General features: G+C 59.4%; 51 protein-coding genes and 4 tRNA genes (1 of these 55 running past the window's edge). 36 read left to right on the forward strand and 19 right to left on the reverse strand.

Annotated elements, in window-relative coordinates:
• Positions 1-397 precede the first annotated feature (397 nt).
• From DYI20_RS08205 to DYI20_RS08215, 3 genes are all read left to right on the forward strand, one after another.
• Positions 398-661 carry a GlsB/YeaQ/YmgE family stress response membrane protein gene (locus DYI20_RS08205; protein WP_110099439.1) on the forward strand — a complete coding sequence of 88 codons (264 nt, stop codon included), beginning with the start codon at positions 398-400 and terminating at the stop codon, positions 659-661.
• Positions 662-769: 108 nt separating this feature from the next.
• Positions 770-1,117, forward strand: a complete 348-nt coding sequence (locus DYI20_RS08210) for a GNAT family N-acetyltransferase (protein ID WP_110101350.1) — start codon at positions 770-772, stop codon at positions 1,115-1,117.
• Between the two features lie 106 nt (positions 1,118-1,223).
• A tRNA-Pro gene (locus DYI20_RS08215) sits at positions 1,224-1,300 on the forward strand.
• A gap of 57 nt (positions 1,301-1,357) precedes the next feature.
• On the opposite strand, the gene DYI20_RS08220 is transcribed toward DYI20_RS08215, so the two are convergent.
• Both DYI20_RS08220 and DYI20_RS08225 read right to left on the reverse strand, forming a co-directional pair.
• Positions 1,358-2,038: an NADPH-dependent F420 reductase gene (locus tag DYI20_RS08220; RefSeq protein WP_110101351.1), complete on the reverse strand. Its 681-nt coding sequence runs from the start codon at positions 2,036-2,038 to the stop codon at positions 1,358-1,360.
• Positions 2,019-2,933 carry a fumarylacetoacetate hydrolase family protein gene (locus DYI20_RS08225; protein WP_110099436.1) on the reverse strand — a complete coding sequence of 305 codons (915 nt, stop codon included), beginning with the start codon at positions 2,931-2,933 and terminating at the stop codon, positions 2,019-2,021. Before DYI20_RS08225 ends, DYI20_RS08220 begins: the two co-directional genes overlap by 20 nt.
• Positions 2,934-3,016: 83 nt before the next feature.
• On the opposite strand from DYI20_RS08225, the gene DYI20_RS08230 reads away from it, so the two are divergent.
• From DYI20_RS08230 to treZ, 3 genes are read left to right on the forward strand one after another with little or no spacing between them, the layout of a single operon-like run.
• The gene (locus DYI20_RS08230) at positions 3,017-4,333 is read left to right on the forward strand and encodes an aldo/keto reductase (RefSeq protein ID WP_110099435.1); all 1,317 of its coding nucleotides are present in this window, start codon (positions 3,017-3,019) and stop codon (positions 4,331-4,333) included.
• 10 nt (positions 4,334-4,343) lie between these two features.
• Positions 4,344-6,947, forward strand: coding sequence for a malto-oligosyltrehalose synthase (treY, locus tag DYI20_RS08235; RefSeq protein ID WP_158524762.1), 2,604 nt, complete (start codon positions 4,344-4,346; stop codon positions 6,945-6,947).
• Between the two features lie 7 nt (positions 6,948-6,954).
• Positions 6,955-8,943 (forward strand): malto-oligosyltrehalose trehalohydrolase, encoded by a 1,989-nt coding sequence (gene treZ, locus DYI20_RS08240; protein ID WP_243857690.1) that lies wholly within the window; start codon positions 6,955-6,957, stop codon positions 8,941-8,943.
• On the opposite strand, the gene DYI20_RS08245 is transcribed toward treZ, so the two are convergent.
• Positions 8,869-10,197, reverse strand: a complete 1,329-nt coding sequence (locus DYI20_RS08245; protein WP_110099432.1) for a DUF4032 domain-containing protein — start codon at positions 10,195-10,197, stop codon at positions 8,869-8,871. The two genes, treZ and DYI20_RS08245, sit on opposite strands and share 75 nt — an antisense overlap.
• Positions 10,198-10,394: 197 nt before the next feature.
• Between DYI20_RS08245 and DYI20_RS08250 the strand changes: the two genes are divergently transcribed.
• The 6 genes from DYI20_RS08250 to DYI20_RS08275 all read left to right on the forward strand — a co-directional run bounded on the left by DYI20_RS08250 (position 10,395) and on the right by DYI20_RS08275 (position 14,699).
• A complete protein-coding gene (locus tag DYI20_RS08250) occupies positions 10,395-11,189 on the forward strand; it encodes a DsbA family protein (protein ID WP_158524763.1) in 795 nt (264 codons plus the stop codon).
• Positions 11,190-11,325: 136 nt separating this feature from the next.
• A tRNA-Thr gene (locus DYI20_RS08255) sits at positions 11,326-11,399 on the forward strand.
• A 218-nt stretch (positions 11,400-11,617) separates the two neighbouring features.
• Positions 11,618-11,691 (forward strand) — tRNA-Val (locus tag DYI20_RS08260).
• 150 nt (positions 11,692-11,841) lie between these two features.
• The gene (locus DYI20_RS08265) at positions 11,842-12,186 is read left to right on the forward strand and encodes an ArsR/SmtB family transcription factor (RefSeq protein ID WP_110099430.1); all 345 of its coding nucleotides are present in this window, start codon (positions 11,842-11,844) and stop codon (positions 12,184-12,186) included.
• The gene (locus DYI20_RS08270) at positions 12,183-12,479 is read left to right on the forward strand and encodes a hypothetical protein (RefSeq protein ID WP_110099429.1); all 297 of its coding nucleotides are present in this window, start codon (positions 12,183-12,185) and stop codon (positions 12,477-12,479) included. The genes DYI20_RS08265 and DYI20_RS08270 overlap by 4 nt, the downstream gene beginning before the upstream one ends.
• Positions 12,480-12,767: 288 nt before the next feature.
• Positions 12,768-14,699: a threonine/serine exporter family protein gene (locus DYI20_RS08275; protein ID WP_110099428.1), complete on the forward strand. Its 1,932-nt coding sequence runs from the start codon at positions 12,768-12,770 to the stop codon at positions 14,697-14,699.
• 23 nt (positions 14,700-14,722) lie between these two features.
• On the opposite strand, the gene DYI20_RS08280 is transcribed toward DYI20_RS08275, so the two are convergent.
• The gene (locus tag DYI20_RS08280) at positions 14,723-15,397 is read right to left on the reverse strand and encodes a uracil-DNA glycosylase (protein WP_110101401.1); all 675 of its coding nucleotides are present in this window, start codon (positions 15,395-15,397) and stop codon (positions 14,723-14,725) included.
• Positions 15,398-15,538: 141 nt separating this feature from the next.
• Here DYI20_RS08280 and DYI20_RS08285 point away from each other — a divergent pair, with 141 nt between their 5' ends.
• The 3 genes from DYI20_RS08285 (at position 15,539) to groL (ending at position 18,347) form a co-directional block, all read left to right on the forward strand.
• Positions 15,539-15,799: a DUF3263 domain-containing protein gene (locus DYI20_RS08285; RefSeq protein WP_110099427.1), complete on the forward strand. Its 261-nt coding sequence runs from the start codon at positions 15,539-15,541 to the stop codon at positions 15,797-15,799.
• Positions 15,800-15,804: 5 nt separating this feature from the next.
• Positions 15,805-16,473 (forward strand): LytR C-terminal domain-containing protein, encoded by a 669-nt coding sequence (locus DYI20_RS08290; protein WP_158524764.1) that lies wholly within the window; start codon positions 15,805-15,807, stop codon positions 16,471-16,473.
• A 239-nt stretch (positions 16,474-16,712) separates the two neighbouring features.
• On the forward strand, positions 16,713-18,347 hold the full coding sequence (gene groL, locus DYI20_RS08295) for a chaperonin GroEL (RefSeq protein ID WP_110099425.1): 1,635 nt from the start codon (positions 16,713-16,715) through the stop codon (positions 18,345-18,347).
• Between the two features lie 104 nt (positions 18,348-18,451).
• On the opposite strand, the gene DYI20_RS08300 is transcribed toward groL, so the two are convergent.
• The 7 genes from DYI20_RS08300 to DYI20_RS08330 all read right to left on the reverse strand — a co-directional run bounded on the left by DYI20_RS08300 (position 18,452) and on the right by DYI20_RS08330 (position 27,132).
• Positions 18,452-19,495 carry a DUF4031 domain-containing protein gene (locus DYI20_RS08300; protein WP_110099424.1) on the reverse strand — a complete coding sequence of 348 codons (1,044 nt, stop codon included), beginning with the start codon at positions 19,493-19,495 and terminating at the stop codon, positions 18,452-18,454.
• Positions 19,496-19,579: 84 nt separating this feature from the next.
• Positions 19,580-19,870, reverse strand: coding sequence for a WXG100 family type VII secretion target (locus DYI20_RS08305; RefSeq protein ID WP_110099423.1), 291 nt, complete (start codon positions 19,868-19,870; stop codon positions 19,580-19,582).
• A gap of 167 nt (positions 19,871-20,037) precedes the next feature.
• Entirely contained in the window at positions 20,038-21,738 is a 1,701-nt protein-coding gene (locus tag DYI20_RS08310; protein ID WP_122549285.1) for a sensor histidine kinase, read from the reverse strand.
• Between the two features lie 24 nt (positions 21,739-21,762).
• On the reverse strand, positions 21,763-22,473 hold the full coding sequence (locus tag DYI20_RS08315; protein WP_110099453.1) for a response regulator transcription factor: 711 nt from the start codon (positions 22,471-22,473) through the stop codon (positions 21,763-21,765).
• Positions 22,474-22,549: 76 nt separating this feature from the next.
• Complete coding sequence (locus tag DYI20_RS08320) at positions 22,550-24,220, reverse strand: DNA repair helicase XPB (RefSeq protein WP_110110794.1); 1,671 nt, start codon at positions 24,218-24,220, stop codon at positions 22,550-22,552.
• 71 nt (positions 24,221-24,291) lie between these two features.
• The gene (locus tag DYI20_RS08325; protein ID WP_122549286.1) at positions 24,292-26,796 is read right to left on the reverse strand and encodes a helicase-associated domain-containing protein; all 2,505 of its coding nucleotides are present in this window, start codon (positions 26,794-26,796) and stop codon (positions 24,292-24,294) included.
• Between the two features lie 9 nt (positions 26,797-26,805).
• The gene (locus DYI20_RS08330; protein ID WP_110110796.1) at positions 26,806-27,132 is read right to left on the reverse strand and encodes a hypothetical protein; all 327 of its coding nucleotides are present in this window, start codon (positions 27,130-27,132) and stop codon (positions 26,806-26,808) included.
• Positions 27,133-27,264: 132 nt separating this feature from the next.
• Here DYI20_RS08330 and DYI20_RS08335 point away from each other — a divergent pair, with 132 nt between their 5' ends.
• Both DYI20_RS08335 and DYI20_RS08340 read left to right on the forward strand, forming a co-directional pair.
• Positions 27,265-27,648, forward strand: a complete 384-nt coding sequence (locus tag DYI20_RS08335; RefSeq protein WP_110099418.1) for a cold-shock protein — start codon at positions 27,265-27,267, stop codon at positions 27,646-27,648.
• The gene (locus DYI20_RS08340) at positions 27,632-28,234 is read left to right on the forward strand and encodes a DUF3027 domain-containing protein (RefSeq protein WP_110101361.1); all 603 of its coding nucleotides are present in this window, start codon (positions 27,632-27,634) and stop codon (positions 28,232-28,234) included. Before DYI20_RS08335 ends, DYI20_RS08340 begins: the two co-directional genes overlap by 17 nt.
• A gap of 92 nt (positions 28,235-28,326) precedes the next feature.
• Here the strand turns inward: DYI20_RS08340 and serC are convergent, their stop codons facing one another.
• A complete protein-coding gene (serC, locus tag DYI20_RS08345; protein ID WP_122549287.1) occupies positions 28,327-29,457 on the reverse strand; it encodes a phosphoserine transaminase in 1,131 nt (376 codons plus the stop codon).
• A 236-nt stretch (positions 29,458-29,693) separates the two neighbouring features.
• Between serC and DYI20_RS12815 the strand changes: the two genes are divergently transcribed.
• The 5 genes from DYI20_RS12815 (at position 29,694) to DYI20_RS08370 (ending at position 35,339) form a co-directional block, all read left to right on the forward strand.
• The gene (locus DYI20_RS12815) at positions 29,694-30,431 is read left to right on the forward strand and encodes a metal-dependent transcriptional regulator (protein WP_110099416.1); all 738 of its coding nucleotides are present in this window, start codon (positions 29,694-29,696) and stop codon (positions 30,429-30,431) included.
• Positions 30,432-30,938: 507 nt separating this feature from the next.
• Positions 30,939-31,802, forward strand: coding sequence for a C40 family peptidase (locus DYI20_RS08355; protein WP_233242736.1), 864 nt, complete (start codon positions 30,939-30,941; stop codon positions 31,800-31,802).
• A gap of 121 nt (positions 31,803-31,923) precedes the next feature.
• Positions 31,924-32,238 carry a hypothetical protein gene (locus DYI20_RS08360; protein WP_146206305.1) on the forward strand — a complete coding sequence of 105 codons (315 nt, stop codon included), beginning with the start codon at positions 31,924-31,926 and terminating at the stop codon, positions 32,236-32,238.
• Positions 32,235-34,112, forward strand: coding sequence for an ABC transporter ATP-binding protein (locus DYI20_RS08365; RefSeq protein ID WP_122549288.1), 1,878 nt, complete (start codon positions 32,235-32,237; stop codon positions 34,110-34,112). Before DYI20_RS08360 ends, DYI20_RS08365 begins: the two co-directional genes overlap by 4 nt.
• Before the next feature lie 21 nt (positions 34,113-34,133).
• On the forward strand, positions 34,134-35,339 hold the full coding sequence (locus tag DYI20_RS08370) for a MalY/PatB family protein (RefSeq protein ID WP_110099413.1): 1,206 nt from the start codon (positions 34,134-34,136) through the stop codon (positions 35,337-35,339).
• 9 nt (positions 35,340-35,348) lie between these two features.
• On the opposite strand, the gene DYI20_RS08375 is transcribed toward DYI20_RS08370, so the two are convergent.
• Both DYI20_RS08375 and DYI20_RS08380 read right to left on the reverse strand, forming a co-directional pair.
• Positions 35,349-35,422 (reverse strand) — tRNA-Arg (locus tag DYI20_RS08375).
• A gap of 14 nt (positions 35,423-35,436) precedes the next feature.
• The gene (locus DYI20_RS08380; RefSeq protein WP_110110798.1) at positions 35,437-36,021 is read right to left on the reverse strand and encodes a hypothetical protein; all 585 of its coding nucleotides are present in this window, start codon (positions 36,019-36,021) and stop codon (positions 35,437-35,439) included.
• Between the two features lie 141 nt (positions 36,022-36,162).
• On the opposite strand from DYI20_RS08380, the gene pcrA reads away from it, so the two are divergent.
• The 5 genes from pcrA to DYI20_RS08405 all read left to right on the forward strand — a co-directional run bounded on the left by pcrA (position 36,163) and on the right by DYI20_RS08405 (position 43,608).
• Positions 36,163-38,619 carry a DNA helicase PcrA gene (gene pcrA / locus DYI20_RS08385; RefSeq protein ID WP_122549289.1) on the forward strand — a complete coding sequence of 819 codons (2,457 nt, stop codon included), beginning with the start codon at positions 36,163-36,165 and terminating at the stop codon, positions 38,617-38,619.
• A gap of 231 nt (positions 38,620-38,850) precedes the next feature.
• Positions 38,851-40,020: an ADP-forming succinate--CoA ligase subunit beta gene (gene sucC, locus DYI20_RS08390; RefSeq protein WP_110101367.1), complete on the forward strand. Its 1,170-nt coding sequence runs from the start codon at positions 38,851-38,853 to the stop codon at positions 40,018-40,020.
• 22 nt (positions 40,021-40,042) lie between these two features.
• The gene (gene sucD, locus DYI20_RS08395; protein WP_122549290.1) at positions 40,043-40,960 is read left to right on the forward strand and encodes a succinate--CoA ligase subunit alpha; all 918 of its coding nucleotides are present in this window, start codon (positions 40,043-40,045) and stop codon (positions 40,958-40,960) included.
• A gap of 176 nt (positions 40,961-41,136) precedes the next feature.
• On the forward strand, positions 41,137-42,153 hold the full coding sequence (locus DYI20_RS08400; RefSeq protein WP_110101369.1) for an AEC family transporter: 1,017 nt from the start codon (positions 41,137-41,139) through the stop codon (positions 42,151-42,153).
• Between the two features lie 72 nt (positions 42,154-42,225).
• Positions 42,226-43,608 (forward strand): aspartate aminotransferase family protein, encoded by a 1,383-nt coding sequence (locus DYI20_RS08405; RefSeq protein WP_110101370.1) that lies wholly within the window; start codon positions 42,226-42,228, stop codon positions 43,606-43,608.
• Here DYI20_RS08405 and DYI20_RS08410 read toward each other — a convergent pair.
• Positions 43,605-44,693: a VIT1/CCC1 transporter family protein gene (locus DYI20_RS08410; protein WP_110101371.1), complete on the reverse strand. Its 1,089-nt coding sequence runs from the start codon at positions 44,691-44,693 to the stop codon at positions 43,605-43,607. The two genes, DYI20_RS08405 and DYI20_RS08410, sit on opposite strands and share 4 nt — an antisense overlap.
• A gap of 118 nt (positions 44,694-44,811) precedes the next feature.
• On the opposite strand from DYI20_RS08410, the gene DYI20_RS08415 reads away from it, so the two are divergent.
• Together DYI20_RS08415 and DYI20_RS08420 are read left to right on the forward strand one after the other, a co-directional pair.
• Positions 44,812-45,201 (forward strand): YidH family protein, encoded by a 390-nt coding sequence (locus tag DYI20_RS08415; RefSeq protein WP_122549291.1) that lies wholly within the window; start codon positions 44,812-44,814, stop codon positions 45,199-45,201.
• A 4-nt stretch (positions 45,202-45,205) separates the two neighbouring features.
• Positions 45,206-45,532, forward strand: a complete 327-nt coding sequence (locus DYI20_RS08420; protein WP_110099450.1) for a DUF202 domain-containing protein — start codon at positions 45,206-45,208, stop codon at positions 45,530-45,532.
• On the opposite strand, the gene DYI20_RS08425 is transcribed toward DYI20_RS08420, so the two are convergent.
• Together DYI20_RS08425 and DYI20_RS08430 are read right to left on the reverse strand one after the other, a co-directional pair.
• Positions 45,529-46,068: a pyridoxamine 5'-phosphate oxidase family protein gene (locus DYI20_RS08425; protein ID WP_244924673.1), complete on the reverse strand. Its 540-nt coding sequence runs from the start codon at positions 46,066-46,068 to the stop codon at positions 45,529-45,531. The two genes, DYI20_RS08420 and DYI20_RS08425, sit on opposite strands and share 4 nt — an antisense overlap.
• 72 nt (positions 46,069-46,140) lie before the next feature.
• A complete protein-coding gene (locus tag DYI20_RS08430; RefSeq protein WP_158524636.1) occupies positions 46,141-47,061 on the reverse strand; it encodes an inositol monophosphatase family protein in 921 nt (306 codons plus the stop codon).
• 98 nt (positions 47,062-47,159) lie between these two features.
• Here DYI20_RS08430 and DYI20_RS08435 point away from each other — a divergent pair, with 98 nt between their 5' ends.
• Positions 47,160-48,449, forward strand: a complete 1,290-nt coding sequence (locus tag DYI20_RS08435; protein ID WP_233492030.1) for an App1 family protein phosphatidate phosphatase — start codon at positions 47,160-47,162, stop codon at positions 48,447-48,449.
• Positions 48,450-48,499: 50 nt separating this feature from the next.
• A complete protein-coding gene (locus DYI20_RS08440; protein ID WP_110101373.1) occupies positions 48,500-48,982 on the forward strand; it encodes an acyl-CoA thioesterase in 483 nt (160 codons plus the stop codon).
• Between the two features lie 69 nt (positions 48,983-49,051).
• Here the strand turns inward: DYI20_RS08440 and gdhA are convergent, their stop codons facing one another.
• Positions 49,052-50,392 (reverse strand): NADP-specific glutamate dehydrogenase, encoded by a 1,341-nt coding sequence (gdhA, locus tag DYI20_RS08445; RefSeq protein ID WP_122549292.1) that lies wholly within the window; start codon positions 50,390-50,392, stop codon positions 49,052-49,054.
• A 249-nt stretch (positions 50,393-50,641) separates the two neighbouring features.
• Between gdhA and DYI20_RS08450 the strand changes: the two genes are divergently transcribed.
• Positions 50,642-51,988, forward strand: a complete 1,347-nt coding sequence (locus DYI20_RS08450; protein ID WP_147472546.1) for a cell division protein PerM — start codon at positions 50,642-50,644, stop codon at positions 51,986-51,988.
• A gap of 6 nt (positions 51,989-51,994) precedes the next feature.
• Here the strand turns inward: DYI20_RS08450 and DYI20_RS08455 are convergent, their stop codons facing one another.
• Positions 51,995-52,399, reverse strand: a complete 405-nt coding sequence (locus DYI20_RS08455) for a hypothetical protein (protein WP_122549294.1) — start codon at positions 52,397-52,399, stop codon at positions 51,995-51,997.
• A gap of 160 nt (positions 52,400-52,559) precedes the next feature.
• Between DYI20_RS08455 and purN the strand changes: the two genes are divergently transcribed.
• From purN to DYI20_RS08475, 4 genes are all read left to right on the forward strand, one after another.
• Complete coding sequence (gene purN / locus DYI20_RS08460) at positions 52,560-53,222, forward strand: phosphoribosylglycinamide formyltransferase (protein WP_122549295.1); 663 nt, start codon at positions 52,560-52,562, stop codon at positions 53,220-53,222.
• 65 nt (positions 53,223-53,287) lie between these two features.
• Positions 53,288-55,009, forward strand: a complete 1,722-nt coding sequence (gene purH, locus DYI20_RS08465) for a bifunctional phosphoribosylaminoimidazolecarboxamide formyltransferase/IMP cyclohydrolase (protein ID WP_122549296.1) — start codon at positions 53,288-53,290, stop codon at positions 55,007-55,009.
• 325 nt (positions 55,010-55,334) lie between these two features.
• Entirely contained in the window at positions 55,335-56,708 is a 1,374-nt protein-coding gene (gene mgtE / locus DYI20_RS08470) for a magnesium transporter (protein ID WP_122549297.1), read from the forward strand.
• A gap of 172 nt (positions 56,709-56,880) precedes the next feature.
• Positions 56,881-57,671 carry the 5' portion of an NADP-dependent isocitrate dehydrogenase gene (locus DYI20_RS08475; RefSeq protein ID WP_122549302.1) on the forward strand. It continues 1,435 nt past the right edge of the window, so the window shows 791 of its 2,226 coding nt (coding positions 1-791); its start codon is at positions 56,881-56,883; its stop codon lies beyond the right edge, outside the window.

Genomic DNA, 57,671 nt, shown 5'->3' on the forward strand with positions numbered 1-57,671 from the left:
TGGGAGAGTAGGACACCGCCGGACAATCATTACACGGTCGGGGACGAACAGACCACACCGGTGACAACGACGCCACCACCGCCCAGGCTCTGTTCGTCCCCGACCACCATTTAACCCACCAAACACCACCCAGCTCTTCCGCGGACTGTCGATCGGTTGCGACAGATCTGCTGCGCATTCGCTTCGTCGAAATGTTTCCGGTGGTACTTGGGACGGGACTTGTGCTCGGGCACGCGGTTTTCAATCTGATTTGCTATTATTTGTTTCGCTGGGTAGGTCTTGATTGTTGTGTGACCGTTCACGAGGTAGAGCTCGGGGTGTTGACGCTTTTCTGGCTGAGTATCCGTGCGTACCACGGACACTGTCTTGGGTAGGTTGACTGAAGGAAGGAACCACCATGAATTTCTTTGCTTTTCTCGTACTTGGACTCTTGGCCGGCATCATCGCCAGGATGATTCTGGGACGACAACATGGCTGGTTCGCCACTCTGATTGTGGGTGCACTTGGGGCCATGGTCGGTGGCTGGCTCGGTAACCTCATCTTTGGTGTCGGGGTGAACGAATTCTGGTCGCTGTCCTCGTGGGTGCTGGCCGTTGGAGGCGCGGTGATCGTTCTGGCGATCTATGGAGCCGTGTCGGGCCGGAACAAAGTACAACGCTAAACTAGCTACGTGACCAGCAGAAAGAGGCTGCCCCACTGCGGGCAGTGGAAAGACCTGGACCCCTTACTCTGCTACGGTATAGCGCGTTTGCGATTCCAGGTTTTTGTCATGGAGCAAGGCGTGATCAGCGTCGAAGAATTAGACGGTCGAGATCTCGAGCCCGGCGCGGAGATGTGGTGGTTGCAGGACGGTGACGTCCCGATCAGCACGCTACGTGTGCTCCGTGAAGGGCCACAACGTATTGCCATTGGTCGGGTTGCTACCCATCGTGATTATCGCGGTCAAGGACTGGCTGGAGCTCTGGTGCAAGCAGCCGTGGCTGCTTATCCGGAAGATCAGATTGAGTTGCACGCGCAGGCGCATTTAGAAAACTGGTACACGTCGTTGGGTTTCCGCAGAGAGGGCGAAGTTTTCATTGAAGCAGAGATTCCGCACGTGATGATGCGACGTGGCTGAATCAACACAACGTGTCCATGTGTGAGCTACGAGACGTCTTTTGGATATTTCCGGTTGTGGGTTTATGATAGGTACTCGTGGCTGAAAGGCCACGGACTCAACCCACCGGGGTGTGGCGCAGTTTGGTAGCGCGCGTCGTTCGGGACGACGAGGTCGCAGGTTCAAATCCTGTCACCCCGACCACCTTTGAGCCCTTCGTGCATGGCACGGAGGGCTTAGTTATTTCTCCGATACGCTATTTTAGTCCTGGCGGGACCCTGGCAACAGATAGCGGAGCTCATCGATCATCACCTCAGCGTCCATCGGCCGGTTGAAGAGTTTTTCGCCCGGCTCGAGGACCCAGCCAGACGCGAGGTTTGGTAACGTGACCGGGGCGAACCCGAGTTGGTCGAGCATACCGGCAACCAGCGTGGCTACCTGCGGGACATCGGTGGCAAGTGCTGAGGCACGTCGTGGAGTGGCAGTGAACCGATCGGCGGCATCCAGGTCCCAATGCGAAATATGATTTAATGCCTTAACCACAGCCAGCGTGCTGGAGAAGTGCGCGGCAACAGCCTCGGAGGAGGAGAGCCCCTCAGATCGCAGTGCCTGCAGCCAGGCCGGCAATGGCTCCTCCTCCCACCGATTGGTGGCATCAACCAGCACCACTCCAGATAGGGTCTCAGGATCGACGTCGTCCAGATCTTCTTGGGGCACCATCAACACCACGAGGTCAACTTCGGCTGCAATCTCATCAGCCTCAACGGCATGAGCATGGGGAGCGTACTGTGCTAGATGGTACTTCAGAGCTCGCGGTGGCCGGGAAGCAGCAATATCGACCTCAAAACCGGCCTGGTGGGCGACCCGGGCCAGCGCGGTTCCGGCTCGACCTGCCCCAAGGATCCCGAAGCGAGTGACCGAGTCAGGACGAGACAATGTCATTATGCTGGACACCGAGTCCCTGAATGCGAGTTTCCACCTCATCACCGGGCACCAGCCACGGTCGGCGACCTTTGTCGTTCTTCATCGCCAGTGCGACGCCACCCGGAGTCCCGGTCAGGATCAAATCACCGGGTGACAGCGTAATAATCTCGGAGAGGTAGCTGATCAACTGTGCCGGGGTGAAGACCAGATCGCCCACGGAATCGTCTTGGCGCACCTCACCGTTGACCAGCGTGGTAATCCGGGCGTTGGGGTCAAACTCATCGGGGGTGACCAGCCAGGGGCCGATCGGGGTGGTAGCTTCAAAAATCTTGCCCTGTGTCCACTCCGAGGTGCGTCCCTGATAGCCACGCAATGAGAAATCATTGGAAATGGTGTAGCCGGCCACGTGATCTAGGGCCTGGTCTTCGGGGATGTTCCGACCCGGTGTCCCGATCACCACGCACAGTTCCCCTTCGTAGTCAAGCCGGTGGTCCACTGCGGGGATCGCAATGGATGCTTCTGCTGAGGTCAGTGTCTGGGAAAATTTCGTAAACACCGTGGGATAATCCGGAAGTTCCAGTCCTGTTTCCTTGATGTGGTTGCGGTAGTTCAGCCCAATGCAGAACACCTTTGCGGGGTAGGGGATCAGCGTGTCATAAGTAGCCTGACTGACATCGAGCAACTGGCGTGGATCCTTTGTCGTGGTCTCTAAGGCGCGTTCCGCCAGCTGCTGGCGGACCTCGGGCGGCTGAGTGACTAGCTGCCCCACATCTGTGAACTCGGGGATCTGGACTCCCAGAGTGGCGTGCTCGGTTCCCTGTGCGTCAGTTTCGGTTTCGGTAATCAAAGCGACGAAACTCGCACCGAGCTTATCGGTGGGCTCATCGGGGACACGGAAGGTCGCAAACTTCATATCCTCATACCACCACAGATTCTGTGACCACCACAATAGGCTTCCTCTCGTCTTCTGCCAGGTCAGAGCCTAGGGTGGTGGGTATGAGTAAGCAGGCCTCAATCATGCTGGGCACCATGGAATGGGACGACCCGGTGAGAGCGCGTGAGATCCTTTCCCGCTGGGTGCAAGCACACCAGCAACCGGGCTCTGCGGTGTTCGACCATCAGCTCTGGGTGGACACCGCGGATATTTATCGTCGGGGTCGTGCAGAGACAGCGCTGGGTTGGTTGTTGGTCGAACAACCCGAATGGCGCGAGCAGTTACAGGTGCAAACAAAAATTGGCGTCGTTGCCGGCACCGACGAAACCCCAACCTGCTATAACAACTCCGGCGACCACATCCGCGCCGGGCTGGAACGTTGCCTGCAACACCTCGGTGTGGACACCATTGACCGGGTGCTGATTCACCGTCCCGATCCACGGACTTCGTTGCGGGATACTGCTCTGGCCCTGGTCGGTGCACACCGACAGAAGATCACCCGGCAGGTGGGCGTTTCCAATTTTTCCGCGCCCCGGTTGGAGGCCTTCAACCAGGTGTTGGCCGAGGCTTCCCAGGGGACGTTAACGATTAGCGCTCACCAGGTGCAAGCCAGTCTGACCGTCCCCGACGTGCTGGGGGCAGTGGTGGACCCCAACCGGTACCCCGGCTGGATGGGAGTGATCGAACACCGCGACACGCTGGGCATTGAGATTCAGGCCTACTCGCCCTTGTCGGGTGGCGCGGTCTTTCAGCGGGCCGGTGGGGCCCGTATCGCCGAGGAGCTCTCCGCACGAATAGGAGCGGTGGCAACCGGATGGCTGATGGCCGCCGGGAGTGTGGCCTCAGCGATGAACTCATCAATAGCTGTGAACGGCGAGGTTGCCATAGGCGAGAATGGACATATGTACGAAACACTTGATTTACAGAGCGGGAACCTTCTGATCGGGCTGGGAGTCATCCTGGCGATTGCGGGGCTCGCCGTATCGGCTCATGCCGCCTGGCGGAAACGCCGTTACCGGGCTATCGACACCGGTAAGACCATGGCCTTTGAAGGCGCCGACGCCCGGGTGGAAGGTCCCGAGGGCCGGATCGATGCCCGCTTTGAAACCTGGGCGGGACTCGGGTTGGTGGTGATCGGCGCCGGGCTACTGATCTGGGGGCTGGTGACCAACGCGAATACCAACCGGGTCATCACCAACAACGTCACGACCAAATATCCCGAGGTCGTGGAAGTCGAACCCAATCGCTGGATCGGTTATGCCCTGGACGCCACGCTGGTCTATGAGGACGGTCGTGAAGAATCTGGAGTTCGGATCATCTTCGATGAGCACACCGGTGAACCCCATATCAGTGGCGAGACGGACGAGAATCAACAGTGAGGACACCTCGATGACAGCACCTACCGCTACCTACCGCGTGCAGCTGAGCGACCATTTCACCTTGGCCGATGCTGGCCAGCTGTGGGGATATTTGCGTCGGTTAGGAGTGACCGGACTATACCTGTCTCCGATATTGCAGGCCAACTCAGGGTCAGACCACGGCTACGACGTGGTGGACCCCACCTGCGTGGATGCTTCCCGCGGTGGTGCCCAGTCCCTGCAGGCGCTGGCCGAGCAGGTGCATGCCGACGGGGGACAGCTGATCATCGATGTAGTGCCCAACCACGTCGGGGTGGGGGTGCCAGCCGAAAACCCGTGGTGGTGGGATGTGCTCGCCCATGGCCCGACCTCGCGCTACGCGCGATTTTTCGACATTGACTGGGCGGCCGGCGACGACCGGCTGGTTATTCCGGTGCTCGGGGAGGGCACCGCACAAGACCCGGGCGCCGAACGCGACCGGCTGTGCGTGCGCGAAAGCACTGCGGAGGCCGGGGCCGGGGCAGACCAAGGCATAACAGATCTGCGGTTGTGCTACGACGACAATGAGTACCCATTGGCCGAAGACACCGACCTGTCGGGCCAACCCCCGCAGGACGACCCAGTTGCTTATGCCGCTTGGGTGCGGGGTATCCACGACCAGCAGCATTACCGGCTCGAGCCGTGGCGAGATGGCGAGTACGAGGTCAACTATCGACGGTTTTTTGCGATCAACGAGTTGGCCGCGCTGCGGATAGAAGATCCGATAGTCTTCCAAGAAGCCACGACAGAAATCCGTCGCTGGTTCGCCGACGGGGTGGCAGACGGGCTACGCCTGGACCACATCGACGGACTGGCCGATCCGGGGCAGTTTCTGCGTCAGCTCCGGGACCACATTGGCGACAACGCCTGGGTGGTGGCCGAAAAGATTCTGGAACCCGGAGAAGCACTACCTGAGAGCTTCCCCGTGCAGGGCACCTGTGGCTATGACACGTTGCAGGCACTCGACCGGGTACTCATCGACCCGCGCGGAACCCAGGTTTTAGCGGGTATGACCGCCAGCGAGGCAGCGGAAACACCCCGGCAGCACGATCCGGTCGAGCGGTACCGGGACCTGGTCTACCAGCTCAAACACCGGGCGGTGACACAGATGCTGACTCCGGACCTGCACGCGGTGGCCCGGCTGGTGGCCCCGGACCTGGGACGCGAGTCCGATGACCAGCAGTTATTGGTCGGATTGACCACGCTGATGTGTGCCTTCCCGGTGTACCGTAGCTATGTGCCACTCGGCGAGGAGTACCTGCATCAGGCCGCCGCGGTGGCGGTCGAGCGCGATCCCAGCGTCGCCGAGGTCGTTGGACAGCTGATGCCGGTCCTGGCCGACCCGCAACATCCCGGCGCCATCCGATTCCAGCAAACCACCTCGATGGCGATGGCCAAGGGAGTCGAAGACACCGCCTTCTATCGGTTCAGTCTGCTCAGCTCAGCCAATGAAGTCGGCGCAGACCCAGCCCAAATCGGCATCAGTGTCCAAGAATTTCACGACCAGCAACGCAACCGGCTGACCCGGTGGCCAGAAACGATGACGACCATCTCGACCCACGACACCAAACGCTCGGAAGACGTGCGCGCTCGCATCCACGTGCTCAGCGAGTGTGCCCAGCAGTGGGCCGAGACCTTCGCGCAACTGACGCGGATGATCACCGACCAGCTCCCACGGGTGGGGGACGATCTGGCGCTATGGAAAATCGTGGTAGAAACTGGATTCGGCGCTCAGCCACTGTCCAACGCTGGGCTGGAATATCAGCGGTGGGACGACTACGCGGTCAAAGCAGCCCGGGAGTCTGGGGCGATCACCTCCTGGACCGAGCAAGATCAGGAGTATGAACACCAGCTGGGCGAGGCCCTGGAATTGTTACTCGATGATGCCCACCCCGTCGGGGCGCTGTGGGAGCAGTTCACCAGCGAGCTGGTGCCGGCCGCGGTGTCGAATCAGCTCAGCCTGAAGCTCTTGCACCTGGTCTCGGTGGGTGTGCCCGATATTTATCAGGGCACCGAAATCGTGTTCCCGACTATGGTAGACCCGGATAATCGGTGCGCGGTGGATTTCGCCTACCGCGCCGATCTGCTCGATGAGTTGGACCGACGGGTCGAGGCGCTGGGTTCGCCCGGTCTGACCCCGCCGCCCGACCCAGCGCCCGGTGCCGGCATCGATCGAGCGGCCTGGGGCGAGTTCGCCGATCTGACGAAGTTGTGGATCACCACCCAGGTCTTGCACCTGCGTTCGGATTGTCCTGACTGGTTCACCGAATACATCCCGCTTGAGGTACATAGTGACCAGGCTGGGGACGACCACGTGATCGGCTGCATCCGTGGCCAAGCCATTGCGGTGGCAACCCGGTGGCCGCTGGGCCTGGAACGCCAGGGCGGATGGGACACCACGACCAGCATTGTGGTGCCGAAGGCAGAATGCGTCTACCTAGACCTGCTGACCGGTACCAGCTACCGCTCGGATGCTAACCGCCGCATCGAGGTGGCTGATGTACTCCACATTCTTCCGGTGGCCCTGCTTGCCCCACAGGACCTGGTGCACCAAGACGATCCGGACACAGCCGGTGACACAGAACAGGCAGGCTAGTCCCGTGATGAACAACGACTCGGCCTTTCACTTCCACTCTCCCCCGGCCAGCCGTCGCCGGTATGCGGTCTGGGCCCCCGAAGCTGAAGAAATCGAGCTGGTAATCGTCACCGAACCTGCCGGTGAGCTCGCTCAACGCACTGACGGGCTGGCCACCGCAGACACCTGGCCGGTGACTGCCCGCTACCGGTTGACCACCGATGATCAGGCCGGGGGCTGGTGGTGGTTGAATGAGAAACACCGGGGCGAGATCCCCAACGGGGCAGGGTACGGCTACGTGCTGGACGGGTCCGGGCCCTTCCCGGACCCGCGCTCGCGGTATCAACCCGACGGCGTGCACGGCCCCTCCCGGCCGGTACCACCGTTACCGTGCGCATCGTCGCAGACGGCACCCAGCCACCCAGCACGGTCCAATGAACTCGCCGAGATGGTGATTTACGAGCTACATCCCGGCACGTTCAGCCCCACCGGGGATTTTGCCGGGATCATAGAACGGCTGGACTATCTCGTCGAGCTAGGGGTTACCCACGTGGAACTCATGCCGGTGGCAGGATTCCCCGGTCGTTTCGGGTGGAGCTATGACGGCGTGAACTGGTTCGCTATTCAGGCCAGTTACGGCGGACCGGCCGAATACGCCCGGCTGGTCCAGGCGGCTCACGCCCGTGGGCTCGGAATCATTCAGGATGTGGTTTATAACCACTGGGGCCCCGAAGGACATTACCTCAATCAATTCGGCCCCTATCAAGGCGCCGACGAGACCCGGTGGGGCGCCGGCCCCAATCTGGACGGTCCCGATTCCGACGAGGTCCGGACCTATATTCTCGATCAGGCCCGCATGCTCTTGCTGGACTACGAGGTCGACGGGTTCCGGTTGGACGCGGTGCATGCGCTGTCCGACACCCAAGCAGTCCACATCCTACAACAGTTGCGCGCGCTGACCGATGAGATTGGCGCCCAGACCGGGGTGAACCGGGTGCTGATCGCCGAATCCGACCTGAACGACCCGCGCATGATCGATGGGCTCGAGACCAACGGCCTGGGACCGCATGGGCAGTGGTCCGATGACTTCCACCACGCCGTCCACGTGGCCGCCACCGGGGAGACCCAGGGCTACTACGCTGATTTCGCCGACCCGAACGCGCTACCCAAAGCCATTGATCAAGGGTTTTTCCACGACGGGACCTATTCCAGTTTCCGCGGTCGCCACCACGGCCGAGCCCTGAACCATCACCGGCACCGGCCCAGCCAGCTGATCGTTTCCATCCAAAACCACGATCAGGTCGGCAACCGGGCCGCTGGCGATCGTCCGACCGCCAGCATCGAGTTATCCCGGGCCATGGGGCAAGCGGCCCTGATGCTACTCGCCCCGGGGACCCCAATGCTGTTCATGGGCGAAGAATTTGCCACCCGCACCCCGTTCCCCTTTTTTGTCGACTTCGCCGAACCCGAGCTGATCACCGGGGTCTCAACCGGGCGACGTCTCGAGTTTGCCGCCACCGGTTGGGACCCCGACACCGTGCACGAGCCCACGGCAACCGCCACCCGAGACCTGGCGGTCTTGGACTGGGACGAGCCAAACCGCGTGGGGCACCGGCAAGCTCTGGCCTTCTACCGCCGGCTGATTCAGCTTCGACGACAGCTCCCTGCCCTGCTGCGGACCGGTGAGTCCGAATCGCCCGAGGCGCTCGACTCGTTTGACTCGGTGCACACCACGGTGGACCCGGAGACCGGACTGATCCACCTGATCCGGACTGTTCCTACCGCACCAAGCCCCGCAGTGCCACGATTGCATCTGCTCCTCGCCTGGGGGCCCGACCCCGTCGAGGCTCGGATCTTACGTCGTGAGCAACGCCCACAGGATGTGCACCTACTGACCGGATTTGATCCGGTGCACGAGGTGGTCACCAACGACCTGGAGGCGCTAGTCGTTCCCAGACGGGCCCTGATACGTCCCGGGGCGGTGATGGTACTCGGTGTTGGGACGAGAAGCCTGTGAGCGGGAGACCGTATCTGCGGTGAGGGGATCATCGGGAGCACGCGGTGTCAGAATCTCCTGGAGATAAGACGTCACGGTCTCTTCAAGGCTGACCTGCTGTCCGGCCCGTTCGGAGAGATACCAGCGGTGCTCCAAAATCTCGTGCATGATTTCCGCCGGCTCCATCTTGCCAGCCAGTTCTGCCGGTAGGTGCTGAATGATCGGGTCGAAGACTTGCTGTAGCCACAGCTGAGCAGACAAGTGTTCATCGGTCTGCCAGTGTTGTTCTCTTCGGTAGTCGTCAATGGCCTGCAACAGTCGGCGAGCTTGATTTTCTTCCACGCTCAGCCCGGTCAATTGCAGTAGCCGACGGCGATGGTGGCCGGGATCGACGACTTTGGGGTTCAGCACCAGTTCACGACCACCGCGGGCGGGCGTGACATCGTATTCTTCAACATCAAAACCTAGCTCGTTGAGCCGACGGATGCGGTCTTGTAGGTGCATACGCTGATCGGTGGGCACCGCAAAGTCGGTGGTCAATTCATGCCACAGGTTGCGGTAACTGGCAGAGACCTGCTCCGCGGTGGCCACCGGGTCAACGGTTTCGGCCAACAAGCCACCGGCGATCAGATCCATGAGCTCGCCGGCAATATTGGTCCGAGCAATCTCCATATCGTGGGCGCGTTGCCCGGCCGAGACGTTCGTGCGTAGCTCCCCGGTCTCGGCGTCGACCAGATAGGCGGCGAACCCGCCGGCATCGCGACGAAACAGCACGTTCGACAGTGAAATATCGCCCCAATAAAATCCTTCGAGGTGTAGTTGGACGATCAGTACTGCTAGCGCGTCGATCACCCTGGTGAGGGTGTCGCGGGAGAGTTGCTGACTCAACACGGCCCGATACGGCAGAGAAAAAGGTAGATGTTGGGTGACCAACATAGCGGGGAGTGGTTCGTCTGCGGGATCCCGGCGGCCGGTAATCACCGCCAGGGGCACCACACAGGGGATATCGCGCCGGCCGAGCTGGCGTAATAATCCGTACTCAGCTTGGGCCTGTGCCGGTGTGGTTTCTTTCAGCGCTACCACTGCCGAGGGCAACCGGACGAATCGCACGACGTGTCGCGAAATACCACGGGGCAGTGCGGTGATCACCTGCTCGGGCCAATCCTCGAGGTTCTGGTGCAGGGGTAGGTCCAAGAGCTCGGCGCTGAGCGTGGGAGAGGAGTGTGTCGAGGAAATGCGGACCTGGTCATTGATGGGATGTGGAGCGGAATTCATTAGTACATGAGTGTGCCCCGAACTCCGGTTGCTGTCGAGTCCTGTGTAGCTGAGACACAAACTTTAAGATATTCAGATCCTTGGCACGATCACCGGTTATGCTATCCCAGGAGCCCGTGACCACCACGTTGTCGAGGATCAAAGATATGGCCAAAAACTCCAAGTCCGCAGGGGATGCGCGAACCAGAGCGCGCCAGATGCACGAAAAACAACTGAAAAAAGAAAAACGCAACGCCCAGATCACCACCTGGAGCATTGTTGGTGTGGTGGTTCTAGTCATTGCGGTGATCGCCGGGTTGCTTATATGGAACCAAAACCGTTCCATTCCTGAATCTGGTGAAGCCCCGACCATCGCCAATGAACACGGTGGTATTACCTTGGTGTCTACGACAGAATTCGCTGAGGGCGAGTCTCTCGGCGAAGTCAGCGCCAACGAGGTAGGCGAATCCAATATCACCGATGAACCCCCCGAAGAGGTGCCCGGCGGGGAAGAACGTGACCAGGATGAGCCCGCCCAGGTCATTATCTATGCCGACCCGGACTGCGTGCACTGTGCTGACTTCGAAATGGCCAATTCCGAGTTCATTAATGAGAAGCTAGACGCCGAAGAGATCACGGTCGAGTACCGCTTGGTTAACTACCTGGATAACCCCGGAACGAATAACTTCTCGTCTCGGGCTGCCAACACCGCGCTGTGCACCGCTGCAGAGCATCCCGAAAAGTTCAATGATGTGCTCACCGCATTATTCGAAACCTATAGCACCCATCAGGGCCAAGGCCTGTCCAACGATGAGCTGAAACAGCTGGCCAGCGATAACGGTGCTGACGTTTCAGACTGTATGTCGAATAACACCTACCGTCCGTTCGTGGACTACACCGCGGCGAAGGCTCGTGAAGGTGGTATTGCGGGAACTCCATCCATTTGGGTCAACGGCACGTTTACCACTCAGGATTCCTTCCAGGACGATGTGAATAACGCCATCGAGGACTAGGCACTCGAGGCATGAATGCAGCTGGGCGGCCCGAACCGGTTGGCATCTGCCACAGTTCGGGCCGCTCGCGTCTGCAAGATGAAATCGCCGACAAGTCTACCGATCCGGTATGCTAGAGAAGTTGCCTGAGGGCTTTGCCTCCTTAGCTCAGTTGGCCAGAGCATCTGTCTTGTAAACAGAGGGTCGCCGGTTCGAATCCGGCAGGGGGCTCTGACGCTGAGGGCCCTGTATCCACTAGTGGATACAGGGCCCTCGGCGTTGAATTCGGGGAATAACCTGCACGCCGGTCACCTTCCGCCCGTGGCTGGCATCCTGGGATTGATTCCCAGACAGTCCTCAGGCATGGTCGGGGCTAACGATGCAGTGTGGTCACCGCGACGTCCGATTTCGCGTTGACTCATCTTCCTGCTAAAGTATGACCTCTGTACGGATCCTTAGCTCAGCTGGTTAGAGCGTTCGCTTCACACGCGAGAGGTCGCTGGTTCGAATCCAGTAGGATCCACGGCGAGTCCCTGTTTGCTCCGAGCAAGCGGGGATTTTTTCATGTCTAAGATGTAGATGATAGACAACGCGGAGAGTGATCTGTGTTGCACTCCGATTATTGTCATGTGTACATATTGCAATATCTTTATATGTCTGGTGGAATAGAAATATGGACAGCGAATCAGGCGTTGCCGAGGCGGCGAAATTGTTCAAAGTTCTCGGTAGCGTTCCCCGATTGGAACTGTTGCACGAGATTGGACATGAGCCTCGCACTGTTGGGGCGCTTGCGGAAGCGACAGGACTGTCGCAACCGCTGGTCTCCCAGCATCTGCGGACCCTTCGGCAGGCCAGTTTGGTGACCGCGGTCCGATCGGGCAAAGAAGTGATCTATCACTTGGCTGACCTTCACGTCAGTCACGTGATCGATGATGCGCTGGCCCACGTTCAAGAACCTGAGACAAGCGTTGACGCGCCAATAGAACCCACAGGCACCGATGAAAAGGAGTCGTCATGACCGAGCAAGATGTACACGCTGAGCACACCATTGAAGAGCACGAGCACGGCGAGGACTGCGGCCACGAAGCAGTTCAGCACGGTGATCACGTGGACTACATCCATGGGACCCACCGTCACGCGTTGCACGGTGACCACTACGACGAGCATGAGTCCGTCGCCGAGCACACCATTGAAGACCATGAGCACGGCGAGAACTGTGGCCACGAAGCAGTTCAGCACGGTGATCACGTGGACTATATTCACGATGGCCACCGTCACGCGCTACACGAGGATCACTACGATGAGCACTAAGCGCTGAGTTTTGGCTCTGGATGTTAGCTCAGTGGGGATGCCCGAATTGGGTAGCCCCACTGAGTTTTTTTAATCCCGGGCTAACGCGCAGCTCACGACGGAACAGCAACGTGCATCACTGTTCGTGTGCTTTGCCAATTCACGTCGCATAAAGCGCCTTACTGGATAGTAGAACGCGATGAGTCACTCTCACGACAACTGTCACGGACCAGCTCAACACGGCCTAAAATTTAGGGTGGGTTAAGGCTGAGAATCTCGGCATCAGAATGAACTTTTTGAGGAGGCAGTATGTCTAAAAATGTGCGTACCGAACGCGACGAAGACGTCACAGAAACCACCTCAACGGATCATTCTGAGGCCCCGACAGAACAGCCCAGCACAGATTCGGACGTCATTCCCGTCATTCGCCCGGCTGTGGTGGCACCCAACCCGGATGCGTCAGCGCCACAGACCGCACCGGTGTACGAAGAACCGGAACCGGTGGCTGATCATGACCCGGTGCCTACCTCGGTGCTGTCGTCTACCACCACGGACCTTCCCTCGGTTACTCCCCGAGACTCGGAGGACCAGTCCGAGCGCGGTGGCTCCTCGCCCGAGAAGACTAGTGAGGACCAACGTCATGAGTTTGATGAATGGCGGCGTCCCGCGACCGACCCTCAGCCGATAGTTCCAGCTGGCTATGCCTCGGAGACCGAGACGGAAGCCGAGCCTTCCCGTCGTCGTTTTCCCGGGCTACCGACCTGGAAACCCAATCTCGGCGGGCGCACCCGCGGGGGCGTGTTTCGGAAAAGCGCCACTGATACTGCTCCCAGTAACGCCGCAGAGGATCGTCACTCCTTCGTTGACTCGATCCCTACCCAAGCGCTCCAGCTCAATAACCGTCTTTTCCAGTCGCCCTATCAAGCCCGACGAGTTGCCAACGCTGGACGCGACTATCGTCAAGTCGCTGAAAATGCTGATGTTGGCAATACGTTGCAATTTGCGTTGCGTTTGGGTGAGACCATGTTCCGTTTCGGAGCTGGTGCGCTGGAGGTCGAAACCTCCATTATTGTGGTCACCCAAGCATTCGGCGTCCCCGACGCGGAAATCGACATCACCAACCAAGCGATCTCTCTGAACTACGTTCCCGCCGGGGAAACCCCCTTCACCTATCAGCGCGTGGTGCGTTCCTGGTCCTCGAACTACGCGGGGCTGTCCTTCCTCCACCAGCTGGTCACCCGGATTGCCAACGGCGACGCCACCCGAGACGAGGCCGAAGCAAAACTGGCCGAGATCCGTCACCAGTCCAAGACCTTCCCGGGCTGGGTTGCACTGCTGGCCACTGGACTATTCGGCACGTCGTTCGTGATGTTCATCGGCGGTAGTCCAATGGCCGGCTTGATGACGTTTTTCTCGATGATCATGACCATGACGGCCGTGGATCTGATGGGACGGATCCGCATGCCTGAAGTCTTTGCCACCATGACCGGTGGCGCGGTGGCTACCGGGGTGGCGCTGGCTTTGTACGCCTTCGATGTTTTCCAAGACCCCTCGGCGGTCATCGCCGGGTCGCTGATGATGCTCCTACCTGCGCTTCGCATCGTCTCGGCTGTGCAGGACGGTATTAACGGCTTCCCGATGACGGCTGCCGGACGTATGGTTTCATCCCTGCTCAGTTATATCGGTCTGGTGGCGGGCATTGTGGTCGCTGTGGCGATCTCGGACCTGATCGGAGTGCCACAAATCGACCTGACCCGGGTTCCGGACTATGAATACCCGGTATGGCTGCTGGCCTTATTCGTCCTGATGGCCGCTCTGTTTGCGGCCATGAGTGATCAGTCTTCGGTGCGACTGCTGTTGCCCACCGGCTTGGTCTCCGGCATCGGTTACTTGGCGTATGTGGCCGGAGAAAATCTCGGCCTGGGGCCCACGGTCACGCCCGCGTTCGCAGCAGTGGCTGTCGGTTTCCTAGCACGTATTGTCGCGCTCCGATTGGGCGCACCCCAGCTGGTGGTTGCCGTGCCGGCGATCATGTTCTTGCTACCCGGGCTGATGATCTTCCGCTCGATGTACCGGATCACCATCTCAGCTGAAACCGTCCCCTCGGGCTTGATTGGAATGTTTAACGCGATGGTGATCATTCTGGCTATGGCCTTCGGGTCGGTGCTCGGTGATACTCTGGCTCGGCCGCTGACCGGTCGACTCTCCGATAACGAGCGTCGCCGGATTGGTCGTCGTTAGTCGCAAAGACGACAGGGGTTCACCTACTGCGGAAGTTCCCAGTCAATCGGTTGGAGCCCGTGGGCGACCAAGAACTCATTGGTGCGGGAGAACGGTCTGGACCCAAAAAAGCCCCGTCGGGCCGAGAGGGGTGAGGGGTGCGGTGACTCAATGACCGCAGTGTTGGTGCCGCCGAGAATCAGGGGCTTGGTTTTGCGGGCATCAGCGCCCCACAGCAGAGCTACCAGCGGCGTTCCTCGAGCGACCAATGCTTCAATTGCCTGCTGAGTGATCTCCTCCCACCCCAGTCCGCGGTGTGACCCCGGCGATCCAGCGGTGACGGTCAGCACACGGTTGAGCATCAGCACGCCTTGATCGGCCCAATGAGTGAGATCGCCATGCTGCGACGGGGTGATGCCCAGGTCATCGTGTAATTCCTGAAAAATATTGGTCAGCGACCGTGCCAGGGGCCGGACGTTACGATGAAGAGAAAAACTCATCCCCATCGGATGCCCTGGAGTGGGATAGGGGTCCTGTCCCAGCACTAAGACCCGTACGCGATCAAAAGGCTGGCGAAACACCCGGAGAATGTTGTCGGGTTCCGGCAAGACTTCCACATTCCGTGCGTTCAGGTCACCCAGCCGGTCAGCAATGAGCTGAAACTGTGTCGCACACGGTGCCAACGCCTGGGCCCAGCCAGGATCCAATGGATGACGCATCGGCGGTAACTGTGAGGCGGTAGCGGCTGAGTCACGGGCCGAGCCGGAGGCGCTGGAGGGTCTGGAGGAGTCTGCCGAAGGTGCAACCATAGTGCGAGCCTAACCGGTGAGAACCAGCCTGCTCTACTAGACTGGGCCACGATGACGAAGTTGGAACCGCTGAACGACCGTGAAAAAAAGGTGCTGGACTTGGAGCGCCGTTCTTTCCGGTACTCCGGAGCGAAGGACCGGGCCATTCAAGATGACTTGGGCATGACGCCCACCGGCTACTACCAGTTGCTGACACGGCTCGTTGACGACGAACGCGCCATCGCCGCCGACCCGATGTTGATCAACCGCATTCGCCAACGTCGTCGCACCGCCGACCGCGCCGACCGCCACCCACAGAGCACCACTAGATGAACAAGATGTCCAAGACAGAGTATGAGCCAGACCGGTTCTCTCACGTTCCGGAATACACCACCGAGCACGGGGCCCACCGGGCAGATTTCCGTGGCCCCGAATCCAGCGCCCACCTGATCTGGATCATTCTGGCCGCAGGGTTGGCGTTGGCCATTGGTGCTTTCAGTTTCATTTTGCTCCCTCAACTACGGTCGCAAATTTTCGCTGATGCTCCTGTGGTGGCAGGCCCCTCGCCCGAGGAGGATCCGGACGCTGTCTTGGAATCACCCACAGACGCCTCGGATGCTAGCAACGATGTTGGCTCGCCGGATCCCGCTGATTCCGCCGTCCCGGACGACGCTGAGACGGCTGTCGACGAGGACGCAACCGGTGCTGAGCCCTCTGCCACGGAAGAGACTCAGGAATCCGCGGAGGTTGACTATCAAGCTCCCGTCTCGGTATATAACTCGACCACCATTAACGGTCTCGCTGCCCAAACCGAAGCTGAGTTGACCCAAGCTGGGTTCAATGTTGTGACCGTCGGAGATTGGAATGGGGGCCCGGTGACCTCCAACATCGTCTACTTTGATGATCCAGCACTGCAAGCCACCGCCGAAGAAGTTGCCTCTCAGGTGGGTGGCCAAGCCCAGCAGAATGACACGGTCAGCGGTCTGACCGTAGTGGTCGTTCAGTAGGGCTCCTCTTGCGATGAACAGCCCCGGAACTCTACTTGCACTCGCCCGGGGGGAGTGCTAATAATGGAGTTAGCACTCTTAGGTTGTGACTGCCAAAGTTGCCCTAAGAAGTAGACGCCCTTCACTCCAGTGAGGTCGGGAGTAAACCGCCACCCGGTGGTTGCTCCTCACCGTCCGTCGCGGGCACTTGAGTGTGGGACTTCACCGAGAGATTCGTCCAGAAAGGACTTGTGCATTTCATGGCTAAGACCATTGCATTCGATGAAGAAGCACGCCGTGGCCTCGAAAAGGGTTTGAACACGCTGGCTGACGCCGTCAAAGTGACGCTCGGCCCGCGTGGTCGTAACGTCGTCCTGGAGAAATCCTGGGGCGCTCCGACCATTACCAACGACGGTGTGTCTATCGCTAAAGAAATTGATCTCGATGACCCCTATGAGAAGATCGGGGCCGAACTGGTCAAAGAGGTCGCGAAGAAGACTGACGATGTTGCCGGTGACGGTACTACCACTGCGACCGTGCTGGCTCAGTCCCTGGTGAAAGAGGGACTGCGCAACGTCGCTGCCGGGGCTGATCCCATCGCGATTCGTCGCGGTATCGACAAGGCCGTACAGGCTGTGACTGAGAAGCTGGTTGCTCGCTCCCACGAGGTCGAGACCAAGGAGCAGATCGCAGCGACCGCCTCTATTTCTGCTGCTGACCCACAGATCGGCGAACTGATTGCGGAAGCCCTAGATAAGGTCGGCAAGGAAGGTGTGGTGACCGTTGAAGAGTCCAACACCTTTGGCCTGGACCTGGAATTGACCGAAGGCATGCGCTTCGATAAGGGCTTCCTTTCCGGTTACTTCGTCACTGATACTGACCGTCAGGAAGCGGTTCTGGAAGATCCCTACATTCTGATCGTCAACTCCAAGATTTCCAACGCTCGCGACATGGTCGGTCTGCTGGAAAAGGTCATGCAGTCCGGCAAGCCGTTGCTGATTATCGCTGAAGACGTTGAAGGCGAAGCCCTGGCTACCCTGGTGGTCAACAAGATTCGTGGCACCTTCAAATCTGTGGCGGTCAAGGCTCCGGGCTTCGGTGACCGTCGTAAGGCGATGCTCAACGACATCGCTGTCCTCACTGGCGGGCAGGTCATCTCTGAAGAAGTCGGCCTGACCCTGGAGAACGCCACCGTTGACATGCTGGGTACCGCTCGGAAGGTGACCATCACCAAGGACGAGACCACCATTGTTGAAGGTGCTGGCGAGGCCGATGCGATCTCCGGTCGTGTGGCGCAGATCCGGGCTGAGATTGAGAACTCTGACTCGGACTACGACCGCGAAAAGCTTCAGGAACGTTTGGCTAAGCTGGCCGGCGGTGTGGCCGTGATCAAGGCCGGTGCTGCTACCGAAGTTGAGCTCAAGGAACGCAAGCACCGTATTGAAGACGCTGTGCGCAACGCTAAGGCTGCTGTTGATGAGGGCATCGTTGCCGGTGGTGGCGTGGCACTCATTCAGGCTGCTGCTGAAGCGTTCGCCGAGCTGAAGCTGGAGGGCGATGAAGCCACCGGTGCTCGGATCGTTCAGATCGCTGTGGAAGCGCCAGTGAAGCACATCGCCGAAAACGCTGGCCATGAGCCCGGCGTCGTGGTGGCTAAAGTCAAGTCCCTGCCTGCTGGTGAGGGCCTGAACGCTGCCACCGGTGAATACGAGAACCTGCTGGAAGCTGGCGTGAACGACCCGGTGAAGGTTACCCGCTCGGCTCTGCAGAACGCTGCTTCGATTGCTGGTCTGTTCCTGACCACCGAGGCTGTTATCGCCGACCAGCCGGAGCCGGCACCTGCCGGTGGCGATGCCGGCATGGACGGCATGGGCGGTATGGGCGGCATGATGTAACCACCCCACCCTCCCCCCCCCCGGGGGTGATGGACCTCTTGAGATCACAGCGGGGCGCGAACCGGATGGTTCGCGCCCCGCTGTGATCTGAGTCGAAGTCCGCTCTAACGAGCGGACTTTTTGGCTTGTTCTATCTTCTTGATCGCCTGCTTGCGGGCACGCTCAATACGCTTGACGTCGTCGAGCTGGCGGGCTGTTTTCGTCTCTGAGGCGGGATCCTTCTCGATGCCTTTCGGTCGTGGATAGATCTCGGCAATCAAATTCTTGCGGGCCTGACGCTCCCATCGCTTGATCGCGGTCGGGGTATTGAAAATCGGGTTTCTCGCCAGAATTCCGCGTAGCACTTTCTCCCGCCCGGTGGTGAAGTCGTCATCCGAAACCTTGGCGAAATCCCGACGAACCGCTTGTTGGTAGCGCTGATACGGGCCGGGGTTGCGACCTAAAACTTCCAGGTCTGCATCGCAAAGGATGCGACCAGCTGCGTCGTCGTTATGCGGGTCGTGGGTGAAAGTCAGGCGGACCAGACGGGAGACTTCAAGGATCTCGGGGCCGGGGACGCCGAGGGTCGGCAAGACACGTTCGGCCAGTCGGGCTGAATCCTCTTCATCTTGTCCGGGCGGAAGATGGGGGTCGGCCCGATAGACCGCGTCGTGGAACCAGGCCGCTAATTTTGCCGCGCGAGGAAACTCGCCCAGAGGTTCTCCGGCCCGCTCGAGAAGATCTATCCCTTTTAAAACCGACAGTAGGTGTGAGGGGTCATGGTAGTGCCGGTGCGGCTGCGACCACCGTTGATACAGATCGGTGAACACCGGGTCTCGATCCAGTTCGGATGTTTCTGGGAACAGTCGGTCGAAGCGACGGTGGAGGATTTTTTCGAGTTTGGAACTCCGCTCAGCGGCAGTGATGCGTAGCCCAGATTTCACCAAACGACGCACCAGCTCATGACCGGAGACTTCTTCGGCACCGGCTGCGACCAGATTGTCGTAGAGCTCGACCGGAACGTCGTAATGATCACCGTCAAAAGCCCTCGGATCGAGGTTATTCACCCGCGCAAACTCGTGTAGTTCCTCGAGAGACTCATCTGAGACCAGATGAGAAAACACGGTGCCGTAAGCCGGCCACCGCGCCGGGTCAATGAGAACGGTCATGGTCCCAGCTTACCCATTGTCAGCTGGATCCATGACCGCTACTCTCTGGTACTGGACTAAGATCAGAACATGAAGAACCTGGTGTTAACCACGGAACATTGAAGCATTTGAGGTTTCGGTATTCAGGTACTGGGTGGCTGCCTGTGACATCGCTTCACGAATGGAGGACAAGGATTCTTCCACTCGGGCTTGTACCGCGCGCCATTCGCTCAGTAGCGTCTGGAAGTTTTCTGAGGCCTGCCCTTTCCAGGTGCCCTCGAGCTGGCGCAGGTGGCTTTCCATGGTGTTGACTTCGGTTTGCAACCGTCCCACTGAGGTTTCTACCTGGCGGGATTTGGCCAATAGGTCGTCGGTGTCGATCTGAACAATAGCCATGTCGTCTCCTGGTCATTTCATAAGGATCGGGAATCTCCGGCGCCGGAGTGGGCCGGTGATTTCAGCCTAAGAAGTTCTCCCGAGGACACCGTGGCACCGCACGATTTTGTGGATAACAGATCTCACGTGGCGTTGTGACCTAAGAAGGTGTGGATGAGCCCGAACTGTCAGGCCCCGCGGGGGTCCTCAGACCGGTGATGCTGATCTGCACCTGCGTTCGTCTCGTCCATCTCGTCCTGATCCGTGGGCTCGTCGTCGGTAGCGTCATCGTCGTCACTATCATCCTCGACTGCCTCGTCACTGGGACGCCATGGCAAGCGAACCGACATCGTCGCGCCACCGCCTGGTGTCTCTTGCAGGCGAACGGACCCGTCGTGTTGGGAGACAATCCCGGCAACGATAGCCAGGCCCAGTCCGGTGCCCCCGGTTTGGCGATGTCGTGAGGAGTCAGCCCGATAGAAGCGTTCGAAGATCCGGGAGGCATCTTCTTCGGAAATGCCTGGGCCGTGGTCACGGATTTCGATGACGGAGTTGCGCTCTTCAGCGTTGCTCGCACCGGAACTTCCTGGCAGACCTGAGAGAACATCCACGGACCCCACAGCAATCTCCAAAGGAGTGCCGTCGGGCGTGTAACGTAGCGCGTTGGTAATCAGGTTTGAGATGACCTGCCGGAGCTTATTTTCGTCTCCAGTGGTCATTGCGGACTCGGGTTGATCGGTTTCGAGTCCCACCAGTTGGATAGTGCGATCCGGAGCTGAGGCTCGGGTGTCCAGCACGGCGTCACTGGCCAGAACCAGCAGATCGACCGGTTGCTGGTCACTGTCACGCAACTCGTCCAATCGAGCTAGGGTCAGAAGATCCTCCACCAGCTGGGTCATACGGGTGGCTTCGGATTCAATACGGCTCATGGCCGTTTTCACGTCATCGTCATTCGTGATCGCCCCGTGACGGTACAACTCAGAGAATCCTCGGATCGTCACCAGCGGGGTGCGCAACTCGTGCGAGGCGTCCTGGACGAAACGGCGCATTCGTGATTCGGAAGACTCTTTGGCATGGAAAGCGTTGTCAATGTGGGCCAGCATCGCGTTCAAGGACCGGGCCAATCGGCCAACCTCGGTATCCGGCGGGCCCGGAGGCACGCGTTGGGTTAAATCGCCAGCAGCAATCTTGGACGCGGTACGTTGCACTCTATTCAACGGCCGGAAAGACCGGGTGACGACCACGTAGGCAATGACGGTCGCCACCACGGTCGCGAGCAGTCCGATGCTGACCACCAAGGTGGTGACACGTTCCACCGACTCCTCAATCGGCGCCATGGGCAATGCCACCGCGACCGACCCGGACCCGGAATCCAATCGATAGACCTGGACACGCCAGGACTTACCTTCCTCATTGCGCCCGGGTACCGTAAATGGCGTGTTGCCTTGGGCGATGGCTTCCTCGGCGGTCATGGGCTCGATGGCTGGAGTATCGGAGCCTTCTGAGCGGATGGAGGCTACGACTTGGCCATCGTTGGTCCACGATTCCCCATAGAACCGCACAATAGATTGCTGAAAGTCGCCCAAATATTGGTCGGCTTGACCCAGCGAGGTCAAGTACACCGAGACATTGGAGCGGTTCGCGAAGAGATCTTCATCCATACTGCGAATCAGCTCGTGGCGGTACAGCGAGGCGGTCAGGACCGCGGTCACCATCACCGTAGCCAGCATCAGCAACGAGGTAATCACGGTCAGCTGGGTGCGCAAGGAAAAGCTACGCCAAGAGCGTGAGGCGTACTTCACTGGATTGCGCGTGCGCGGACCGTGATGCGGTCGCGGGGGCGGATACTGCGGAGGTTGCGGAATCGAAGCGGACGAGGTAGCGGACATAGCTGAGTGAGTGACAGCCCAGAATTAGCGTTTGCCGGCCGAGGTACGCAGAATGTAGCCCACACCGCGTTTGGTGTGGATCATTTTTTCTTCGTCGTCGGTGTCGATCTTGCGGCGCAGATAAGAAATATAAGACTCGACAATTGAGGCATCACCGTTGAAGTCGTACTCCCAGACATGGTCCAGAATCTGTGCCTTGGACAGCACGCGGTTGGGGTTTATCATCAAGTAGCGCAACAGCTTGAACTCTGTCGGTGACAGATCGATGGAGCGTCCAGCGCGTCGCACTTCGTGGGCGTCATCATCGAGTTCCAGATCGTCGACCCGCAGGATAGCCTCGTCATCTTCGGCCGGTGCGGTGCGACGCAATACGGCACGAATACGAGCGACCACCTCGTCGAGCGAGAACGGCTTGGTCACATAGTCATCGCCACCCACCGTAAGGCCGGTGATTTTGTCGCCGGTATCATCGCGGGCGGTGAGAAAGACGACCGGGAAGTGCATACCGTGAGAGCGCAACTTCCGGGTGACGGTAAAGCCATCCATATCGGGCAACATGACGTCGAGTACAGCCAGGTCAGGTTGTTCTTGTTCGGCAGCCTCCAGTGCTTCACGGCCGTTGGCGGCTGCGACAACCTCGAACCCTGCAAAACGCAGGGACGTTGACAGCAACTCACGAATATTCTGCTCATCGTCAACGACGAGCAACTTCGCCTCGGCAGGCTGAGCATTCATATTGGTCATGCTGTTAATTCTGGAATACTTAGCTGGAAGATGTCTGAGATGTTGCTGAGTAACTTCCCCGGCGCGGTCAGGGTAGGTGGTCTGGCAGATCGCCGGCATCCAGGATCCGATAGCTATAGCCTTGCTCACTCAAGAAGCGCTGCCGGGAGGCGGCATATTGTTGGTCGACGGTGTCGCGGCTGACGACCGTATAGAAGTACGCATTGCGTCCATCGGATTTGGGGCGCATGAGTCGACCTAAACGCTGTGCTTCTTCTTGGCGAGAGCCAAAGGCCCCCGAGACCTGGATGGCGACTGTTGCTTCGGGCAGGTCCAGGGAAAAGTTTGCAATTTTAGACACCACGAGCCGTTGCACTTGCCCGGCGCGGAAAGCATTAAAAAGCTTCTCCCGTTGAGCCACCGAGGTCGACCCGGTGATGACCTCAGCGTCGATGGCATCCCCGATGGCTTCGAGGTGATCCACGTACTGACCAATGACCAGTAGTTGCTCGTATCGGTGGAAGTCAACCAGCTCAGTAATGACCGGCATCTTGGACTCGGCGGTGGCAGCCCAACGATATTGATCGCCACGGTCACTGATGGCGTACCCCATCCGGTCCTCGGCTGAGAGAGTAACCCGAATTTCGGTGCAACTGGCCGGGGCGATCCAGCCTTGTGCCTCAAGATCTTTCCACGGTGCGTCATAGCGTTTCGGGCCGATCAGCGAAAAAACCTCATCGGCGCGATTGTCTTCACGCACGAGAGTGGCGGTCAGTCCCAACCGGCGCCGAGCCTGCAGATCCGCGGTCATCCGGAAGATCGGGGCTGGCAAGAGGTGAACCTCGTCGTAGATGATCAGCCCCCAGTCGTGATCGTTGACCAGCTCAAGGTGCGGATAGATGCCACCACGGCGAGTGGTCAGCACCTGGTAGGTGGCGATGGTGACCGGGCGGATCTGTTTCTTCGATCCGGAATACTCACCCACATCAGTCTCGGTCAGGGTGGTGCGGGCCAGCAGTTCGGCTTTCCACTGTCGAGCCGAGACAGTATTGGTCACCAACACCAGGGCAATGGTACTGGAGGCAGCCAATGCGGCCGCCCCCACCAAGGTTTTTCCCGAGCCCGGAGGCATCACCACCACCCCGGAACCGGTCGCGAAGAAGTTGTCCACCGCCATCCGCTGGTAGTCGCGCAACTGCCAGGTTTCGTTCTCGGTGAGCTGGATCGGGAATGCGGTGCCCTCGACGTAACCGGCCTGGTCATCGGCCGGCCAGCCCAGCTGGACCAGGGCCTGTTTGAGCTCACCGCGGGCGGTGGAATGAACTACCACCGTGTAGCCATCTAACTGTGCACCCACCAGGTCCCGGGTGGTCTGAGCACGGAGCACTTCTTCCAGGACCGCGGCATCATCGCTACGCAACACGAGCCCGTGTTGGGGGTCAACGGTCAGAGCGAGTCGTCCATACCGCGACATCAGCTCGGCAATATCGATCAGCAGGTTCTGCGGTAGGGGATAGCGCGAATGGGTGAACAGCGTATCGATGACTTGCTCAGCGTCCACTCCCGCCGCCCGCGCATTCCACAAGCCCAGCGCGGTCATGCGATAGGTATGGACATGCTCGGGCGCGCGCTCGAGCTCGGCAAATTGGGCCAGGGCCCGCCGGGCGTCGTCGGCGGCAGGATGTTGGAGCTCGAGCAGAATACTGCGATCGGATTGGACGATGATCGCCCCGGTGGGTTCAGGCGCTGGTGAATTCATCTCACACTCCGTGCTTGCTGATCATAGTGCTGGATGGGGTACTGATTCCTCGGTGTCTGGGTCCTTTTCGGTCACATCGGATCGTCTGGGTCCACGTCGTTAGCCTCGGGTGGTTCGGCCGAAAGAATACGGAACAACGGGATTGGTGGCGTTGGATCCGACTGGCCCTGAGGTTCTGCCGTCTCCACGACCGCGCCGTGTCGGAGACGGGGACTGCGGAGGAAGTGTTGTTGTAAGTGACCAGACTGGTCGGTGTAGGTAACAAGCATCGGGATCCCACGTTCGGCGGCGAGACGAATCACCGACACGGACACGGCCTGCTCGGTATCGCGCGACAAGGGTGTCGTGGCGGAGGTCAGAGCAGAGTCGGTGTGGTCTGCGGTGTCTGCCTGGGTGAGGTACTCGGCGAGCTGATGCTGGTGCCGACGATCATCGGCGGTGCGGCACAGCCCGGCCTCGGCCAATTCGGCGTCGACGTACCGCGCCAGTTCGGCGTAGTCATCCAGCACCGTGTGCGTGGTCTGTCCCTCGGCGGTGCTGGAGCCGGATGATGCCTGCGGTGGTGGCACCGTCAGACCTAGCTCGGTGAGTGCGCGGTGGAGTTGGTGGGCGGTCAGGGAGCTGACCGCCACGGTGTCGGACAGGCGCTGGGCAGCCAGCCTGTCGGCGCGCGGGCTATTCAGTAAGACATCTAGTTCCTCGGGATAACGACACCGGATCCAGGACCCGGCGGATCCAAGGCGGATCCGCTGATAGTCGGTGGTGGTCTCGACGATCAACCGAGTCAGCGTTTCCGGGATAGGGTCCTCGGAAACCTGCTCGAGGAACTGCAAGAGCTCATGGTGGCTGGCCCCGGTGTCGAGTCCGGCACGTACGGTCTGTTCCTTGATGCGGTACACCGTGGCGTAGCCGGAGGATTCGACTTTCGCCCAGCGGGCCAAGATCACCGCCAGTTCAGGGCTGGGTGGGGCGGTGGTGATCAGCGTGTGGTCGGGGAGTATCCGAACGGTATCGGCGGTCTCGGGCAAGAGGTCTCGCAACGTAGCCAGGGCTTGTAGAAACCGGTCGTGGGCGATCAGTTGCCCGGGTTGGGTGAGCGCTCCGGCACAGAGCAGGCCCAGAGCCACCGCGTCGTCGATGACCTCGGCGATGGGCCGGGATAGGGGAGTGAAAGGATCCTCGCCGGCTAGCCAGCTCATTCGGGTGGCCAGGACCGGCAGAATGCGTCGGGGTGATCGCGTCGTCTGCGGGCTGGACAACTCAGCAGCGGCGCGGAAAAAGATCCGGCGCCACCGGCCTTGATCCTCCTGAGTAGCATCCGAAGACAACGCCCGGTCTGTGCGACGGGTCAGCGCTGGACCCGTGGACTGTAGCCAGCATCGAATCAGCCACACCCACCGTCGTTCGGGGGGCAGTCCCCTGAAACCGTGTCCCAACGGGGTGAGTGTCCACCGTGAGTGGTCGCGGTCTCGGGTGAGCAGGCATGCTGTTGCTGCCAGTTGCAGGAGAAAGTGTAGGCGGGACTCGCTGAGGCGGGCTTGGGCAGCGATCTCGGTCTGGAGAGCTCGGAAGCCCCGCACGGAGAGCCCCCCGGCTTTAACCTCGGGTAACCCTTCACGCACCATATCAGCGTCCAAAACGAGCTGAAGATGCTCCAGTAGCGTGCTGACCTCGGTCACGGTGGCGGTGGCCAGCTCGTCGGGGGAGATCTGTTGCAGCGGGGGTGTCACCGGGGTAGCACGAAACTCTCGATTGATCAGGGTGCCACCGGTCAGCGCCAAACCGTAGCGTGCTGGAAAGATGACCTGCTGTGTTCCGGCAGGAGTGCGGACCAGGCCGAGGTTTCGTAGGCGATGGATCAAGGCTGTCGCGGTGCGTTGTGACCGAACCGGGTGGATCCGGAGCCGGTAGAGCTCACTGATCAATTCTGCCTGATCCGCAGAGCCATCCGCTGGGTCGGACCCACTCTGCTCATCGATCTCGGACAAAGTCGTAGCGCGAACCGTCCGGGCTTGAGTTAATAAGGAGCGGGCGGTGGCGGGTAGCTCGTTCAGTTCAGGGGCCGAGACCTCGGTAGCAAGGCCCGCTGGGTGGGGCCCGATGGCTTGGCGCACTTCCGCCGGCAACATCCAGTGCTGCTGGGCAGAGTCGTACGAAGGGGATTGCGCGAAGATCAACAAGACCCAGGACAACTCGTCGAGGACCTGGTCCACGTCCGGACTGGCTGAGTCGGGTACTGCGAGTAAGTGTCGTATAGTTGCGGAGTCAACGGTGCCAGCAGATGAGGATAAGGCAGAGGCACCCGAGAGATCGGTAGCCACCGCCAGGGCTTCGAGAACATCGCGTTGGCTACGGTTGAGTCCTGCAAGGCAACGGGTTAGCGACGAAATGCTCAGGCACCGTCGAGCTAGCTCTTCCAAATTCTCAGGTGGTGGGAGACTCCCTGTCGTGGCGAGATCGGGGCGGGACGTGAAGAGCTCGACAAGCTGGTTTTTGTCGCACCGGTGTAACCAGCCCTTAATTCGGCGTACCGGGGTAGTGGTTAGCCTGCGTGAGAAGGTGTGCTCAGAAGGCATCCGCGCAGGCTACCTGGTGTACTCAGATTGCTCGGATTGCTCATGGGCTCTTCGAGAGGTCCGGTTCCGGCGGAGAACAATCATGCCGACCAGATATACCAAGACAAGAATAAACCCAATCGGGAACCCATACAGGCCCATAAAGAACAGGAAGGGCGGCTCGTGGATATCGGTGAAATACACCACCACGATCGCCACCAACGAGATAAAGGAGGCCACGACGAGCACGACCCCGATGCAGAGAACGATCGGAAGCCATAGCGGTGCTCGCACGGGCTTGGCGCGCTGCACGGAGGCATGCTGAACGGTGTGGGGACTCTCAGACGAGGAGGGCATGTCGTCATTCTACGCCGGGGGCGATGAAGGCCCGAATGACGGGGCTCTTTTCAGCGGAATATTGCTGAAGCGGTTATCCTAGAGGTCAAGATTTGAGTTTCTTCCGCGAGCAAGGATGAAGAGAGAAGACCTATGCCAACTGGCAAAGTGAAGTTTTATGATGCCGAGAAGGGGTTCGGGTTCATTCGAACCGATGATGGTCAAGATATCCATCTGCCCTCCTCAGCCCTGCCTGCAGAGGTTAATAAGGTCCGAGCAGGGACCCGCGTCGAATTTGGCCTGGCCGAATCGCGACGGGGCCCGCAGGCACTGAGCGTGCAGTTTTTAGAAAAGACCCCGTCGGTGGTCAAAAATACCCGTCCGCATGCTCACGATATGGCCTCGGTGGTCGACGATCTGATCCGTCTGTTGGATCATGCCTCAACTGAATTGCGTAAAGGCAAGTACCCCTCCTCACACCAAGCCCAACGCATCGCGCAGGTGATGCGGAGAGTCGCCGATGATTTCGACGCCTAAGGTTGCTACTGACGAGACCGTTAATCCTGAAGACGGTACAGCGTTCCCGGTTTTCGGTCCACCGCGGCGCCGAATTCGTCGTCCCCGCCACGATGAGTTGCTCATAGAGGCCGTGGAGGTTGCCCGTAGCGCTCTGCTGGAGATCACGCACCCGGCCGAGCTGGGGGATCATCTCAGCGCGGAGATGGACGACGAACGACTAGCTACCCACCGGTTCGTTGCTCAGCTGCCGGGTTATCGCGGGTGGAACTGGTTCGTTACCGTGGCTCGCGCGCCGCGGTCGAAGACAATCACGGTGTGCGAGCTGGGACTACTACCCGGTGAAGATGCCCTATTGGCTCCAGAGTGGGTTCCCTGGGAGCAACGTGCCTCCGAAGAAGAACGTATTCGGCTCAAGGCCATTGCCGACGGGGAAGACCCGCAACAGGCCCTGAAAGCAGCCGGATTCGAGCCTGAGGCTGGGGGCACCGACGCCGAGCACTCAGATTCTGCGGACAAGCCTCGTCAGGACATCGCGCAGGACATAGAGGCCTCTCAGAAGCAATCCGAGGCCAAGGAGAAAAAGAAGAAAAAGAACAACGCATAACTTCTTCTTCTCACACGGTCTTTTTACACCAGAGTGGGCGGTGGTTGCTGCATCCAATGCAGCAACCACCGCCCACTCTGGTAATAGTAGCGTTATCGGATTTGGTCGATCACGTAGTCAATGCACTGTAGTATCTGGGCTACGTCGGTTGGCTCGATGGCTACGAAGGTAGCGATGCGCAACTGGTTGCGCCCGAGTTTACGATACGGCTCAACATCGACGACACCATTGGCTCGCAGTATGGAGGCGATGTGACCCGCATCGATCTCATCGATGAAATCGATGGTGGCAATCACCTGAGAACGGTCCTCCGGTTCGGCCACAAAGGGGGTGGCTACGTCACTGGCTTCGGCCCAGTGATAAATCTGCTCCGCAGACTCACGGGTCCTGGCTGTGGTAAATTCGAGGCCACCGTTGGCATTCATCCACTTGACTTGCTCATTCATGGTGATCAAGGTGGCCAACGCGGGGGTGTTGTAGGTCTGGTGCTTGCGAGAGTTATCCACGGCGGTTTTGAGATTTAGGAAGTCAGGAATCCACCGCCCGGAGTGTGCGATTTCATCGACACGTGCCAATGCGGCCGGCGAGAACAGTGCGCACCACAGGCCTCCATCGGAGGCGAAGTTCTTTTGCGGGGAGAAGTAGTAGACATCGACGTTGGTGATGTCTACCGGCAACCCACCGGCGCCCGAGGTTGCATCGATGAGAATCAGAGCGTCATCGTCGGCGCCTTGGACGCGTTCTACCGGTACGCAAACCCCGGTTGATGTTTCGTTGTGGGGCCAGGCGTAAACATCGACTCCGGGCTCAGCCTGAGGAACGGGGCGAGAACCCGGCTGTGCTGAGATGACGGTGGAGTCCTCTAGGAAGGGTGCCTTCGTGGTTGCTCTGGCGAACTTGCCACCGAATTCTCCGAACTCGAGGTGCTGTGCTTTGGAACGGATGAGGCCAAAGGTGGCCATATCCCAGAAAGCTGTTGCGCCACCGAGACCCAAGATGACCTCGTAGTCATCCGGCGCTTGGAACAGCTCTTTCAAACCGGCCTGGAGTTCTGCCACGAGGTTCTTCACTGGTGCCTGGCGGTGAGATGTTCCCATAACTGACTGGGAAGCATCAACAATCGCTTGAATTTGTTCAGGGCGGACTTTAGAAGGTCCTGCGCCGAATCGACCATCTCGGGGTAGTAGTTCTGCAGGGATAGTGATGTTGTCCTGAGTTGACACGCAGACTCCTATAAAAGATTGGCAGGCGTACACAGCTGGGCAACATTATCTTTTCATTCTTCTGCGCTTCATGCACCTCAACACCACGAAATGTTCAGATTATTGTGAGTTACTACATATAAAGGGAACACACTTTGGTCACTCGTTCTGATAGCTAGTATGGAAGGCGACATTGCGTGACCTCCCAGAGAGGGGCTCGGGGCGAGAACGCGTCAGGATGAGGGGTTAAGAGAAAAATGTCGGAGCTCATCGACACCACGGAGATGTATCTTCGGACCATCTACGAATTGCAGGAAGAAGAAATCGCGCCACTGCGAGCACGCATTGCTGAACGCCTTGAGCACTCTGGCCCGACCGTGTCTCAGACCATTAATCGGATGGAACGGGATGGACTGGTGGATCTTGGTGCGGACCGTAGAATCCGGCTGACTGACAAGGGATTGGCTATTGCCGCAAAGGTGATGCGTAAGCATCGCCTGGCTGAACGGTTGCTCTCTGATGTGATTGGACTTGAATGGCCCCAGGTTCATAACGAAGCGTGTCGGTGGGAGCACGTGATGAGTGATGAGGTGGAAGCTAAACTCCTCAACTTGCTACCTGAGGTCTCGACCTCTCCTTTTGGAATCCGGATCCCCTATGTCTCGGAGCTTGAGGGAGGTTCGGGTCATGAAGGCCCAGAAAACTATCCGGGGCAGCGACTGACGGATCTGCTTCGTTCGCACCGGACATTTCGCCTCTTGGTCATCACCGAAGCCATTCAAACCGATCACGGTTTGCTCAACCACTTCATGGCGGCCGGCATCGTCGTGGGCTCAGTATTCACCGCTGAACTTGATGACGGATATATCGACATCCAGGTGATTACTCCGGGCCAAGCTGTCACCGGTGCGACAGGGTACAGTCGCGAAGGTTTGGAAATCGTCGAAGAACTTGGGCAACACCTCAGAGTCGAGCCCGTGGATTCTGTTTCCTAAACCCCAGTTGCCCTCAGGCAACTTCGCAGTTCCACCCGCTCGATGATCATTAGGATCTCGAGCGGGTTTTGGGTTTATGTAGCGTTGATACGCGCACAGTGACAAAGATCTCGATAGTCAGATGTCAGTCAGCGCGTTAGGGAGCTCAGCCCAGGAAATCGCGCGCTGAAATCGCGCTCTTGGGCGTTATATCGCCGATGATTCAGAGGTTTTGCACAGGTATCCCGATCCCTTGACGATAAAAAGTCACAGAAAATAACGACCATAGATCCGCATGATCATGCGGATCTTGGCCCAGATTCTAGGCCTGTCCACAGTTTATCGTTATCTCAGCGTGACTTTTATAAAGGATTGATATACGCTGTACGAGGTACCGGAGACAACCGGTGTCCCTCGAAGGTCTAGCACCTTGAGCCCCGTGGCCTTTGGGGACAATGCAGTCGTAACTATTCATCATGACGGGGCAGAGCTTAAAAGCTCCGGATACTACGTGAGAGAGGTTCTCAAGTGTCGAAGCGTTCCACCGCCCGCCACCGCGCCACCCCTGCAAAGGGAGCTACCTTAGCCGCTTTGTCTCAGTCTGTGACGCAGAATGCTGGTAGCTTTGGTCGTCAAGCCGCTATTGTTGCTACCGCATCCGGCCTGGCTTTGACTTTCGTTCCGCAGGCAGAGGCCGCGCAGGCTTCCACCGCCCGCGAAACCTCGGTCCTGCCAGCCACCGGCGCTGACCTGGAACGTGCTTCTCAGAACGAGACCGTTACTGTTGACTCTGACGCTGAAATTGATCTTGGTCGCGTCCAAGTCACCTCCACACCGGCTCCAGAACCTGAAGTAGAAGAAGAAAACGACACCGAAGACGACACTGACTTCTCTGCTGTGACGTCCGCTGAGCAGTTTGACAGCTACAGCGACGACGAACAGGACACCCCCTCGTCCGAGACCTCCTCTTCTTCTGAATCCGAAGATAACGATGTCGAGACTGCTAGCGCAGAAACTCCTGAAGCACCGGAGAACGCAGCTTCTGGTGCTATGGGCCAGGTTGTCTCGGCTGCTTACTCCGGCATCGGGACCCCCTACGTCTGGGGCGGTAAGACCCCGGCCGGCTGGGACTGCTCGGGCTTCACGTCCTGGGCATACGCTCAGGCTGGTATCAGCATTCCCTCCTCGACCTCTGCCATCCTGGGCTCCGGCAAGTTCGTCCGCACCTCCAGCCCGCAGCCTGGCGACCTGGTTTTCCAGAACGGTGGTGGCCACGTGGGCATCTACGTTGGCAACGGCCAGATGATCGGCGCCCAGAATCCTTCCGTGGGCACTCTGCTCCACAGTGTGGACCGTAATCCGTTGATGGGCTACTACACCTACGTTGGCTAAGACCAACATTCTGCGTCTCGGATAAACTCCGAGCCTTTGACGACTGCAACATCAGGGCTTCCTCCACTCGGAGGAGGCCCTGATGTATTTCTATCCCGGGCGTACTGACAAAGGAGTCACGGTGTCACACATCCCACCCGTAGCCCACCAGTTCTCTCCGCAATGGGCCCACGCTCTGCTGCAGGCGTTAGAAATTGACCCCCGCATCGAGATCAATTCCGCGCAACTACATCAGATCAGCTGTGAACAACACTTACAGACCGCACCGGAGCATCTCACCTTGGGTTTCATTGCCGGCTATGCTGCCGGATTGGCTGAAGGTAGCCGACAAGCTGAGTTTCCCCAAACTCACCGTGCCAGCTTGCGCTATATTGCCAGGGTGCTACCCGAGATTCTGGCTACTGGCTCTCACAACGAGGGCGGGACGCGCTCATGAGCATGGACCGCGCTGCGCATTTGACCATGTTCCGGTTGCAACGCCACGCCGGACAATCGCACCCGGGGTTGCGCCCCGGCACGATCGCTCGATGCTTCAGATTCCTGGGTCGCTATCAACTACGAGTGCTTAGCTACGTGGCGGTGTCCATCTTGGGGGCGGCATTGACGATCGTCTCTCCCATCTTGGCCGGACGTGTGGTAGACGCTATCGTCGAAGGTCACAGCACCGAGGACGTAGGAACCGTGATCCGCCTGGCGCTACTCATCGCCGCGGTAGCGGTCGCCGAGGCCATACTTGCCGTACTCTCCCGCTGGCAATCTGCCTCGTTGGGCGAACGGGTCATTTTCGACTTACGTACCCAGGTTTTTGATCACATCCAGACCATGTCGGTCGCCTTTTTCACCCGGGCTCGGACCGGTTCACTGGTTTCGCGGGTCAATAACGATGTCTTAGGCGCGCAAACCGGTATTGCCCGAACCTTTCCAACCGTGGTGATGAATGTCGTCACCCTGATTTTGACCCTAATCGTTATGCTGACCACCTCGTGGCAGATCACAGTACTGGCTCTGGTTCTTTTGCCCATCTTCTTACTGCCGGCACGCGCACTGGGGAACCGACTGGCAGCACTGACCCGGGCGCGAGCCGATCACCAAGCTGCCATGGGATCACACATGACCGAGGACTTCTCCGCGGCAGGCTCCACCTTGATTAAGCTCTTCGGCGACGCCGAGAAACAATCGGCGCGCTTTCGCAGCCGCGCTGATCGAGTCCGTGGCTCAGGGGTGGAGATCTCGATCTGGCAGTCGGTGTTTACCACACTGCTCACTCTGGTTTCCGCACTGGCGTTGGCCGCCGTCTATGGCATCGGTGGGTGGCAGGCTATCGTCGGTGATCTCAATGCCGGCGAGGTCGTCACCATGGCGTTGCTACTGACTCGGCTCTACACGCCGCTGACCGGCCTGGCCACTGCCCGGGTGGAGCTTATAAGCGCACTGGTGAGCTTTGACCGGATCTTTGAGATTCTCGACCTCACCCCCTACGTGCTCGATCCGGAACACCCCAGAACAATCCCGGCCGGTCCAATACAGGTCGTCGTAAAAGACGTGGACTTTTGGTACCCCCGGGCCTCGGATGTGTCTTTGGCTTCTCTGGAAGATGTTGCCCAGCTCCATGATGAAACCCCGCACCAGGTGTTGCACCAGATTAGTTTCGAGCTCAAACCGGGAGAGACCGTGGCGTTGGTGGGCTCGTCCGGAGCCGGCAAATCCACTATCGCTTCCCTGCTGGGCCGGCTTTACGACCCGGTTGCCGGGTCCATCACCTTCAACGGCATGGACCTGCGGGATACTTCACAGGCCCAGGTCCATTCCCGGATGGGAATGGTGACTCAGGATGCACACTTACTCCACGACACCATCCGCAGGAATCTCACCCTCGATGTGCACGAGTCCACCGATGAGCAACTACTCGACGTGCTCGAACGGGCCCAACTAGGCCAGCTGATGTCCCAGCTACCTCATGGGATCGACACTGTGGTGGGCGACCGAGGGTACCGACTCTCCGGTGGCCAACGGCAACGCCTGGCCATCGCACGGGTACTACTGGCCCAACCCGATCTGGTGGTGTTGGATGAAGCCACCGCCTCGCTGGATTCCACGTCCGAACAAGCTGTCCACGCTGCCTTGGATGAAGTGCTGACCGGTCGGAGCGCGGTGGTGATCGCCCACCGGCTGTCCACCGTGGTTTCGGCTCACCACATTCTGGTGGTCGAAGATGGCCACATTATTGAGCGCGGAACCCATTCCCAGCTAGTGTCAGCCCACGGACGATACGCTGAGTTATATCGAACTCAATTTGCCACCGACGACTAGTCACAGAAAGCGGTGAGATAGATGCCACGTTTCGCCGATCTCGATGCTATTACCGAAGAACAACTACGCGCTACCGGCGCCACCAAATGGGTGCACCCCGATCGCGCCATTGGTGCCTTTATGGCAGAAATGGACTTCGGCACCGCCCCCGAAATTACCGCTTCGTTGGTTCGCGAGGTGCAACGCGGTCGTTTCGGATACCTGCCACAGGACCTTGCCGAGTCGTTAGGGGAGGCCGTGGCTCAGTGGCAAGCTAAGCGTTATGGCTGGCAGGTCGATCCGGCCGATGTCCACCCGGTCGCCGATGTGATTACCGCCTTTCGGGCCGCTATCGAACGCTTCACCACCCCGGGTTCCCCAGTGATCATCCCGACACCGGCCTACATGCCTTTCCTCCGCATGGCGCGGAGCTTGGACCGGCCCATCATTGAAGTACCGATGCTGACCGAGGTGAACGAACAAGGCCATCTGGTCTATACCCACGATCTGGACGGCATCCGCCAGGCCTTTGGTGCCGGTGGTGAAATTCTCGTGGTGTGCAACCCTCATAACCCCACCGGTCGGATCTTGACCCGCGAGGAGCTCACCGATCTCGCAGCGGTAGTCACCGCAGCGAATGGGCGGGTTTTTGCCGATGAAATCTGGGCTCCGCTGATCTACGATGAGTCACCACACATCCCCTATGCCTCGGTGTCACCGGCTGCTGCCCAACACACCATCACCGGTTCTGCTGCTTCCAAAGCCTTCAATCTCCCCGGCCTGAAATGCGGTCAGTTGATCACCGCGAATCTCACCGACCGCAACCACTTCAACGCCACCGGTTACTTTGACCGCCACGGGGCAGCCAATCTCGGTGCGGCCGCAACCGTTACCGCACTGACCGACCCGGCGGCTGCCGCCTGGCTCGACGATATTGTGGCCTACTTACAGCGCAATCGAGATGAGTTGATTCGATTCGTGGACGAACGACTGACACGTCATGGTGTGCGGGTTACCGAGATTTCCGGGACCTATATCGCCTGGTTGGACTTTAGCCAGACCGTGCTGGCCGGCCAGCCCACCTCGGTGGCCCGACAGCTGGTGAAAACCGCCGGGGTACAGCTCACCGACGGTGCTCACTGCGGTGAGGCCGGCATCGACCACACTCGCTTGGTGATGGCCATGCCACACCCGATACTGCAACGGGCCCTAGAACAGATCGAGAAGGCCCTGCAACGGGCCGAATAAAACGACAAGTCCCCCCGACTGGAGTCGAACCAGCGACCTACCCTTTAGGAGAGGGTTGCTCTATCCTGCTGAGCTACGGGGGGGATGCGGTACTACTCTAACGTACCGCTACCGGCTCTGAAGCGCGGGTGGAGGTCACGATCTTGCGGAAAATTGCCACGATCACACCCACCGCGAGCAATACCAACAGCACCCACCGGCCGATGGTCAACGCGGAGGCCAACGATACAGCCTGTTGTGTCACCTCGTGCAAGGCCCGCTCGATCGCGATGTTCTCCCACATATCGACCACAGCAAAGACCACACCGGTGGCGATCATCACCGCCCGTGGCACCCACGACCGCAGGGCCCAGAAAGCAACCACCACGGCCAACAGGGCCACCAAGACCGGAAAAATCACCCCGGCGGTCTTGTGGGTCCAGTTTAGTTGTCCCAGTGCCGGATCATCCATTGCCGTCGCGACAGCCTCAACCTCGTCGAGACGGTAGCCAAAAGGGCGGTGGTCCAACATCGGCATCCCACCGGTGAGCTGGCGCATCTGGTTCAGCGCCAAGACGTGATAATAAAAGCCCATGAAGATCACCGTGCCCGCCAGGGCCAGCACCAACATCCCCGGGGAGGACTGCGGTTGCTCAGCAACCGGTTGCGCGGTGGCAGTGGGTCGGTTCTGGGTGTTGCCCACGAAACGTTTTCCTCCTCGTACAGTGACTGACCGTCACGGGGTGCGTTGCAGTGCGGGGGGGGGTGCACGGTGATAAGTGTTATCCCCACGCCCACCCATCCTAGTCTGCTGTGTCAGTGGAGCTGACTAGACTGGGGGACTATGGCATCGATGATCACCCCCTCGTCTTCGGATCCTGACACGCTGATCGCTGACCTGAACGACCAACAGCAGGCCGCAGTCGCTCACCGCGGGGGACCGTTGCTGATCGTCGCCGGAGCAGGCTCGGGTAAAACCAAGGTGCTCACCCACCGCATTGCTCATTTACTGGCCACCGGGGAAGCTCGTCCCTGGGAGTTCTTGGCCATTACCTTCACCAATAAGGCCGCCCGAGAAATGCGCGAACGCATCGAAGGGCTGATCGGTCCTGATGCCCAAAAAATGCGGATCTCGACCTTTCACTCCTCAGCGCTACGCATCCTAAGAGCTGAAGCTAGCACCGTGGGATTGAAATCCAATTTCTCCATCTATGATGCTGCTGATTCCTTGCGGTTGATAAGCCAGCTTGTCAAGGTGGCGGACCTGGATCCCAAACGGGTGAAACCTAAATCGATTCAGCACAAGATTTCCTCGCTGAAGAATGATTTGGTGGATGCCGACGAGTTCGCCTCGAACAACAGCGGGGACCCTTTCCAGCAGGCGGTGGCCGAGGTCTACACCGAATACACCGCGCGCTTGCGTCAGGCGAATGCGATGGATTTCGACGACCTGATCTCCACCACTGTCAATATGTTCCGCGCTTTCCCCGCTGTGCTCGATAACTACCGTCGCCGGTTCCGTTACGTGCTGGTCGATGAGTACCAAGACACCAACCATGCCCAGTATCAGCTGGTCCGATTGCTCACCGGGGAACCCGGAGACCCCTCCGGGTGTGAGACCAGTGGGGGGCAACTGACTGTCGTCGGGGACTCCGACCAGTCGATTTATGCCTTCCGCGGTGCCGATATCAGCAACATTATCGAGTTTGAGCGGGATTACCCTGATGCCACCGTGATCAATCTGGAGCAGAACTACCGTTCCACCCAGAACATTCTCGACGCCGCTAACGCGGTGATCTCGCATAATCCCTCCCGAGAGGCCAAACGGTTGTGGACCGATGCTGGGACCGGGGCAGCACTGATCGGTTACGCGGGCGAGAACGAATCGGATGAAGCCGGCTGGGTGGCCGATAAGATCGATGAGCTGATCGACAATGATGAGGCGATCCCCGAAGACATAGCGGTCTTCTACCGCACGAACGCCCAGTCCCGTGCGCTGGAAGAACGCCTCATCTCCGCGGGGATCCCTTACCGGGTGATCGGAGGAACCCGATTCTATGATCGCAAAGAAATCAAAGATGCCCTGGCGTATTTGCGCGTGATCGATAATCCCGATGACGACGTGAACCTTCGCCGGATTCTCAACGAGCCCAAACGCGGTATTGGTGACCGCTCCGAAGCGGCCTTGGCGGTACTACAAGACCGAGAACGCATCAGTTTCTTTGACGCACTCCACCGCGCCGATCAAGCACCCGGGATTGGGTCTCGAGCCGTGAAGAAAGTCCAGGAGTTTGCCCAGTTATTGGACGACCTGCAACAGCTGGCCACGACCGAATCCCCGGCCAGGGTGCTCGAAGCTGTATTGGAACAAACTGGGATGTTACACGCGCTACGCTCCTCAGAAGACCTGCAGGACGAATCCCGGGCCGATAACCTCGGAGAGTTGGTGGCGGTGGTGCGGGACTTCGAGAAAACTCACCCCGACGGAGATCTGAGCCAGTTCTTGGAACAAGTCGCCCTGGTGGCCGATACCGATCAACTGCCCACCCCTGTCGAAACCGACACTGAGGGTCAGGACTTGGCTGAGCAGTGGGGCCAAGTAACCTTGATGACCTTGCATACCGCTAAAGGTTTGGAGTTCCCGGTGGTATTTTTGACCGGAATGGAACACGGCGTCTTCCCACACGCCCGGTCGATGGGGGACACTCAAGAGCTGGCCGAAGAGCGCCGACTGGCCTATGTGGGGCTGACCCGGGCCGAAAAGCGACTGTACCTGTCCCGGTCCGAATCCCGTTCGCTATGGGGTCAGCATCAGTTCAACCCGCCCAGCCAATTCCTCACCGAGATTCCCGACGCCCTCATCGAATGGGAACGAGAAGGGCGCTTGAACGGCGTCGACACGCGTGGGTCCTGGAACGATATCGGTGCGGGGCTAGGATTTGGCGCCCCCGGATCTCGGTATCCAAAACGGTTCACTGGCTCCCATTGGGGCGCTTCAACCTCACGCAGCCACTACGGCAAGCCCGGCCAGAGTTCTGGGTCCCGAGCTGGGGCTACCGGGATCACCGAGGCGCAAGAACGCGCCGAGGTGGTTCGAGGCGAAAAACCGACCCGAGTGGTGCCCGACCACGAGGTCATCAGCCTCAGCCCCGGCGACCACGTCAAACACAAAAGCTTCGGTACTGGGGTGGTCACAGCCATCTCTGGCAGTGGAGACAAGACCGTTGCCACGGTGGCGTTCTCCGGTTCGGAGAAACGGCTGTTGCTACGCTACGCCCCAGTCGAAAAAATCTCCTTCTAATGCACGCCTTTGACCTGTACCGGCCCGGGGATGTGCTGACGGTCCTGGTGGGCACAAAAGCCCGTCATTTCTGGGTCAGTGGCTAGTTTTCAACTGTCTACAAAACCCCAGGCAGTGCACTAAGGTTATTTACTGGAGCCCGCAGTGGCGGGTCGTCGAGTGCTACCGCGCAAACATCGCCGGTGAGACTCGAAAAATCGAACTATTGTCGACGTTAAAGGACTCCAACCCGTGGACCTGTACGAATACCAGGCGCGCGATCTCTTCGAAGCACACGGTGTTCCCGTGCTCGCCGGAATCGTGGCCGAAACCCCACAAGATGCCAAAGCAGCCGCTGAAAAACTCGGTGGCGTGACCGCCGTCAAAGCCCAGGTCAAAGTCGGTGGGCGTGGTAAGGCCGGTGGCGTCAAAGTCGCCAAGACCCCGGACGAGGCCTACGAATACGCCCAGCAGATTCTGGGCATGGACATCAAGGGCCACACTGTCCACCGCGTGATGATCGCTGCCGGTGCAGATATCGCTGAAGAATACTACTTCTCGGTGTTGCTGGACCGCGCAAACCGCACCTACTTGGCCATGTGCTCCGTCGAAGGTGGCGTGGAAATTGAGCAACTGGCCGCTGAACGTCCCGACGATCTGGCACGCGTTCCGGTCTCCGCTCTGGAGGGAATCACCTTCGAGGTGGCCAAGGACATCGCCACTCAGGCGAAATTCCCCGCTGAGCAGGTTGATGCTGTGGCCGAGGTACTGGTCAAGCTCTGGGAGGTTTTCGACGAAGAAGACGCCACCCTGGTTGAGGTCAATCCGCTGGTCAAGACCGGTGACGGCACCATCTTGGCCCTGGACGGCAAGGTCACTCTGGACGACAACGCGGATTTCCGCCACGAAGACCACACCAAGCTGGTCGATGAGCGCACCGAGAATCCGTTGGAGGCCAAGGCCAAGGCTAAGGGACTGAACTACGTCAAGCTTGACGGTGATGTGGGCATTATCGGCAACGGGGCCGGTTTGGTGATGTCCACCCTCGACGTGGTTGCTTACGCCGGTGAGAACCACGGCAACGTCAAGCCCGCCAACTTCCTGGACATCGGTGGCGGCGCCTCGGCGCAGGTGATGGCCGATGGTCTGGATGTGATCCTCAACGACGATCAGGTCAAGTCCGTGTTCGTCAACGTCTTCGGTGGTATTACCTCCTGCGATGCCGTGGCCAACGGTATTGTTCAGGCCCTAGACATCCTGGGTGACAAAGCTACTAAGCCGCTGGTCGTGCGTCTGGACGGCAACAACGTGGAAGCCGGCCGCCAGATCCTGGCCGATGCCAACCACCCGCTGGTGCACATTGCCAAGACCATGGACGCCGGTGCTGACCAGGCCGCTGAGCTGGCCCACGCCGCCAAGTAAGTTAAGGACGGATTGAACAACAATGTCGATTTATCTCAATAAAGACTCCAAGGTCATCGTCCAGGGTATTACCGGTGGTGAAGGTACCAAGCACACCGCGCTAATGCTCAAGGCCGGTACTAATATTGTCGGCGGTGTCAACGCTCGCAAGGCTGGCACCACCGTGACTCATGAGGACAAAGACGGTAACACCGTTGAACTACCGGTCTTTGGTTCCGTCGAAGAAGCCATGACCGAAACCGGTGCCAATGCGTCGGTGATGTTCGTGCCTCCGAAGTTCGCGAAGGACGCCGCGATCGAGGCCATCAAGGCTGAAATTCCGTTGCTGGTGGTCATCACGGAGGGCATCCCGGTTCAGGACACCGCCGAGTTCTTCGCACTGTCTCAGTCGATAACTGACGAGCAGGGTCAGGCCAAGACACGCATCATCGGCCCGAACTGCCCGGGTATTATTACCCCCGGCGAATCCCTGGCGGGTATTACCCCGAACTCGGTCACTGGTTCCGGTCCGATCGGTCTGGTCTCCAAGTCCGGAACCTTGACCTACCAGATGATGTTCGAACTCTCGGACTTCGGTATCTCCACCGGTATCGGTATCGGTGGTGACCCGGTGATCGGCACCACCCACATCGATGCGCTGGAGGCCTTCGAAAATGACCCCGACACCAAGGCCATCGTGATGATCGGTGAAATTGGTGGTGACGCCGAGGAACGTGCCGCCGAGTACATCAAGGCAAACGTCACCAAGCCCGTTGTCGGCTATGTGGCCGGTTTCACCGCGCCCGAGGGTAAGACCATGGGCCATGCCGGCGCGATTGTCTCCGGCTCCTCCGGAACCGCGACAGCGAAGAAGGAAGCTCTCGAAGCAGCCGGCGTCAAGGTCGGTAAGACTCCGACCGAAACCGCGGAGCTGATGCGCGAGATTCTTAACAACGGCTAAGTGCGCGCAGTGTGAACTATGTAGTGACCGGTGCCCCGAACCGTTCTGGTTCGGGGCACCGGGGTTTAACGACTGGTGTCTTAATACGGCATGCACCCCACCCGGTGAGTGACAACGGCGGTACCCTAGATAGCGTTTGACCGTGGCCAACACAGACCACCGGGGAAGGAAAGCACATGGCAGAGATGCTGGCGACCATGGTCCCGCTCTTTCTGATTTTGGGGCTGGGCTTTGCCATCGGATTCTCGGATAAGATTCTGGGATGGCAACCAGCCCTGAACGGGTTTGTCTTCCATATCTCGTTGCCGACTTTCGTGTTCTCCTCCATGGTGACCGCGCCCATACCCGACGTCGTTCCCTGGGGAACACTGGCGATCGCAGGACTGGTGCCCATCGTGTTAGCCATTGTGCTCTACTTCGGGGCCCGCTGGCTGTTAGGCTCACAGGAGACACAAGCTTCCACGCTGTCGGTCTCAGCGGTCTTCGGCAACGTGGGATATCTGGGCATCCCGTTATCGATCGCATTCTTCGGCGAGGAGTCCATCATTCCTGCCGTGGTGATCGGCATGGTGCACAATATGGTCTTCCTGCTGGGATTCCCCTTGGTGCGCACCACCGTGAATATGCGACAGAACTACCGAACCCTGGCTCAGGCTGGTGGATCAGCTGATCCCGTCCCAGCACAGCAACGAAAAACCCACGGTTCGCTGACTTCTGTGCTCATTCGTGTGGTGGTCGATGGGCTCTTTTTCAACCCCTTATTCATCGCCGCCGCCCTGGGGTTGACCGTGATGCTCACGCCCTTTGAGCTACCACAGGTCATCAGCGAGTCCGTGGCGCTGTTGGGTGCAACTGCGGTGCCTTTGTCCCTCTGCGCGGTGGGGCTGGCCATCCACCCGGCCCTGCAGGCTTTCACATCCGGTTCGTTGAACTACGTGCTGGTGCTGATTGGTGTGGCGACGAAGGCTTTTGTGGTGCCGGCGATGACCTTCCTGGTGGCGGTGGTGTTGTCGTTCTGGGTGCCCGAAGACTGGCTCGGCGTCCTGGTGCTGATGGCAGCCACACCCTCATCGACGACCGTGTTTATTCTGGGCACCCAATACGACAGACAAGGGCCCTTGGCCGCTTCCATCTTGTCCATCACGACGGTGGCTTCTCTGTTCACCGTGCCTGTGATGCTGATTATGATTTAGATAACGTTTAGACTCACAGAGAAAGCCCAACGCCAGAACGTTGTTCAGACACCCCACAGGAGGATCGTCACGGTGAGCACCGAGTACGTAGAAGCTGACCCGACAATCACCCCGGAGCAGATCGAACAAGGTCAGCAGGCCTATCGTCTCGATCGTGAACATGTCTTCCACTCCTGGGCGGCGCAGGCGCAACTAGACCCGATGACCGTCATCAAAGCTGAGGGCAGTTACGTCTGGGACGGTCAAGGACATAAACTGCTGGACTTCTCCTCCCAGATGGTCAACACCAATATCGGGCACAGTCACCCCGCCGTGGTGGCCGCTATCCAGCAGCAGGCAGCGCGGATTGCCACCATCGCTCCGGCACACGTCAATGACGCTCGCTCGGAGGCTGCTCGGTTGATCAGTGACCTCGTTCCGGACCATTTGAACCACGTGTTCTTTACCAACGCTGGTGCTGAAGCGGTCGAGCACGCCACCCGCATGGCGCGTTTGCATACCGGACGGCCCAAGATCCTTTCGGCCTACCGTTCCTACCACGGAGGCACCGAACGAGCCATCAACATCACCGGCGACACCCGTCGGTTCCCGGTCGATACCGCCAGTCAGTCGGTGGTGCACTTCATGCCCGCTTACTTCTACCGCTCCTTGTTCGGGTCCACCACCCTGGAAGAGGAAACCCAGCGAGCTCTGGACCATCTGGAACAAACCATCATTTTTGAAGGTCCCGACACCATCGCCTGCATTATCCTCGAGACTGTTCCGGGAACCGCCGGGATTTACGTGCCACCTCCCGGCTACATGGCGGGGGTACAACACCTGGCTCGTCGCTACGGGATCATGTTCATCACCGATGAGGTCATGGTTGGTTTCGGTCGAACCGGTGCGTGGTTTGGTTTCCAGCACTGGGACCTGACACCGGATTTGGTGACCTTTGCCAAGGGTGTGAATTCCGGGTACGTGCCGTTAGGCGGTGTGATCATCTCCGATGAAATCTACACCAGCTTTGCTGACCGGGCCTACCCCGGGGGGCTGACCTACTCCGGTCACCCGTTGGCCTGTGCTGCCGCGGTGGCCTGTATTCGGGCGATGGACGAAGAAGGTATGGTGACCAACGCCGATCGGCTGGGTCGGGAGATCCTGGGACCGGGAGTCGTCGAGTTGGCCGAAAAGCACCCCTCTGTGGGAGACGCCCGTGGCCTCGGGGCCTTCTGGGCTCTGGAATTGGTGACGAACCGGGAGACCAAAGAACCCTTGGCACCCTATGGTGGCTCGTCGCCGGCCATGAACGCCGTGGTAGCAGAGTGCAAGAAGCTCGGCCTGTTGCCGTTCTCCAACGCCAACCGCATTCACCTGGCCCCGCCATTGAACATCAGCGACGCGGATGCCCGTCGTGGCCTGGAGATCCTGGATTCAGCCCTCGACGTTGCTGATAGCTACTACGAAGGCGCCTAAACCCCGAAGATCAATCCCACCAGGTAGGTGATCATCGCGGCACCTAAACCAATCGCCAGTTGGCGCAGTCCTCGCGTGACCGGGGAGGTTCCTGACAGCAGACCGGTGACACCACCGGTAAACAACAGGGCTACCGAGACCAACCCTGCCGACCAGAGGATTCCGGCAGTACCGGTCACTCCGAAAAGGAACGGGAGGACGGGAATGATCGCTCCGGAGGAGAAGAAACCGAACGACGAAAAGGCAGCGCCCCACGCGCTACCGAGTTCTTCGTGCTTCGGAGAGCGCTCCACCGGCCCCTGGGAGCCATCAGGGCGGGCCGACAGGCTGGGGTTACAGTCGCAGTTGAAATAGCCCATGCGCTCCATGGCGCGATGTCGGGCGTCCTCTTGAGACATGCCACGGGCCCGATAGACGAGCTCGAGCTCATTGGAATTCAAATCCAGATGCGGGGCAGCTTCCAGGGTTACTTGGGTTGGTGAGGAGGCCTCGATCAGCTCGCGTTGGGACCGCACTGAAATGAATTCACCGGCGCCCATGGACATCGCCCCGGCCAGCAGTCCGGCGATGCCGGCTACGAGGATGAATTCATTGGTCGCTGAGGTGGCTGCGACACCCATCACCAGGGCCAAATTCGACACCAGGCCGTCGTTGGCGCCAAAGACAGCCGCACGGAAGTTCCCGGCTAGTTTTTGACGGCCTCGGGCCGCCAGTCCACGGACGACTTCACTGTGGATGGCCTCATCGGCGGCCATGCTCGGGGTGGCATCGGCGTCACGGGCATACGGGTTATCCGTCTCGGCACGTTGCATCAGTGCCAAGACAAACACCGAACCAAAGATGCGAGCCAAGAAACGTAATAGCGAGCGTCTCAGTGATGGTCGGGGCGGATTGTTGGCGTGTTCTCCCAACAGATCGCGCCAGTGCTCTTCGTGACGTTTTTCCGCTGTGGCCAGATCCAACAAGATTTCGCGTTCTTCGCCGGTTTTTCGCTCGGCGAGCTGTTCGTAAATGGCCCCCTCGGCGATCTCGTCTGCTAAGTAGCGTCGCCACCGGCGTATCTGCGCTTTAGTGGGTGCACTCATTCGTGTCTCACGACTCCCTTAGTACTGCAAGCCCCGATTCGTGTACGAGTGTGCAGCTTCGGCTTGTAACCTGGTCAAGTCTACTGAAAGCGGGCACGCCCAGAGTACTGTGAGAGGTATGGGCACTGATCCACACGATTCATCGAAAGCGTCATCGTTGCGTACGAAACTCCTCGCCGAGGGGGAGGAACCAGATGCCCGCTTTTCATTGGCCAACGAACGCACCTTCTTAGCCTGGATCAGAACCGCGTTGGCACTGCTCGCAGCGGGGATCGGGATTGAAGCCTTTACCACGCACGTGTTTGAGACGCCAATTCGTCAGATCCTGGCCTCGATCCTGCTGATATTGGGAGCCTTCATGGCCATTTCAGCGGCGATTCGGTGGGTGCGCGTCGAGCGGTCCATGCGCACCGGACGTCCGCTACCGTTGCCACTGTGGGGGCCACTGGTGGCTGTGGTCTGCGCAGTGACGGCGGTGCTGGTGATGCTCGCTGTGGTGACGGGGTAGTGTGATGGCCACCACTTACCGTCTCCACGAAGATCCTGCGTTACAACCGGAACGCACCATCCTGTCCTGGTCCCGCACCATACTGGTACTGTGTGTGGTCTCGAGCCTGTTTCTCCGCTGGTATCCCGACGTCGGGCTGATCTCTCTGGCCCCTGCGGTGGGATGCGTGGTGGCGGGGTTGGTCATCCAGCTAACCCAACGCCACCGTTACGCGCTCCAGTCGCGCGGAATCGTCCGTGGCCAGGTTGAAGCCAACCTCATCGCGGTGGGACTGATGACCGCTTTGGTGGTCGCGGTGGCCGGCTTGGGGCTGATGGCGTTGTGGCTCTAATTGGCTGAACCGTCGTGGCGAGACAACCGAGAGGTATCGGGGTGGCGCGGTGGCTCGGAGGTTTTCAGGTCCGGATCGTAGCGGAACCCACCGTCCTCGTCGCGCTCTGGTTGCCGGCCAAAAATGAAATGGCGACCGGATAATTCCTCGATTGAGATTGAGGCGAAGAAGTCTTTCAGTGTCGGAACCCAGGGAGCAATACCGAGTTGGCGCACGTGTTCAAGCTCCGCTGTATCGGTGACCATCCGCGCGACGCCACGAACCACCACCGACCAGGCCTGCTCGGGGAGAATCCCGTCGGTTTCAAAGGCCACATCGAGTCCGTGTTCGGCGGCTGCTAATTTACTCCCGGGTGCGGTGCGGAAATAGAGCAAGTCACCGTCGCGGACATAATTGATGGGGAAGATCTCGATCTTGGGACCATCGGCAAAGGCGAAACGACCGTGGCGAGTGTTGTCCAGCAACTTCCGGCACTGTTCCTCGGTCAGGGTCAGGACCGGTTCGTTTTCGGGGTGCTCAAACATCAGGTGGTTCATCTCACTATTGTCTCCCATTTAGGTCATGAGGGGAATCGATGACGCGCCGAGGATCCGGTGATGCCCTGCTGATCATCGAGGTAGGTGCAGAATCCGCTCGAAGATCTCGCTGGCCGCAGCCGGGTCTCTGCCCGGTGCGAGCCCGAGGTAACACGGCGCCCTGTGCGCCGGACCGGACTCGGCAGGGGAGAACCAGCCGGGGCGGTAATGGCCACCGGCACACTGCAGAATCAGCTGTGCGGCCGCGATATCCCAGGGTTTGGTGTCCACCCCGATGACAAGGTCGAAAACTCCTTGGGCGGCTAAACACAATTCGAGTGCTCCGGAGACCATTCGGCGTACGGTGGAAAACTGGCAGACCGCCTGTCCAAAAATCTCCAACGCGGTGTGAGGAGTCGGTGGGCTAGCCTGCAAGATTTCGGCTGCCGGAAACGAGGTCACCAGATTGTAGTCCTGGAGCCGTTGCGGGCACGGACGTCGGACGCGGAGTTTGGAGTCGTTCACCCAGGCGGTGCCTGACTCGATATCGGCAGAGAACTCGAGGCCCATCGCCGGGGCAACGACTACTCCGGCGAGCACCTGGTCGTCGATCACCGCCGCGATGGAGATGGAATAGGTGTCGAGACCGTGGGCCAGGTTTGAGGTCCCGTCAATCGGATCGATGAGCCACACCACGGCATGGTCTGGTCGGGGCTCCAGCGCCGAGGTTCCAGTTGGGGAGTGCTCACCGAATTCTTCGCCAAAGATTTGTGAGGTCGGTAACCGCTCGTGCAAAAACTCCCTGAGGTGGATCTCCACAGCACGATCGAGGTCGGTGACCACATCGTGGTGGTTGGTTTTATGGGTAGTTCCCCACCGAACTGTTCCATCGTTAACCTGATGTTTGTTTGGTGGGTCTAAAACTCTCGTGGCAGAGCGTGCAGCCGCGAGCGCCAGCTGGCGCAAGGCTGAGGGTCCAGAGATCGTTGTGCTATGACGGGATGCAGTGGCCACGGTGTGTATCCTAGCCAGTTTTACATCATCCAACGGTTCAGGCAACGGCCACGCCCGTGTGGTCACAGCAGCATTAATAATGGGGGATACTAGAGAGCATGGGAAAAATCTTTCGCCGCGCCGGACGTCAGAGGGCCACATCGACCACATCATCACGGCGGGACACCTCGGCGCTTGCTCAGCGGAAGTTGGTTCAGGGGCGAAACTCTATCCGTGCTGCCGCGCAACACGATCGTCAGGACCCGGTGCCAGAACGCTTGGTGACCTGGGCTTATTACCGGTACCAAGGCATGCGCAAGAAACAAGCTCTCGACCGCGGAGATGTGCCGACTCTGCTACCGTTCATCGGATACGGTTCCACCAGCTGGGTCCGAGTCTTTGCACGAGTGTTGCTCGCCCGTGAGGACGCCTTCGAAGCTGGGCACCGGTTGACTAAAGTCGTTCAAGATGGAGTCCGCGGGTGGCGTAACTTCGTCTCCCCACCGCTGCCGTATGCAGAAGTCCACGTCGATATCGACGGTGTCACCCACACGGTGCGTGCTGATCGTAGTGGCGTGGTGGACACAGTGCTACCGGCCGCGCTCGACGAGGGATGGCAGTCGATCACCCTTCATGTAGCTGACGGTGACTCCGCTAATGCCGATATTTTCGTGATCTCCGACCAGGCCCGCTCCGGAGTGATGTGCGACGTCGACGACACCGTGGTGGTCACCGCCCTACCACGTCCGTTGTTGGCAGCCTGGAACTCCTTCGTTCTCGACGAACACGCTAGAACGCCCACTCCGGGGATGTCGGTGCTACTCAACCGGATCGTCGAAGCCGAAGCGAAGTCCCCGGTGTTCTATGTCTCTACCGGGGCATGGAACGTCGCCCAAACTCTCACGCGGTTCTTAGCGCGTAACCTCTACCCGTTCGGCCCACTGTTACTGACTAGCTGGGGGCCCACCGAACACCGCTGGTTCCGCTCCGGTGTGGAACATAAGGTTACGGCGCTGCGCAGACTGGCCGAGGACTTCCCGCATATTACGTGGATTTTGATCGGTGACGATGGGCAGCACGATCCCGAAATCTATGCCGATTTCGCCCGAGACTATCCGCACCAGGTACGCGCGATTGCGATCCGTCAGCTGACGCCTTCTGAAGCGCTCTTGGCTGGCGGTCGGGCTGAAGAAACCCGTTACTCGACGCCGGGCATCCCGTGGGTATACGGCCCTGATGGGGCCACATTGGAATTGCAACTAGAGCGTTTAGGTATCCTGGATCCCCAGTCCGAAACTGCCTCGCCGTTGGCCTGGCCGGCATCCATTCAGCAAAATGAGTCCAAGGCTGTCGCTGAGCTACAACAAGACTATCCGCGATTTACCCAAGATATTCCGCGGGAAGACTAATGAGTCAGTGGCGGGCTAGGTCAGCAGACACATTCGAGGAGGCCACCACCATGAGTCCGGTATCAACCAACAGCTCCCACGGTGTCAACACCACCGTGCAGATCCACCTGCGCTGGGGCGATATGGACGCCTATGGGCACGTCAATAACGTCCAAATCGTGCGTCTGATGGAAGAAGCCCGCGTGCTGGCTTTCGGAACTCCCTCGGGCACTGGAGCTCCCGAATCCGAAGACCAGCCGGAGGTGGCAGCCCCGATTGACTTGATTAGTTCCGTCCCCGAAGGCGTGCTGACCCTGATTTCCGAGCACACCGTGAGATATCGGCGACAACTGCCCTACCGACGCCAACCGGTCCCGGTCCGTCTGCAGATCACGAAGGTGAAGGCCGCCGCGATCGAGGTTGGCTATGAATTCATCGACCCGGTGACTGCCGAGGTGGCAGTGACCGCCAGCTCCACCATGGTCTTCGTTGATGCCGAGTCAGGACGACCAGTGCGGCTCAATGATGAACAGAAAGCGCGGTTGCACGGTTAGCGCGCCGGTGCCTCTGGGACGCCGAGACGGTGGTACCGGTCATGACCGGATGGGACGGGCTCGCCGAGTTTAAACAACACCTTGGGCCAGCATCGCGTCGGCGACCTTGGTGAAGCCAGCGATATTAGCGCCCATCACATAGTCACCGGGGACGCCGAAATCCTCGGCAGTAGCCACGCAACGATCGTGAATATCTGTCATGATCTGCTCGAGACGGTCGTGAGTGTAGCTGAAGCTCCAGCTGTCGCGCACCGCGTTCTGTTGCATTTCCAAAGCCGAAGTAGCCACACCGCCGGCATTGGCAGCCTTTCCCGGCCCGAACAATACTCCAGCTTCTTTGAAAGCTGCGGCGGCGTCGTGAGTACATGGCATATTCGCCCCCTCAGCCAGAGCCACCACGCCGTTTTTAATCAGGGTCTTGGCATTCTCTTCGGTTAGCTCATTCTGGGTAGCGCACGGTAGAGCGACGGTGACCGGAACATCCCACACCGAGCCAGAGGATTGATAGGTGGCCTTGCCACCGCGGCGGTCGGCGTAGTCTGAAATCCGGCCACGCTCAACTTCCTTGATCTGGCGCAACAGATCCAGGTCAATGCCGTCAGGGTCATGAACGTAGCCGGAAGAATCCGAGGCAGTCACCACGGTGGCTCCCAACTGGGTGGCCTTCTGGATGGCGTAAATGGCCACGTTGCCCGAACCGGAAACCGCAACGGTTTGGCCATCCATGGACTGGTTCTTGGTGTGCAACATCGAATCGGTGAACATCACCGCGCCGTACCCGGTAGCCTCGGTACGGGCCAAAGAACCACCCCAGGAGATGCCCTTACCGGTCAACGTGCCGGCCTCCCACTTATTGGTGATGCGCTTGTATTGGCCGAACAGATAGCCGATCTCACGGCCACCGACACCGATGTCTCCGGCAGGAACGTCGGTGTACTCACCGATGTGTCGGTACAGCTCGGTCATGAACGATTGGCAGAAGCGCATGATTTCATCTTCGCTTCGTCCGGCCGGATTGAAGTCAGATCCGCCCTTACCGCCGCCGATCGGCATACCGGTCAATGCGTTCTTGAAGATCTGCTCAAAGCCGAGGAATTTCACGATTCCTAGATACAGCGAGGGGTGGAAACGTAGACCGCCTTTATAAGGGCCGAGTGCGGAGTTGAATTCCACCCGGAAGCCACGGTTGATGTGGACGTTGCCGTCATCGTCGAGCCACGGCACCCGGAAAATAATCTGGCGCTCAGGCTCACACATCCGTTGCAAAATGGATTGTTCAGCGTATTCGGGATGGCGCTTCATGACCGGGGACAGCGTCTCGAAGATCTCGGTGACCGCCTGGTGGAATTCCGATTCGCCGGGATTGCGACGGAGAACTTCTTCGTGGACTTTCTCTAATGCTGCATCCATATCAGGCAACCTCTTTTATCTTTGGAGTCATAGATCATTCGGTGAGGCTGCCTCCGAAAGTAGGGTACGGCTGCACCCTCTCGGGGAGACAGCCGTTGTCTACCACGTATCACCATAACACCTTGAGGCGACAAAGGAAAATACCAGTTGCCATTATCTCGCAACATTTACCTTCAGCGGGTTCGGAAGTCTTTCGCTCCGAGACAGTAAATCCCCAGATCGAGCGTCGATAATGGCACCATAGGGAATGTGCCAGACAAAACTTCCCCCCAGCCTTCCCACGGGGTTCGTCCCCTGCCGATGCCGTTGTGGCTTCAAGGCGTGATCGAATCCTGTGCTGCAGCTCTGATGGGTATCGCCGGGCTTGCCGTGCTCCTGATTGGGATGTGGCTCTTTGGAGCCTGGGCCAATATGGATCTACTGGCGGTGGGACAGCTTGCTGGCGTGTTGTGGCTGGCCGGTCAAGGAACCCCGGTAGCACTGTCGGTTCCCCAACCTGGGACCGAAGAGATCATGTCGGGAACTCTGTGGTTCCTCCCGCTGGGCCTGACCGCGATCCTGCTGTATCTCACCACGCGCGTCGGGCACCGACTGGCTCGAGCCAGCGAGGCTCGCAAACTCTGGCAGGCGCTGATCCCCGCGGTACTGGCCTACGGGCTGTTCGCTTTTGGGCTTTCCTCACTGATTTCTGTTGAGCGCATCCACGTTCCCCCGGCGGGCGTGCTGGCACCCCTTGGGATCTTTGGACTCGGTATTGTGCTCGGGCTGCGCCGACGCTACGGTAGCTGGCGTTTTCTGGGGACCGAGGCGATCGGCACCTGGATGAGTGCCCGTTCCCAGCAGGTGCGCTGGATGTTGAGCTTCCTGGCCTCGATGGTCAAAGCTGCCACCGTGGGAATCCTGGCCGCAGTGGCCAGCGCGGCAGTACTGACCGTCGTGCTCATCGGAGTGCAGTGGGCGCCGATTACCGAGGTCTATCAACGTTTAGGTACCGGAATATGGGGTGGCCTGGCGCTGACCCTGTTGCAGGTGGCGCTGTTACCGAACCTGGTGCTGTGGGTGTTGTCGTGGATGACCGGTATTGGATTCAGCCTGGGCACCGGCTCACTGATCGCCCCAGCCGGAACGATTCTTGGCCCGCAACCGGCCATACCGTTACTGGCTGCCATTCCACCGGAGTCTTCCTTGGCCGATACGTGGTGGGTGCTGTTGATCCCGGTGGCCTGCGGCATCGTCGCCGGTGTGTGGCTCTTCCGTGACGGGGAAAATCACGTAGAAGATTGGATCACTCAACGGGTTGGCCACCCCATCGTCGCGCCCGCGCTGGCCACCCTGACGACTGGGGTCATCTTGGCTGCGATCGTCGCGGTGGTCATGATGTTGGTATGGTGGCTGTCCTCAGGGTCCTGGGGCTTCGGCAAATTTGACGAGGTCGGCCCCACCGCATGGCTCAGCGGGTTGACCCTGGGCGGCGAAGTTGGGGTCGGGGCCATGCTGGGCTATGTGCTGGCTCCGCTGGTTGACGCTCCGCTGTACTCCAGTACGACAGACCAGGCCCAGCCAACGGTCACATCAGGATCGGCTGACCCCGACTGAGTGCTACTACTCAGTCAGTCTGAGCTGCTGAAGGATATCGGAGTATTGCTGATCGCACTCACTGACCGCAGTGTGGGTGATCGCCGAGTGCAAGCATTGTTCATAGTCCTGGGTGGGGGCCCACAAGACCATCTGCGCAACCGCAATGGCGGTAAACAGGACACAACCCAGTGCTCCGGCAGTGCCTGCTAACCAGGTCAGCATGGTGGTTTTGACCTGAGTGGCACCTCGGAATAACACGACCGCAACCACGACACCAGCAATCCCAAAGATCGGGGTGACGACTTTATACGGCAGAGGTAACACCGACCCGGCGTAGGTGGCGATCAACGCGGCCAACAACCAGAGCACCAGCTGACTCAGCGATCCGGTGCGAGAACTGGTCGATGAGGCCGAGGTCTTATTCGACACGATCCTGGTGGTCCTCTATTCCGTCGTTGGGGTGATGTCCAGAACACCATCCTAGCCAGAGGTAGCCACTCTTTGCGTCGGGCCTCGCGTTAGAGTTAAGGCCGGTCATGATCGTCTGGCTCGCATCCAGCTCACCTCTGGCGGAAGGATCCCCCATACTATGCGCGTTGTTGTATTGCTATCTGGCTCCGGTTCCAATTTTCAGGCGGTGCTCGACGCGGTTCAGGCCGGGCGCCTGGCGATCGAAATCGTTGCGGTGGGGTCTGATACCGCCGAGGCCTATGGTCTGCGTCGTGCCGACGCAGCCGAGCTGGAGACCTTCGTGGTCGACTGGACCAATTATCACAACCGCACCGAGTGGACGAAGGCGCTACTGACCGTGGTGGATAGCTATGCACCCGATCTGGTTGTCTCTTCTGGTCTGATGCGGGTGGTCGGTGAAGAATTTGTCCGGGCCTACCACGGTCGATTTATCAACACTCATCCGGCGTTACTACCGAGCTTTCCCGGAGCCCACGCGGTCCGGGACGCCCTACAGGCCGGGGTCATCACCACCGGTGCCACCGTGCACCTGGTGGATGCCGGGGTGGACACCGGCCCGATCATTGCTCAGACCGAGGTCGAGGTCACCGCAGATGATGACCAGGACAGTCTGCACAAACGCATCAAAGTCGTTGAACGAGACATGCTGATTGACACCCTGGCCGCCGTGGCTGCGGGGCACACGGCGCTGGAACTGGCCGAACAATTTGCCCAGAAGCGACGGGGCCGCGCCGGTGCGGACGCTACTGAGGCATCAAAAGAACACTCGAGTCCAGACTAGACTTGAACTGTGAATGGAGCGCTGGCCCGTTCACGCCAAATGTATTTTCGAGTGACCGCGAACCGATGGTAGGAGTAGCTGGCGTGGCAGAATCCACAGATAAAATCCCGTTCAAACGTGCACTGATTTCGGTTTACGACAAAACCGGTCTTCAGGATCTAGCTCGCGGTCTAGCTGATGCCGGTGTGCAGATTGTCTCGACCGGGTCGACTGCCAAAACCATTGCGTCCACTGGGGTGGATGTTACCGAGGTCGCAGATATTACCGGGTTCCCCGAAGTGCTTGACGGGCGGGTGAAAACTCTGCACCCGCGCATTCACGCCGGCATTCTGGCTGATCGCCGCCTGGAATCGCACCGGGCCCAGCTGGACGAACACCACATCGAACCTTTTGACCTGGTCATCGTCAACCTCTATCCCTTCGTCGAAACCGTTGGTTCTGGCGCGGGGGAAGACGACGTGATTGAAAAGATCGACATCGGTGGGCCCTCCATGGTTCGGGCGGCAGCGAAGAACCACCCCTCTATCGCGGTGGTCGTCGACCCGCGCTCCTATCAAGACGTTGTCACCGCAGCCCAGCAGGGTGGTTTCGACTTGGCCACTCGCAAGCGACTGGCCTCGTTGGCTTTTGCGCATACTGCCGCTTACGACAACGCGGTGGCGGCTTGGACTGCCGCGCAATTCGGTGAAGCTCCCGAGCAGGAATCCACGGTCAGCCAGCTTCCGCCCTACGTTGGGGTATCGCTGAGCCGTGCCGAATCGTTGCGCTATGGTGAAAATCCCCACCAGCCCGCTGCCCTGTATGTCGAGGATGGGGCCAGTACCGGTATCGCCCAAGCGCAGCTGCTGCATGGCAAGCCGATGAGCTACAACAACTATGTGGATGCCGACGCCGCGGTGCGCGCCGCGTTCGACTTCAGCGATCCGGCCGTGGCCATCATTAAGCACGCCAACCCCTGCGGTCTGGCCGTCGGGGACGCACATGCCACCGACCCGATCGCTGATGCTCACGCTAAAGCTCACGCCACGGACCCGGTTTCTGCTTTCGGGGGAGTGATCGCGGCGAACCGTGAGATCACCGCGACGTTCGCCACCCAGGTCAAGGACATTTTTACCGAAGTGATGGTGGCCCCCAGTTTCTCGGCCGAGGCGGTTGAGATCCTCTCGGCGAAGAAGAACCTGCGCCTGCTCGAATTGCCCGCAGGCTTTCACCGCGACTCCGTGGAGTATAAGCAGGTCTCCGGGGGCATGTTGTTACAGGTCGCCGACACCTTCCAGTCTCAGGGCGACAACCCTGCCGACTGGGAACTGGTTTCGGGCGAGCCCGCCGATGAAACCACCCTGGCCGATCTGGCTTTTGCTTGGAAAGCCGTGCGCGCGGCTAAATCCAACGCCATTTTGTTGGCCCATCAGCAGGCAGCCGTGGGTATCGGGATGGGCCAGGTCAACCGCCTGGACTCCTGCCGGTTAGCCATCGAACGTGCCAACACCCTCGGTATGGCAACCACCGGAGCTCAACAGACCGGCACCAACGATCAGGTGAGATCGGTCGGAGGCGCTAGCAACCCGACCTCGACCGAGCAGGCCCCGGTGCGCGCTCGCGGTTCGGTAGCAGCCTCGGATGCGTTCTTTCCCTTCCCCGACGGGCTCCAAATCCTCATCGATGCTGGGGTGCGTGCCGTGGTGCAACCCGGTGGCTCCATCCGAGACGAGGACGTTATCGCCACAGCGCGCCAGGCGGGGATCACGATGTACCTGACCCATTCCCGACACTTCTACCACGGCTAAGCACGGCTGTAATCATTCAGGTGGTGCCAACTGACCGCAGGCTGGCAAAGTTTGAAGTTGGTCTCTGCGGTCGGCTAGTGTTAGTGACCGTTCAGCCAGCGCCTGAGCGACACAGCCTCATCACTCAGCTCTTTCAGATAATCCCGCGTAGCCACCGGCGTCTCCGGGGTCACCGTGACTCCTTCACGGTGTTGACCGACGTTGAGCTCAGGTGTTGCTGTGTCCCCACGGTGCCGGCGCGTTTGCAACGACTCCACCCTGGGCCGCACTCCCGGTCCGGACGGTGGCCGGTCGTGGCCTGATCTGGGGAACTGGAGGCGGGATCATGTCGAAACAGCAGACCACGATCTACGACGTGGAGGCACTGGAAGAGTCCATCCAAGACCACCTCAAAGAAGATCGACTGGCTGAAGCCACCGTCGAGCTACGACGGTTACGCCCCTCTGATCTGGAGCGGTTCCTGGACCGGACCTCTCGCACGATGTTGCCGGTGGCCTTCCGCCTGCTGGATAAAGACGCAGCCGTGACCGTGTTTGAGACCATGGAGCCGCAGTTGCAGTCGGATCTCATTGACGGGTTGCAAACCAGCCGGGTGCAGGAAATTTTCGGGGAACTGGAATCGACCTCCCAGGCTCGGCTCCTCGATGAGGTGCCCGCCGAGGTCGCCCAACGGTTGCTGTCCGGACTCTCGGCTGCCGATCGCAATCAAGCCGGGCGCGTGCTCGGGTACCCCGAAGACGCGGTGGGTCGACGCCTGACCCCCATCACGGTCGAGCTCAGTGCCCACATGAGTGCCACCGAAGCCCTGCAAGCTGTGCGAGCCGCTGACGTCGATGCCGACGATGAAAATGAGCTCGCCACCCTGCCGGTCGCCTCCTCCACGCACAAGGTCCTGGGCTTGGTCGACCTGACCCGCCTCGTGCGGGCTGAGCCGGATACCTTGGTCCGCGACATCATGCACGACACCGATACGGTCAATGCGACCGAAGAAGCCGAAGTGGCCGCGCGGATGGCTGTGCACCACCGAGTGCAAGCGGTGCCTGTGGTCGACGACGCCGAACGGCTCATCGGTATGCTGCTGGTTGATGATGCCCAGCGTATTCTGGAAGAAGAAGAGTCCGAAGATACCTATCGTTCCGGTGGTGCCGAACCTCTGGGCCAGCCGTATCTGACCACTTCGATCATGCAACTGGTCAAGTCCCGCATCGTCTGGCTGCTGGTGCTGGCGATCGGCGCAACACTGACCGTGCAGGTATTGCAGGTCTTTGAAGAGATGCTTGCGGTCATGGTGGTGCTGACCTTGTTCATTCCGTTGCTGACTGGCACCGGTGGAAATACCGGTAACCAGGCGGCCACCACCGTTACCCGTGCCATCGCCCTGGGCCAAGTGACGCCCCGAGACGTCTGGCGGGTCATCGGTCGAGAAGCACTGGTGGGTTGCACCCTGGGCGCCTGTTTAGGTGTCCTCGGGTTTGTGATTACCGGACTGATCTTCGGGTGGGATATTGGCACAGTGATCGGACTGACACTGCTGGCGATCTGCACGGTGGCTGCTACGGTGGGCTCGATGATGCCGCTCATCGCGTCCAAGATCGGTGTGGACCCGGCGGTGTTCTCCAACCCATTTATCTCCACGGTGGTGGACGCTCTGGGGCTGATCATCTACTTTATGGTCGCCCAGTCCGTTCTGGGGCTCTAAGCTCTGCGCCAGATCTGCCGGCAACTGCCTTTACCTATCGACCCATGACTCCGGTAGATTAAGAAAGAACCTGTGTTGGTCGACGGTGTTCGCACCGTTGGTCGGTGTGCTTTAGGGCGCACCCATGAGAAATCCGAGACGGATGAGCATCCACGAGGAGATTGGTACACCCATGTCCAAGATTATCTATACTCACACCGATGAGGCCCCCATGCTCGCCACAGCATCGCTGTTGCCGATCGTGAGGGCTTTTGCATCCACCGCCGGTGTTGAGCTGGAGACGCGCGATATCTCCCTGGCCGGACGTGTGCTGGCTGCTTTCAACGACGTCCTGCCCGAGGAACAGCGCACCAATGATGCGTTGGGCGAACTGGGTGAATTGGTCAAAGAACCCGAAGCAAACGTCATCAAGCTTCCTAATATCTCCGCCTCCGTCCCGCAGCTGGTGGCCACCATCAAAGAACTGCAACAGGCCGGCTACGAGTTGCCGGACTACCCTGACGAGCCTGCCACCGAGGAACAGAAGGATGCTCGGGCCCGCTATGACTCGGTCAAGGGGTCGGCGGTTAACCCGGTGTTGCGCGAAGGAAATTCGGACCGTCGCGCCCCGCGGGCGGTCAAAAACTTCGCCAAGAAGCACCCGCATTCCATGGGGGAGTGGTCTGCGGACTCCCAGACCAACGTGGCCACCATGCACGACCATGACTTCGTCTCCAATGAGCAATCGGTGACCATGGATTCCGACGATGTGCTCACCATTCGGCATACCGACGCTGACGGCAATGTCACCATCCTGAAAGACGAGCTCAAAGTCCTCAAGGGCGAGATTGTGGATGCCACCTTCATGTCGGCCCGTGCCCTGGATGACTTTTTGGCAGAACAGGTTGCCAAAGCCAAAGAGCAGGGCGTGCTGTTCTCCGCTCACCTGAAAGCCACCATGATGAAGGTCTCCGACCCGGTGAT

The organism is Auritidibacter ignavus (assembly GCF_003703835.1).
Lineage (GTDB): Bacteria > Actinomycetota > Actinomycetes > Actinomycetales > Micrococcaceae > Auritidibacter > Auritidibacter ignavus.

Coding starts and splice junctions, on each gene's coding strand:
- DYI20_RS08205 (WP_110099439.1), top strand. CDS start 398: ATGAATTTCTTTGCTTTTCTCGTACTTGGACTCTTGGCCGGCATCATC.
- DYI20_RS08210 (WP_110101350.1), top strand. CDS start 770: ATGGAGCAAGGCGTGATCAGCGTCGAAGAATTAGACGGTCGAGATCTC.
- DYI20_RS08220 (WP_110101351.1), bottom strand. CDS start 2,038: ATGACATTGTCTCGTCCTGACTCGGTCACTCGCTTCGGGATCCTTGGG.
- DYI20_RS08225 (WP_110099436.1), bottom strand. CDS start 2,933: ATGAAGTTTGCGACCTTCCGTGTCCCCGATGAGCCCACCGATAAGCTC.
- DYI20_RS08230 (WP_110099435.1), top strand. CDS start 3,017: ATGAGTAAGCAGGCCTCAATCATGCTGGGCACCATGGAATGGGACGAC.
- treY (WP_158524762.1), top strand. CDS start 4,344: ATGACAGCACCTACCGCTACCTACCGCGTGCAGCTGAGCGACCATTTC.
- treZ (WP_243857690.1), top strand. CDS start 6,955: ATGAACAACGACTCGGCCTTTCACTTCCACTCTCCCCCGGCCAGCCGT.
- DYI20_RS08245 (WP_110099432.1), bottom strand. CDS start 10,197: ATGAATTCCGCTCCACATCCCATCAATGACCAGGTCCGCATTTCCTCG.
- DYI20_RS08250 (WP_158524763.1), top strand. CDS start 10,395: ATGCACGAAAAACAACTGAAAAAAGAAAAACGCAACGCCCAGATCACC.
- DYI20_RS08265 (WP_110099430.1), top strand. CDS start 11,842: ATGGACAGCGAATCAGGCGTTGCCGAGGCGGCGAAATTGTTCAAAGTT.
- DYI20_RS08270 (WP_110099429.1), top strand. CDS start 12,183: ATGACCGAGCAAGATGTACACGCTGAGCACACCATTGAAGAGCACGAG.
- DYI20_RS08275 (WP_110099428.1), top strand. CDS start 12,768: ATGTCTAAAAATGTGCGTACCGAACGCGACGAAGACGTCACAGAAACC.
- DYI20_RS08280 (WP_110101401.1), bottom strand. CDS start 15,397: ATGCGTCATCCATTGGATCCTGGCTGGGCCCAGGCGTTGGCACCGTGT.
- DYI20_RS08285 (WP_110099427.1), top strand. CDS start 15,539: ATGACGAAGTTGGAACCGCTGAACGACCGTGAAAAAAAGGTGCTGGAC.
- DYI20_RS08290 (WP_158524764.1), top strand. CDS start 15,805: ATGTCCAAGACAGAGTATGAGCCAGACCGGTTCTCTCACGTTCCGGAA.
- groL (WP_110099425.1), top strand. CDS start 16,713: ATGGCTAAGACCATTGCATTCGATGAAGAAGCACGCCGTGGCCTCGAA.
- DYI20_RS08300 (WP_110099424.1), bottom strand. CDS start 19,495: ATGACCGTTCTCATTGACCCGGCGCGGTGGCCGGCTTACGGCACCGTG.
- DYI20_RS08305 (WP_110099423.1), bottom strand. CDS start 19,870: ATGGCTATTGTTCAGATCGACACCGACGACCTATTGGCCAAATCCCGC.
- DYI20_RS08310 (WP_122549285.1), bottom strand. CDS start 21,738: ATGTCCGCTACCTCGTCCGCTTCGATTCCGCAACCTCCGCAGTATCCG.
- DYI20_RS08315 (WP_110099453.1), bottom strand. CDS start 22,473: ATGAATGCTCAGCCTGCCGAGGCGAAGTTGCTCGTCGTTGACGATGAG.
- DYI20_RS08320 (WP_110110794.1), bottom strand. CDS start 24,220: ATGAATTCACCAGCGCCTGAACCCACCGGGGCGATCATCGTCCAATCC.
- DYI20_RS08325 (WP_122549286.1), bottom strand. CDS start 26,796: ATGCCTTCTGAGCACACCTTCTCACGCAGGCTAACCACTACCCCGGTA.
- DYI20_RS08330 (WP_110110796.1), bottom strand. CDS start 27,132: ATGCCCTCCTCGTCTGAGAGTCCCCACACCGTTCAGCATGCCTCCGTG.
- DYI20_RS08335 (WP_110099418.1), top strand. CDS start 27,265: ATGCCAACTGGCAAAGTGAAGTTTTATGATGCCGAGAAGGGGTTCGGG.
- DYI20_RS08340 (WP_110101361.1), top strand. CDS start 27,632: ATGATTTCGACGCCTAAGGTTGCTACTGACGAGACCGTTAATCCTGAA.
- DYI20_RS12815 (WP_110099416.1), top strand. CDS start 29,694: ATGTCGGAGCTCATCGACACCACGGAGATGTATCTTCGGACCATCTAC.
- DYI20_RS08365 (WP_122549288.1), top strand. CDS start 32,235: ATGAGCATGGACCGCGCTGCGCATTTGACCATGTTCCGGTTGCAACGC.
- DYI20_RS08370 (WP_110099413.1), top strand. CDS start 34,134: ATGCCACGTTTCGCCGATCTCGATGCTATTACCGAAGAACAACTACGC.
- pcrA (WP_122549289.1), top strand. CDS start 36,163: ATGGCATCGATGATCACCCCCTCGTCTTCGGATCCTGACACGCTGATC.
- sucD (WP_122549290.1), top strand. CDS start 40,043: ATGTCGATTTATCTCAATAAAGACTCCAAGGTCATCGTCCAGGGTATT.
- DYI20_RS08400 (WP_110101369.1), top strand. CDS start 41,137: ATGGCAGAGATGCTGGCGACCATGGTCCCGCTCTTTCTGATTTTGGGG.
- DYI20_RS08410 (WP_110101371.1), bottom strand. CDS start 44,693: ATGAGTGCACCCACTAAAGCGCAGATACGCCGGTGGCGACGCTACTTA.
- DYI20_RS08415 (WP_122549291.1), top strand. CDS start 44,812: ATGGGCACTGATCCACACGATTCATCGAAAGCGTCATCGTTGCGTACG.
- DYI20_RS08420 (WP_110099450.1), top strand. CDS start 45,206: ATGGCCACCACTTACCGTCTCCACGAAGATCCTGCGTTACAACCGGAA.
- DYI20_RS08425 (WP_244924673.1), bottom strand. CDS start 46,068: ATGAACCACCTGATGTTTGAGCACCCCGAAAACGAACCGGTCCTGACC.
- DYI20_RS08435 (WP_233492030.1), top strand. CDS start 47,160: ATGGGAAAAATCTTTCGCCGCGCCGGACGTCAGAGGGCCACATCGACC.
- DYI20_RS08440 (WP_110101373.1), top strand. CDS start 48,500: ATGAGTCCGGTATCAACCAACAGCTCCCACGGTGTCAACACCACCGTG.
- gdhA (WP_122549292.1), bottom strand. CDS start 50,392: ATGGATGCAGCATTAGAGAAAGTCCACGAAGAAGTTCTCCGTCGCAAT.
- purN (WP_122549295.1), top strand. CDS start 52,560: ATGCGCGTTGTTGTATTGCTATCTGGCTCCGGTTCCAATTTTCAGGCG.
- purH (WP_122549296.1), top strand. CDS start 53,288: ATGGTAGGAGTAGCTGGCGTGGCAGAATCCACAGATAAAATCCCGTTC.
- mgtE (WP_122549297.1), top strand. CDS start 55,335: ATGTCGAAACAGCAGACCACGATCTACGACGTGGAGGCACTGGAAGAG.